Annotated in this window: 54 protein-coding genes and 1 pseudogene; 23 read left to right on the top strand and 32 right to left on the bottom strand. The window is 68.6% G+C overall.

Features of this window, described 5'->3' with window-relative positions; genetic code table 11:
• The first annotated feature begins 456 nt into the window (after nt 1-456).
• Nucleotides 457-1,026 carry a hypothetical protein gene (locus ABZX92_RS14320; protein WP_355558245.1) on the top strand — a complete coding sequence of 190 codons (570 nt, stop codon included), beginning with the start codon at nt 457-459 and terminating at the stop codon, nt 1,024-1,026.
• A 30-nt stretch (nt 1,027-1,056) separates the two neighbouring features.
• On the opposite strand, the gene ABZX92_RS14315 is transcribed toward ABZX92_RS14320, so the two are convergent.
• The 3 genes from ABZX92_RS14315 to ABZX92_RS14305 form a co-directional block, all read right to left on the bottom strand.
• Nucleotides 1,057-1,299 (bottom strand): hypothetical protein, encoded by a 243-nt coding sequence (locus ABZX92_RS14315; protein WP_355558242.1) that lies wholly within the window; start codon nt 1,297-1,299, stop codon nt 1,057-1,059.
• Entirely contained in the window at nt 1,281-1,478 is a 198-nt protein-coding gene (locus ABZX92_RS14310) for a zinc finger protein (RefSeq protein ID WP_355558239.1), read from the bottom strand. Before ABZX92_RS14310 ends, ABZX92_RS14315 begins: the two co-directional genes overlap by 19 nt.
• A 159-nt stretch (nt 1,479-1,637) precedes the next feature.
• A complete protein-coding gene (locus ABZX92_RS14305; protein ID WP_355558236.1) occupies nt 1,638-3,614 on the bottom strand; it encodes a LuxR family transcriptional regulator in 1,977 nt (658 codons plus the stop codon).
• A 158-nt stretch (nt 3,615-3,772) separates the two neighbouring features.
• Between ABZX92_RS14305 and ABZX92_RS14300 the strand changes: the two genes are divergently transcribed.
• Together ABZX92_RS14300 and ABZX92_RS14295 are read left to right on the top strand one after the other, a co-directional pair.
• Nucleotides 3,773-4,294 carry a hypothetical protein gene (locus ABZX92_RS14300; RefSeq protein WP_355558234.1) on the top strand — a complete coding sequence of 174 codons (522 nt, stop codon included), beginning with the start codon at nt 3,773-3,775 and terminating at the stop codon, nt 4,292-4,294.
• A 65-nt stretch (nt 4,295-4,359) separates the two neighbouring features.
• Nucleotides 4,360-5,217: an ornithine cyclodeaminase family protein gene (locus ABZX92_RS14295; protein WP_355558232.1), complete on the top strand. Its 858-nt coding sequence runs from the start codon at nt 4,360-4,362 to the stop codon at nt 5,215-5,217.
• A 98-nt stretch (nt 5,218-5,315) separates the two neighbouring features.
• Here the strand turns inward: ABZX92_RS14295 and ABZX92_RS14290 are convergent, their stop codons facing one another.
• From ABZX92_RS14290 to ABZX92_RS14270, 5 genes and pseudogenes are all read right to left on the bottom strand, one after another.
• Nucleotides 5,316-6,497: a family 16 glycosylhydrolase gene (locus tag ABZX92_RS14290; protein ID WP_355558285.1), complete on the bottom strand. Its 1,182-nt coding sequence runs from the start codon at nt 6,495-6,497 to the stop codon at nt 5,316-5,318.
• 207 nt (nt 6,498-6,704) lie between these two features.
• Nucleotides 6,705-6,953 (bottom strand): NPCBM/NEW2 domain-containing protein, encoded by a 249-nt coding sequence (locus tag ABZX92_RS14285; RefSeq protein ID WP_355558230.1) that lies wholly within the window; start codon nt 6,951-6,953, stop codon nt 6,705-6,707.
• 2 nt (nt 6,954-6,955) lie between these two features.
• Complete coding sequence (locus tag ABZX92_RS14280) at nt 6,956-7,387, bottom strand: hypothetical protein (protein WP_355558227.1); 432 nt, start codon at nt 7,385-7,387, stop codon at nt 6,956-6,958.
• 118 nt (nt 7,388-7,505) lie between these two features.
• Nucleotides 7,506-7,565: pseudogene (locus ABZX92_RS14275) on the bottom strand (hypothetical protein); the annotation flags it as partial.
• Nucleotides 7,566-7,662: 97 nt separating this feature from the next.
• A complete protein-coding gene (locus ABZX92_RS14270) occupies nt 7,663-9,102 on the bottom strand; it encodes a trypsin-like serine protease (protein WP_355558225.1) in 1,440 nt (479 codons plus the stop codon).
• 132 nt (nt 9,103-9,234) lie between these two features.
• Here ABZX92_RS14270 and ABZX92_RS14265 point away from each other — a divergent pair, with 132 nt between their 5' ends.
• Complete coding sequence (locus ABZX92_RS14265) at nt 9,235-9,798, top strand: WHG domain-containing protein (RefSeq protein WP_355558223.1); 564 nt, start codon at nt 9,235-9,237, stop codon at nt 9,796-9,798.
• The gene (locus tag ABZX92_RS14260) at nt 9,795-10,358 is read left to right on the top strand and encodes a hypothetical protein (RefSeq protein WP_355558220.1); all 564 of its coding nucleotides are present in this window, start codon (nt 9,795-9,797) and stop codon (nt 10,356-10,358) included. The genes ABZX92_RS14265 and ABZX92_RS14260 overlap by 4 nt, the downstream gene beginning before the upstream one ends.
• Here the strand turns inward: ABZX92_RS14260 and ABZX92_RS14255 are convergent.
• Both ABZX92_RS14255 and ABZX92_RS14250 read right to left on the bottom strand, forming a co-directional pair.
• Entirely contained in the window at nt 10,314-10,736 is a 423-nt protein-coding gene (locus ABZX92_RS14255) for a nitroreductase family deazaflavin-dependent oxidoreductase (protein WP_355558218.1), read from the bottom strand. The genes ABZX92_RS14260 and ABZX92_RS14255 overlap by 45 nt on opposite strands.
• Nucleotides 10,737-10,738: 2 nt before the next feature.
• The gene (locus ABZX92_RS14250; protein WP_355558215.1) at nt 10,739-11,500 is read right to left on the bottom strand and encodes a LuxR C-terminal-related transcriptional regulator; all 762 of its coding nucleotides are present in this window, start codon (nt 11,498-11,500) and stop codon (nt 10,739-10,741) included.
• Nucleotides 11,501-11,594: 94 nt separating this feature from the next.
• Between ABZX92_RS14250 and ABZX92_RS14245 the strand changes: the two genes are divergently transcribed.
• The 3 genes from ABZX92_RS14245 to ABZX92_RS14235 are packed head-to-tail and all read left to right on the top strand — an operon-like array spanning nt 11,595 to nt 15,281.
• On the top strand, nt 11,595-13,253 hold the full coding sequence (locus tag ABZX92_RS14245) for an AMP-binding protein (protein ID WP_355558213.1): 1,659 nt from the start codon (nt 11,595-11,597) through the stop codon (nt 13,251-13,253).
• A gap of 30 nt (nt 13,254-13,283) precedes the next feature.
• On the top strand, nt 13,284-14,099 hold the full coding sequence (locus ABZX92_RS14240; protein WP_355558210.1) for an SDR family NAD(P)-dependent oxidoreductase: 816 nt from the start codon (nt 13,284-13,286) through the stop codon (nt 14,097-14,099).
• A 3-nt stretch (nt 14,100-14,102) separates the two neighbouring features.
• Entirely contained in the window at nt 14,103-15,281 is a 1,179-nt protein-coding gene (locus ABZX92_RS14235; RefSeq protein WP_355558207.1) for a hypothetical protein, read from the top strand.
• On the opposite strand, the gene ABZX92_RS14230 is transcribed toward ABZX92_RS14235, so the two are convergent.
• Both ABZX92_RS14230 and ABZX92_RS14225 read right to left on the bottom strand, forming a co-directional pair.
• On the bottom strand, nt 15,259-16,122 hold the full coding sequence (locus ABZX92_RS14230) for an AraC family transcriptional regulator (RefSeq protein WP_355558205.1): 864 nt from the start codon (nt 16,120-16,122) through the stop codon (nt 15,259-15,261). The two genes, ABZX92_RS14235 and ABZX92_RS14230, sit on opposite strands and share 23 nt — an antisense overlap.
• A gap of 11 nt (nt 16,123-16,133) precedes the next feature.
• Nucleotides 16,134-16,790 carry a nitroreductase family protein gene (locus ABZX92_RS14225; protein WP_355558202.1) on the bottom strand — a complete coding sequence of 219 codons (657 nt, stop codon included), beginning with the start codon at nt 16,788-16,790 and terminating at the stop codon, nt 16,134-16,136.
• Nucleotides 16,791-16,861: 71 nt separating this feature from the next.
• On the opposite strand from ABZX92_RS14225, the gene ABZX92_RS14220 reads away from it, so the two are divergent.
• From ABZX92_RS14220 to ABZX92_RS14205, 4 genes are all read left to right on the top strand, one after another.
• Nucleotides 16,862-17,764: a LysR family transcriptional regulator gene (locus tag ABZX92_RS14220; RefSeq protein ID WP_355558199.1), complete on the top strand. Its 903-nt coding sequence runs from the start codon at nt 16,862-16,864 to the stop codon at nt 17,762-17,764.
• Nucleotides 17,765-17,869: 105 nt separating this feature from the next.
• The gene (locus ABZX92_RS14215; RefSeq protein WP_355558196.1) at nt 17,870-18,961 is read left to right on the top strand and encodes a glycosyltransferase 87 family protein; all 1,092 of its coding nucleotides are present in this window, start codon (nt 17,870-17,872) and stop codon (nt 18,959-18,961) included.
• Nucleotides 18,958-20,169: a sensor histidine kinase gene (locus ABZX92_RS14210; protein ID WP_355558193.1), complete on the top strand. Its 1,212-nt coding sequence runs from the start codon at nt 18,958-18,960 to the stop codon at nt 20,167-20,169. The genes ABZX92_RS14215 and ABZX92_RS14210 overlap by 4 nt, the downstream gene beginning before the upstream one ends.
• A 1-nt stretch (nt 20,170) precedes the next feature.
• On the top strand, nt 20,171-20,824 hold the full coding sequence (locus tag ABZX92_RS14205; protein WP_355558190.1) for a response regulator transcription factor: 654 nt from the start codon (nt 20,171-20,173) through the stop codon (nt 20,822-20,824).
• A gap of 3 nt (nt 20,825-20,827) precedes the next feature.
• On the opposite strand, the gene ABZX92_RS14200 is transcribed toward ABZX92_RS14205, so the two are convergent.
• Nucleotides 20,828-23,710 carry an AAA family ATPase gene (locus ABZX92_RS14200; protein WP_355558187.1) on the bottom strand — a complete coding sequence of 961 codons (2,883 nt, stop codon included), beginning with the start codon at nt 23,708-23,710 and terminating at the stop codon, nt 20,828-20,830.
• 137 nt (nt 23,711-23,847) lie between these two features.
• Between ABZX92_RS14200 and ABZX92_RS14195 the strand changes: the two genes are divergently transcribed.
• Together ABZX92_RS14195 and ABZX92_RS14190 are read left to right on the top strand one after the other, a co-directional pair.
• Nucleotides 23,848-25,416, top strand: coding sequence for a S8 family serine peptidase (locus ABZX92_RS14195; protein ID WP_355558184.1), 1,569 nt, complete (start codon nt 23,848-23,850; stop codon nt 25,414-25,416).
• 23 nt (nt 25,417-25,439) lie between these two features.
• The gene (locus ABZX92_RS14190) at nt 25,440-26,969 is read left to right on the top strand and encodes a S8 family serine peptidase (protein ID WP_355558181.1); all 1,530 of its coding nucleotides are present in this window, start codon (nt 25,440-25,442) and stop codon (nt 26,967-26,969) included.
• A gap of 51 nt (nt 26,970-27,020) precedes the next feature.
• Here ABZX92_RS14190 and ABZX92_RS14185 read toward each other — a convergent pair whose 3' ends face one another.
• On the bottom strand, nt 27,021-28,817 hold the full coding sequence (locus ABZX92_RS14185) for a trypsin-like serine protease (protein ID WP_355558179.1): 1,797 nt from the start codon (nt 28,815-28,817) through the stop codon (nt 27,021-27,023).
• A 219-nt stretch (nt 28,818-29,036) separates the two neighbouring features.
• On the opposite strand from ABZX92_RS14185, the gene paaZ reads away from it, so the two are divergent.
• Complete coding sequence (paaZ, locus tag ABZX92_RS14180) at nt 29,037-31,058, top strand: phenylacetic acid degradation bifunctional protein PaaZ (RefSeq protein WP_355558176.1); 2,022 nt, start codon at nt 29,037-29,039, stop codon at nt 31,056-31,058.
• Between the two features lie 96 nt (nt 31,059-31,154).
• On the opposite strand, the gene ABZX92_RS14175 is transcribed toward paaZ, so the two are convergent.
• Nucleotides 31,155-32,630, bottom strand: coding sequence for an FAD-dependent oxidoreductase (locus ABZX92_RS14175; protein ID WP_355558173.1), 1,476 nt, complete (start codon nt 32,628-32,630; stop codon nt 31,155-31,157).
• Between the two features lie 48 nt (nt 32,631-32,678).
• Between ABZX92_RS14175 and ABZX92_RS14170 the strand changes: the two genes are divergently transcribed.
• The 4 genes from ABZX92_RS14170 to ABZX92_RS14155 all read left to right on the top strand — a co-directional run bounded on the left by ABZX92_RS14170 (nt 32,679) and on the right by ABZX92_RS14155 (nt 36,366).
• Nucleotides 32,679-33,935 carry an NAD(P)/FAD-dependent oxidoreductase gene (locus ABZX92_RS14170; protein ID WP_355558170.1) on the top strand — a complete coding sequence of 419 codons (1,257 nt, stop codon included), beginning with the start codon at nt 32,679-32,681 and terminating at the stop codon, nt 33,933-33,935.
• Between the two features lie 47 nt (nt 33,936-33,982).
• Nucleotides 33,983-34,489, top strand: a complete 507-nt coding sequence (locus ABZX92_RS14165) for a helix-turn-helix domain-containing protein (RefSeq protein WP_082115509.1) — start codon at nt 33,983-33,985, stop codon at nt 34,487-34,489.
• 22 nt (nt 34,490-34,511) lie between these two features.
• Nucleotides 34,512-35,411, top strand: coding sequence for an SRPBCC family protein (locus ABZX92_RS14160; RefSeq protein WP_355558166.1), 900 nt, complete (start codon nt 34,512-34,514; stop codon nt 35,409-35,411).
• Between the two features lie 130 nt (nt 35,412-35,541).
• On the top strand, nt 35,542-36,366 hold the full coding sequence (locus ABZX92_RS14155) for an extensin family protein (protein WP_355558163.1): 825 nt from the start codon (nt 35,542-35,544) through the stop codon (nt 36,364-36,366).
• Here the strand turns inward: ABZX92_RS14155 and ABZX92_RS14150 are convergent.
• From ABZX92_RS14150 to ABZX92_RS14105, 10 genes are all read right to left on the bottom strand, one after another.
• A complete protein-coding gene (locus tag ABZX92_RS14150; protein WP_355558160.1) occupies nt 36,325-36,984 on the bottom strand; it encodes an HAD-IA family hydrolase in 660 nt (219 codons plus the stop codon). The genes ABZX92_RS14155 and ABZX92_RS14150 overlap by 42 nt on opposite strands.
• Entirely contained in the window at nt 36,981-38,336 is a 1,356-nt protein-coding gene (locus ABZX92_RS14145) for a hypothetical protein (RefSeq protein ID WP_355558157.1), read from the bottom strand. Before ABZX92_RS14145 ends, ABZX92_RS14150 begins: the two co-directional genes overlap by 4 nt.
• A complete protein-coding gene (locus ABZX92_RS14140) occupies nt 38,333-39,793 on the bottom strand; it encodes an L-tyrosine/L-tryptophan isonitrile synthase family protein (protein WP_355558154.1) in 1,461 nt (486 codons plus the stop codon). Before ABZX92_RS14140 ends, ABZX92_RS14145 begins: the two co-directional genes overlap by 4 nt.
• A gap of 6 nt (nt 39,794-39,799) precedes the next feature.
• The gene (locus ABZX92_RS14135) at nt 39,800-40,990 is read right to left on the bottom strand and encodes an MFS transporter (protein ID WP_355558151.1); all 1,191 of its coding nucleotides are present in this window, start codon (nt 40,988-40,990) and stop codon (nt 39,800-39,802) included.
• A 311-nt stretch (nt 40,991-41,301) separates the two neighbouring features.
• A complete protein-coding gene (locus tag ABZX92_RS14130) occupies nt 41,302-41,931 on the bottom strand; it encodes a DUF4360 domain-containing protein (protein WP_355558149.1) in 630 nt (209 codons plus the stop codon).
• Between the two features lie 402 nt (nt 41,932-42,333).
• Complete coding sequence (locus ABZX92_RS14125) at nt 42,334-42,840, bottom strand: ATP-binding protein (protein ID WP_355558146.1); 507 nt, start codon at nt 42,838-42,840, stop codon at nt 42,334-42,336.
• A gap of 206 nt (nt 42,841-43,046) precedes the next feature.
• Complete coding sequence (locus ABZX92_RS14120) at nt 43,047-43,658, bottom strand: DUF4360 domain-containing protein (protein WP_355558144.1); 612 nt, start codon at nt 43,656-43,658, stop codon at nt 43,047-43,049.
• Between the two features lie 436 nt (nt 43,659-44,094).
• Nucleotides 44,095-45,369 carry a HAMP domain-containing sensor histidine kinase gene (locus ABZX92_RS14115; RefSeq protein ID WP_355558141.1) on the bottom strand — a complete coding sequence of 425 codons (1,275 nt, stop codon included), beginning with the start codon at nt 45,367-45,369 and terminating at the stop codon, nt 44,095-44,097.
• A complete protein-coding gene (locus ABZX92_RS14110) occupies nt 45,366-46,031 on the bottom strand; it encodes a response regulator transcription factor (protein WP_355558138.1) in 666 nt (221 codons plus the stop codon). The genes ABZX92_RS14115 and ABZX92_RS14110 overlap by 4 nt, the downstream gene beginning before the upstream one ends.
• 6 nt (nt 46,032-46,037) lie before the next feature.
• Nucleotides 46,038-46,289, bottom strand: a complete 252-nt coding sequence (locus ABZX92_RS14105; protein ID WP_355558136.1) for a hypothetical protein — start codon at nt 46,287-46,289, stop codon at nt 46,038-46,040.
• Between the two features lie 145 nt (nt 46,290-46,434).
• Between ABZX92_RS14105 and ABZX92_RS14100 the strand changes: the two genes are divergently transcribed.
• Entirely contained in the window at nt 46,435-46,614 is a 180-nt protein-coding gene (locus ABZX92_RS14100) for a hypothetical protein (RefSeq protein WP_355558134.1), read from the top strand.
• A gap of 161 nt (nt 46,615-46,775) precedes the next feature.
• Here the strand turns inward: ABZX92_RS14100 and ABZX92_RS14095 are convergent, their stop codons facing one another.
• The 3 genes from ABZX92_RS14095 to ABZX92_RS14085 form a co-directional block, all read right to left on the bottom strand.
• A complete protein-coding gene (locus ABZX92_RS14095) occupies nt 46,776-47,927 on the bottom strand; it encodes a glycoside hydrolase family 88 protein (RefSeq protein WP_355558282.1) in 1,152 nt (383 codons plus the stop codon).
• Between the two features lie 224 nt (nt 47,928-48,151).
• Nucleotides 48,152-49,138, bottom strand: a complete 987-nt coding sequence (locus ABZX92_RS14090; RefSeq protein WP_355558132.1) for a GNAT family N-acetyltransferase — start codon at nt 49,136-49,138, stop codon at nt 48,152-48,154.
• A gap of 4 nt (nt 49,139-49,142) precedes the next feature.
• Nucleotides 49,143-50,126: a hypothetical protein gene (locus ABZX92_RS14085; RefSeq protein ID WP_355558130.1), complete on the bottom strand. Its 984-nt coding sequence runs from the start codon at nt 50,124-50,126 to the stop codon at nt 49,143-49,145.
• Between the two features lie 117 nt (nt 50,127-50,243).
• On the opposite strand from ABZX92_RS14085, the gene ABZX92_RS14080 reads away from it, so the two are divergent.
• Nucleotides 50,244-51,137: an exopolyphosphatase gene (locus ABZX92_RS14080; protein WP_355558128.1), complete on the top strand. Its 894-nt coding sequence runs from the start codon at nt 50,244-50,246 to the stop codon at nt 51,135-51,137.
• Between the two features lie 251 nt (nt 51,138-51,388).
• Here the strand turns inward: ABZX92_RS14080 and ABZX92_RS14075 are convergent, their stop codons facing one another.
• Entirely contained in the window at nt 51,389-51,739 is a 351-nt protein-coding gene (locus ABZX92_RS14075) for an STAS domain-containing protein (protein WP_355558125.1), read from the bottom strand.
• A 128-nt stretch (nt 51,740-51,867) separates the two neighbouring features.
• Here ABZX92_RS14075 and ABZX92_RS14070 point away from each other — a divergent pair, with 128 nt between their 5' ends.
• On the top strand, nt 51,868-52,098 hold the full coding sequence (locus ABZX92_RS14070) for a hypothetical protein (protein WP_355558122.1): 231 nt from the start codon (nt 51,868-51,870) through the stop codon (nt 52,096-52,098).
• 37 nt (nt 52,099-52,135) lie between these two features.
• Here ABZX92_RS14070 and ABZX92_RS14065 read toward each other — a convergent pair whose 3' ends face one another.
• The gene (locus ABZX92_RS14065; protein WP_355558119.1) at nt 52,136-52,531 is read right to left on the bottom strand and encodes an ATP-binding protein; all 396 of its coding nucleotides are present in this window, start codon (nt 52,529-52,531) and stop codon (nt 52,136-52,138) included.
• 95 nt (nt 52,532-52,626) lie between these two features.
• On the opposite strand from ABZX92_RS14065, the gene ABZX92_RS14060 reads away from it, so the two are divergent.
• On the top strand, nt 52,627-52,995 hold the full coding sequence (locus tag ABZX92_RS14060) for an STAS domain-containing protein (RefSeq protein WP_355558116.1): 369 nt from the start codon (nt 52,627-52,629) through the stop codon (nt 52,993-52,995).
• A gap of 38 nt (nt 52,996-53,033) precedes the next feature.
• On the opposite strand, the gene ABZX92_RS14055 is transcribed toward ABZX92_RS14060, so the two are convergent.
• On the bottom strand, nt 53,034-56,114 hold the full coding sequence (locus tag ABZX92_RS14055; RefSeq protein ID WP_355558113.1) for a HAMP domain-containing protein: 3,081 nt from the start codon (nt 56,112-56,114) through the stop codon (nt 53,034-53,036).
• Nucleotides 56,081-56,288: hypothetical protein (locus tag ABZX92_RS14050; RefSeq protein WP_355558110.1), on the bottom strand; the 208-nt coding region annotated here is incomplete at its 5' end. The genes ABZX92_RS14055 and ABZX92_RS14050, both read right to left, overlap by 34 nt.

Genomic DNA, 56,288 nt, shown 5'->3' with positions numbered 1-56,288 from the left:
CGACTCCACGTCGGCGGCGGCCGGACCGGATTCTCGTCAGGCGTCGGGCCCGTGGGTTTCTACACGTCGCTGTCCGGCACGCGACAGCGAAGCGGTGGCGCTTCGAGCCGAAGCACCGCTGGCACCTCGCAGCGGACACTGGCGCAAGCCGCCAAGGCCGAGCTCGCCGGGCAACTTCGTGCCGCTCTGTTCAACATCCTCAACCTGCACCGCCAGGACTTCCCGCCCGCCGCGCGGCCTATCGCCCCCGCACCCCCGCCGGTGACAGCGGACGAAGTCAGACGAAGGCACCACAAGCACGCCCTGGCCGGCATCGGTCTCTTCCAGCGGACCGCTCGGCGGGAGGCCAAGGCCCGAGCGGAAGCCTCGGCCGCAGCCGAGATCCAGGAACTTTCAGCTCGGCGATCAGCGGCACACGCCCAACATCAGGCTGACCTGGACCAGTGGTGGGACGCCTTGCGGGTCAACGACGAGACCGTCGTGCTCGAAGTGCTCACGGCCGCTTTCGAGGACAACGAAGCACCCGCAGCGCCGGTCGGGGTGAGCGGCTCCGAGCTGACCGCCGTGGTGCTGGTGCCGACGGTCGACATCGTGCCGGAGAAGAAGCCGACCACGACCGCGGCAGGCAACCTCAGCCTGAAGAAACTGACCAAGACGGAGCGGAACAACCTGCATCTCACGCTGGTGGCTTCGCACATGCTCCTGACGGTGCGCGAGGCGCTGGCGGTGGCGCCCGGAATCACCGCCGTGCGAGTCGTCGCGCTCCAGCAATCACGCGTCGACTCCTACGGCACGCCCCAGATCGACGTGGTGTTCTGTGCCCACTTCGAACGTGACCGCCTCGCTGCCGTGCGCTGGAACGAGGCCCAGGCCAACAACATCATCCACGACACCGCCACCGAAGTCGTGGTGGATCTCAAACGTACGACGCAGGAGCTTCTGCCCATCGACCTGAGCACAGAACCAGCCATTCGGGGCCTTCTCAGCCGAGTCGAGATTGGCGAACTCGTCGACCGCCAGGGATGAGACGCACGGAACCTCGTCCGTGAGATCGGGTTACGTGCCCTCCACCGTGGTGAGCGCGTCGGCCTCGGCCAGGTACAACCGGCCGAGGTCGATGAGGAGCGTCCCCAGCTCCCGATAGTGCTCCGCGCGCTTGAGGTCGGGAATCAGCCCACATGTGCGCAACATGTTCTGCGCGAGCATCTCCCCGAACTGTGGATAACTCTTCACCACCTCACGCGAGAGCCGCTGAAGAGATATGCGGAGCAGGTCCTCCGTCAGGATTTCCGCGGCCATGGCAGGATCCCCTCGCTCTCACGCCAGACGCCGTCGCAGTCCCAGCACGTCGGCCACACGTTCTTGTCGCGCCAGAGGCTCACCTGGTGTGGCACAACAGGATCGCCGCAGAGTGTCTCGACGAGCTGCCCCCTGGCGGGCTCGTCGTGGATGGCGTGACGCCGCCCCCCGTGGGGCATCCAACGAAATCTCACGGAATCAGGTTCGCGCTTGGAACAACTCCAAGCTACCGCCCACGCGAGGTTTTGTGCGCGAATTCGGCGGAATAGCGGAGAATTCATGTTCTCCATGGCGAAAATGTGCTCGTGTGTGTGGTGGGTGCTTACGGCGGAGAACCTTCACACGAGCGCGCTGAGGTTCGTGCGGCGGGTGCTGCCGGTCTTCGCCAGCAGATTCCGGACGTGTGTGTCGACGGTCCGCCGCGACACCGACAGCTTCACGGCGATGTCGGCGTTCGTGGTGCCCTGGGCGATGAGCAGCAGCACGTCCATCTCACGGCTCGTCACGCCGAACGCGCGCAGGTGGGGCGGCACTTGCGCGTCGCCGCGGCCTCTGCGTGGGATCGGGATGCCGGCTTCGCGCATGACTTTCTCGCAGCGACGGCGCCACGGGTCGTTGCCCAGCGAGACGAAGGTGCCGTGGGCGGGGGTGACTCGGGCGACGTCGTGCGTCAGCGTGGCGCCCATGGCGGCCAGCAGGGGAGTGCGGTCCAGGTCGTCCCACGCTCGGGCCTCGCCGAAGACGAGGTGTGCCAGGCCGCGGTTGGTCCAGGAGCCGATGCCGTGGTCCAGCAGATCCGCGGCGAGGGACGCGTCCGCGTGGTCCACGAACGAAAGCAGCGCGCGGATGCCGCGGGTCTCCGGGAACGACGTCAGCGCGCCCGCGTAGTGGAGGGCTCCGGCGAGGTCGGCCGCCAGCAGTGCGTGCCACAGCTCCGCGGTGGCGGGAGCGGCAGGTCCGAGCGGGTCGCCGGACAACGCCGCGACCGTCCACAGGTGGTGGTCCGCGAGCGAGAGCAACGTGCCGTGGGCGGACGCGCGAGCATGCTGGAGGCGGAACGGGCTGGCCACGGTCAGGCAGTCGACCACGCCCAGTTCGAGCTCGGCACGAGAACGCCAGCACACAAGAGAACGCAGCTGTGTCAACGGTTCCACCGCGTCGGCCGGATCGCCCGTCATGGCCTCGCGCGCGTCCAGGAGCAGTTCGGTGCCGTCCGGGACGCCTGCCAGGAGGTGGGCCGCGGCCGAGGTGTGGTCGCCCAGTTCGACGGCGCAACGGGCGGCACGGCTGTGGGTTTCCGGGGTCGGGACCGACGAGGAGAGGTGGGTCATGGCCTCGTCGAAACGGCCGAGCGAGACCAGGGCGGAGGTGAGCGCGTCCACCGCGGCCGCGCGGATCTCGTCGCTGGGCGCGAGGGTCAGCGCCATCTCGGCCGCCAACGCTGCCTGTTCAGGCGAGCGCAGGGCCAGGTGGCGGCTCAGCAGCACGCGGGTCCGCGCGGCCCGGGTGGGGGAGGCGCGGTGCAGCACGGCTTCGCGGATCAGGCCGTGCCGGAAGCAGTGGGTCTGGCCGCCCACGAGGAGACCGGCGGTGGTCAGTTCGTGCAGAGCGGCGGCGACGGTGTCCGCGTCGAGGCTGGTGAGCGGCTGAACGTCCTGCCACGCCACGGCTTCCTCCGCGACCGCGACGGCGTGTGCCACCTCCGCCGCGGCCGGACCGGCCGAGTCCAGAGCCGCGGCGGTGAAGGCGTTGAGGGTGGGAGAGGTGCCGGTCGCGCACAGTTCGACGATGGCGAGCGGGAGGCCCTCGGCGCGCGTGAGCAACGACGGTGAGCCGTGCAGAGCGTCGATCAGGGCCAGCGAGGCGTCGTCGGCCAGGCGCGGGAGCAGGTCGGAGCCAGCAGGAGCTCGCTCGGAGGTGACGACGACGGCGCTCGCGGTGAGGTGGGGGTGCGCGGAGGCGCCGTCGAGGATCAGGACGCCGTTGACCGTGTGCAGCAACCGGGCCACGGCCTCGGCCTGGACGTCGGAAGAGACGGGTCTGCCGGTGCGCCATTCCGGGACGAGTTCGCCGAGGGCGTCGCGGTAGCAGGCGGGGAGCTCTGGCCAGCCGCGGCGCGTGACCGGGAGCAGGGCGTCGGTGAGGGCGCGGCCGCGCAGGACGGTGCGGCCGTGGTCGCTCGCGATCCGCGCGAACTCCGTCAGCAGCCGTGACTTGCCGATGCCCGTCTCGCCGCGGATCGCCATCGAGCAGCCGTTCGCCAGCGCCTCCCGCCACTCGGTCAGCTGGTCGTCTCGTCCGAAGAGCGGTGTCACGGTTCCAGCTTTCGGGCTGCCCGCGCACCGGCGCCACCTCCATTCCGTTTCCGGCTAACTACGCAACGTCGCCGCCCTAATTCCGCAGCCGGTACCGACGCGGCCGCCCCCGTCCGGTTGGTCAACTTGGTCAGGTCGGATTCCCAGGAGGGGGAAACATGCGTTTAGCAGCAGTGACGGCAGCGGCGCTGGCCGCCGTGGCCGTCTTCACCGGTACGGCGAACGCGAGCGGCTACGAGCACGACGGGTTCGAAGGTTCCTACTGGAACCGCTGGGAGCCGGGCCAGTCCGGCGCCGCGCAGGCGGGCTACGACGACCAGGGCGAGCCCGGTGTGGCCTTCCGCGGTTCGGTCAACGGCTGGCTGTACTCGAACGGCGGGTGGGCGGCCAACCGGCGCAAGGTCGACGTGTCCGGCTGGGGCTCGCGGGGCAACTGCGAGGCGCGGATCTGGGCCAACCCGCTCGGCCGGGCCAACCAGGTCGAGCTCCAGGTCTGGGACCCGAACGGCTGGCAGATGATCGCCACGGAAGCACCCTGGCTGCAGGGCGACAGCTACCAGCAGATCGTCACGCACGTGAACCTGAACGGCCGCAACACGGTCTACGTGCAGGCCATCTTCGCCACCAGCGGAGCCGCTCAGTTCGTGCGCCTCGACGAGATGGAACTCGAGTGCACGTGAGCACCTGATGTGCCCGCGACCGGGCCGCGGACCCCAGCCGCGGCCCGGTCGTTACCATCCGAACCATGACCATGCCCGCAGCGATCGAAGCCGTCCGCGCAGCGTTCGCCGGGCTGACGGCGGGGGAGTTCGAGCTACCGCCGCGGCAGGCGTTCAGCGACAGCCGCTCGCTCGTGATGTCGGTGCACCACAAGCCGACGAGGTCCACGGCGGTCAAGGTGATCAGCATCGAGATCGAGCGGGATCCGGTGATCACCGGCACGATCGTCTACTCGCACCCGGACGGCCAGTTCGTCACCGACGCGGTGCCGCTCACGACCCTGCGCACCGGCGCTGTCGTCGGCGTGGCGACGGATCTGCTGGCCGACGAGGACGCGTCGCACCTCGCGTTGCTCGGGGCCGGGGCGCAGGCGGCGGACCAGGTGCGGGCCGTGCACGCGGTGCGGCCGTTGAAGAAGCTCGTCATCTACAACCGCAACGCGCGGAAGGCCGAGGCGTTGCTGGACAGCTTGAAGGACGAGCTGCCGGACACCGTCGTGGACGTGGCGCTGGACGCCGAGCAAGCGGTCGAGGGCGCGGACGTCGTGTGCTGCGCGACCGCGTCGACGATGCCGCTGTTCTCCTGCGACGCCTTGCAGGAACGGGTGCACGTCAACGCGATCGGCTCGTACCGGCCGGTGATGCGGGAGCTGCCGCAGGCGCTGCTCGAGTCCGCGGAAGTCGTGGTGGTGGACCAGGTCGAGGCCGCGCTGAGCGAGGCCGGGGAGATCATCCGGGCAGTGCGGAGTGGCGTGCTCAGGCTGGAGTCGCTCGTCGAACTCGGTGCGGCGCTGGGGAATCCGCCGCTCAGGGAGGGCCGGACCGTGTTCAAGTCGGTCGGGGTCGCGGTGCAGGACTGGGCTGTGGCAAGGCTCTTGGCATAACAGAACGCTGGACGCCGAACCCTTCCGCCGCAGGGGTTCGAACGTCCAGCGCGGTGATTCTCCCGGTCAGGTCATGCGCTACCCGGCCGGGAGAAACCTCATACCTGCCACTTCTGGCTGGCGACGCCGAGACAGTCCCAGATGTGGAGTCTTGTCCCGTCGGCCGAGGAACCTCCCACGGCGTCCAGGCACTTGTTCGCCTGCGGGTTCACGATGTCCTGAGCCCCGCTGACGGCCCACTGCTGGGCAGGCGAACCGTTGCAGTCCCAGAGCTGGACCACCGTGCCGTTCGCGGTTCCGCCGCCGTTGACGTCGAGGCACTTGCCCAGCGCGCGGATGGTGCCGTCACCGGGACGGCTCCACTTCTGGGCCGCGTTGCCGTTGCAGCCGGTGATCTGGATGGGCGTGCCGTTGGCGGTGTTCGCCCACGGGACGTCGACGCACTTCCCGCCGATGCCGCGGATCTCCGAGCCACCGGCGGGTGGCTGACCGCTGTCGTTGGAGACGCGCACCCAGTCGATCACGAGCTGCTGCGGGAACGTCGTGCTGCCGTCCGGGTAGCCCGGCCACTCACCACCGACCGCGAGGTTGATGATGATGAAGAACGGCTTGTTGAACACCCACGGGTTGCCGTTGACGTCGGTCGGCGTGTTGCGGCCGTAGACGTTGCCGTCCACCGACCACACGATCTCGCCGGGACGCCAGTCGACGGCGAAGTTGTGGAAGCCGTCGGCGAAGTTCGGGCCGTTGTAGGCGTGGGACTTGCCACCCGCGCCGCTGTAGCCCGGCCCGTGGATCGTGCCGTACACGGTGCTGGGCTGGTGGCCCAGGTTCTCCATGATGTCGATCTCACCGGACCCCGGCCACGGGTTGCCGCTGTTGATGTCCGCACCCAGCATCCAGAACGCCGGCCAGATGCCCTGGCCGCGCGGCAGCTTCATCCGCGCTTCGAACCGGCCGTAGGTCTGGGTGAACTTGCCCGCGGTGTTGATCCGCGCGCTCGTGTACTGGCAGGGCCCGTTCCAGCACTGCTGGCCGGGGTTCTCGCGCTTGGCGGTGATCACGAGGTTGCCGTTGCCGTCGTGCACCGCGTTCGAGGTGCCCGACTTGTACCACTGCAGCTCTTTGTTGTTGCCGTTGTTGTTGCCAACTTCCATTTGCCACTTGCCCCCGTCGACACCGGTGCCGGCGGGCGCGTTGAACTCGTCGGCCCAGGTCACCGCCGCATTGGCAGGGGGAGCTTGGGTGGTGGTGGCGACGGTGATCCCCGCGGCAACCATCAAGGCGGCAGCGAGGGCCGTCCCGATGCGTCGCTGCATCGAACCGACCTTTCCGGGATTTAGTTGTGCGCCCAGTGGTTCGGAAGTGTTGTCACGCCGTGACTCTCGGTCAACGTGTAAACCTTTTCACGTTCTTGTCATGATGAGAGCGCTCCCAAACGATCTAGGTCTCGACCAGCGGGTTCAGCACGTCACCTTCGCGTCGGCCTAGTCCGCGTGGTCGGAGTTGATGCCGTCACCGCCGTCTGTCACGACCAGCCGGACCTGGTCGGCGCCGGACACGTTCGCCTGCACCGGTTTCGCGGCCATGGTGCCGGTCACGACGCCGCTGTCCGCGCGCAGCACGCCGTCCACGCCGACCTGGGCGGTCACGGTGGAGCGGCGGCGGCCCAGCAGGTACTCGACGTCACTGAACGCGTGCATGCCCAGCCCCTTGCGGAACGTGGTGCCCTGCACCGTCAGGGCGCGGCCGTCGCCGAGGCCGACACGTAACTCGCCGTGGTGTCGACGGCGCCGGTCCACAGGTCGCGGACCGAGTAGGTGCCCGCGCCGAGGCCGACCTCGCGCAGATCAGTGGAAATCGTTGCGGCGGCGGTGTTCTCGTTGAACAGGGCCACGGCCACGTCACCATTGGCCAGCGGGCGGGACAACACGTGCACGCCACCAGAAGCACGCACGACATGGCCCGCGAGCGCCACGTTCTGCTTGAAGATCGACAGCATCGACGACCAGCTGTCGGAGATGTCGCCTGTGGTGCGCCAAAGGTGCCCGGCGCCGGCGGCCCACAGCCACGGCTGGTTCTCGCCCCACTCGCCGATCGACAGCACGATCGGACGGCCGGTGCGAACCAGGGCGTCGTGCATCGCGCGGTAGCGGGCGCGCGCGTCCACGCCATGGTTGTTGCGGTTGTCGTACTTCAGGTAGTCGAGGCCTCACGAGACGAACAGGTTCGGTGTAGATGCCGAACTTCAGGCCCTTGGCGTGCCCGTAGTCGGCCAAAGCCTTGATACCGCCCGGGAAACGGGCCGGGTCGGGCACCAGGTCGCCGTTCGACGTACGGGACGGCAACGCCCAGCAGTCGTCGATGTTGACGTACTGGTAGCAGATTCACGTTGTGGGCCAGCCGTCTCCGGAAGGTCCGGAAACCTTCCGGAGACGGTGTGGATCAGCCCTGCGGGGTGGTGATCAGGTTGAACGTCGAGCCACCGCTCGCCTGGCGGGCGCTCAGGTCCTCCAGGATCGTCGAGAGCGGCGAGTAGTTGTTGAGCTCGCCGTTCTGGCAGGCGCCGCTGCGCGACTGCTGGCTGCCCTCGAGGATGCCGAGACCCGACTTGGTGACCTGGCTGAACAGCGGGCCGCCGCTGTCACCCGCGCGGGCACAGAGGTCGGTGTTGATGCCGACGTCGGTCGAGAGCACGCGGCCGCACCGGGTGCCGACGAGGTAGCCCTCACCGGCGCCGCTGTCGTAGGAGTCGGGGTAGTTCACCGCGCTGGAACCGGAACCCGTGGCGCACACGATCGCGCCGGTCAGGATCTGGGCCAGCGGGGTGACCGAGGTGATCTCCTGGTTCTCGGAGGTCGCCTGCGGGCCGCACGGGGTGTCGCCGTTGCTGTCCAGACCGCCGTTGCGGCAGTACTTCAGCACCGTGTTGCGGTTCGGCTGGCTCTCCAGCCACTTGTTCGCCGTGGTGGCGTCGATGTACTGAACGGCGGCGTAGTCGTACGGGTAGGCGTTCTTCTCGATGCCGTGCTGGTTCACGACGTTCTGGCGGTTGTGCTGCGTCGGCACGTTGTTGGTCTTGGTCGCCATGCAGTGCCCGGCGGTCAGCACCCACGGCACGTTCGGGAACGCCCCGCCGGTCGTGCGCAGGTTGAAGCCGCTGGTGCAGCCGCCCACAGTGCCGTTGTCACGGGTCATGTCCAGGCGCAGGCCGCCGCGCATGGGGCCGTGGTTCGTGCAGTACAACGGGTGGCAGAAGCCCCAGTCGACCGGGTCGCCGGCGTACGGGGTCGGCTGCTTCAGGGTGCGGGCCGAGACCAGGCTCGGGTCCGCGTCGAACGTGCGCGTCTCGGCCAGTCCCGTCACAGCGGGCTTCTTGAGCCACGAGCGTTCCCAGACCACCACGCGGTTCTCGGTCTGGCTGACGGCCGGCAGGTACACCGACTCCGCGCCCGCGCCGACCTGCCTGGCGATCCGGTCGTGGGCCGCCTGCAACGTGGCCAGGGAGTTCTTCACCGTGCGGACGCTGACGTGCGCGCGGTCCGGCAGGGAGGCGATGTGTCGTTGCGCGGCAACGGGCTTCGTCATCGCGACGACGAGCTTGCCGCCCGCCTCCTGGTCGATCCACATGCCGCCGTACTCACCGGCGGCCTCGCGCTTCAGCGTCGCCTCCAGCTTCGCCGCGTCGTTCTGGAGTTCGAGTCTCCGCAACGCCTCGCGCTCGCTGACCTTGTACGTGTGCTTCAGGTAGTCGATCGACTCCCGGACGGTGCCCGGGTCGATCGAGGTGTGCAACGTCGGTCCGGCGGTGGCCGGTGCAGCCGTGATGGTCGCCGCGGCCACCAGGCCGACGGTGACCGCCCCCACAAACTTGGCTACTCGCAAGGATTCTCCCCATGCCGATGCGAATGACTTGTTCTTCATAGCCGGAAAGCACCGCCCGTGCCGGTGAATCCGCAAGATCTTCACAAAATCTGCGGTGGACACGCACAGGCTAATGGTGTTAGCTTTTGAGCTATGGCCGTTCGCCCACGTCTCACCACCGCCAAGGTCGTGGACGCCGCACTGGAGCTGATCGACGAGCAGGGTGTCGAGGGACTGACGCTCGCCGCCGTCGCCGCCCGCACCGGCGTCGCCACGCCGTCGCTGTACAAGCACGTCGCGAGCCTCGCCGAACTGCGCGGACACGTCGGCGTGCGGGTGCTGGAGGAGATGACCGACCGGTTCACGCGGACCGTGCTCGGTCTGTCGGGCGACGCGGCCGTCGAAGCGCTGATGCACGCATATCGGTCGTACGTAAGAGAAAGCCCGAAACGCTACGCCGCCATGCCGATGGATCCGCTGCACGACGAACTGCAGCAGGCCGCGGGCGTGAAGCTCATCGAGGTCATGCTCGCGACGTTGCGGAGCTACGGCCTGGAGGGGTCCGACGCCATCCACGCCACGCGACGGCTGCGGGTGATCGTGCACGGCTTCGCGTCGATCGAGTCCGGCGGCGGCTTCGGCCTGCCGGAAGGGCTCGACGACACCTACGACCAGCTCGTCCGGATGTATCTCACCGATCTCAGGGGGCAATCATGAAGTGGACGCTCACCGCCGCGGGCCTGCTTTTCCTGCTGTACCCGGCATTACGCCCGTGGGAGGACGAAACGACGACGCAGGGCGCGCAAGCCGCGATGGGCTCGAACCTCTGGGTCGCGTCGCACCTGTTCGCGATGATCGGCTTCATCCTGGTGCCGATCGCACTGCTGCGGATCCACCGCACGGCCGCGATCACGTTCTGGGTCGGCGCCGGCCTCACGCTGCCGTACTACGGCGCCGAGGACTTCGGCCTGCACGAGCTCGCCGCGCAGCCGAACGTCCTGGAACTCGCCGAAGCCATCCGCTACAACCCGGTCGCGGTAACGACTTTCGCCGTCGGACTCGTGACGATGGGCGTCGCCGGGATCATGGTCGCGCTCGAACTCCGCACCACGGCGGCGATTCTGTTCGCGGCGGGGTTCGCGTTGTTCCTCCCGCAGTTCTTCACCCCGCCCGCCGCACGGATCGCGCACGGCGTGCTGCTCGCCGCGGGTTGTGTCTGGCTCGCCTGGGAGTCAGCGCGGAGTGAGGCGGAAGATCCGCAGCTCGCGACCGCCTGACTTGGCCAGGTAGTCCTCGAACGCGGGCCAGGCCGCCACCATCTTCTGCCAGGCGGCCTCGCGTTCGGCGCCTTCCAGCAACGACGCGTGCACATCGCTCACCGAACCCCGGACGTTCACCTGGATGTCCGGGGTCTTGAGCAGGTTCGCGGTCCACGCCGGGTGGTGCGGCTTGCCCCAGTTCGAGCCGATGACGAGCATCGAGGAGCCGTCGGCGACGTACTGGACCTGGTTCTCGCGCCGCTCACCGGACCTGGCGCCCACGGTGATCAGCGTCAGGCCCTTCTGCCTGCTCAACGAGACGGTGCTGACCTTGCCGCCGGTCAGCCGGTACAGGAAGCGGTCGGTCCCGATGACGGCCTTCTCGAACAACGACATCTCTAGAGCGCTCCCGTCGACCTCGCCGCGTGGACGGCGGCGGTTCTGTTGTGCACCCCCAGCTTGCGCATCGCGCCCCGGAGGTAGGCCTTGACGGTTTCGGTGCTGAGCCCGAGCTCGGCGGCGATCTCCCGGTTCGACGCACCCACCGCGGCCAGCCGGAGCGTATCGAGTTCACGCGGGGTCAGTCCGCTCGGGACGGTGACAGGTGGATCACCGCCGAGATCCTGGTGGACGCGGCGCAACCGTTCGCGCAACGCCGGATCGCCGACGAGTCGCGCGACCTCGGCCAGTTCGCGCAGGGCCGCTTGGGTTTGCAGTGAAGGCATGTCCAGGTCCTGTGCGAAGCCTTGGGCGATGGCGCCGGCCATCCTGATCGACCGGTCACCGACTGTCGTCTGGCCGCGCACGGCCCCGTAGAGCACGCCGTGCACCGTGCCGCGAACGGTGACCGGGTAAGCGAACACCGAGGTCAGGCGTTCGTTCACGACCACCATCTGGTCGAACTCGTGGGTGATCGCGCGGGTCGAGGCGTAGTCGTTGACCCGCACCGGCGTGCCCATCGCGATCGCCGTGCCGCCCAGTCCGCGTCCGGTGCCGACGCGCAGGCCGTGCAACGACGTGCCGTGCGTGCCGAGAAAGCTGCTGAGCAACAGGTCACGGGCGGGCGTGACGGCGCCGCCGAACACGACGGGCAGCCCGGTGGCACGGCGGAGCATGTCCAAGCGCTGCGGCAACAGCGCTTGGAAACGGTCTGGCAGCACGTCCAGCAGTTTCGCCGACGAGCGCACCCTCGAAAAGGGGTGCACCCTCGTTCGGGGGTATACCGGTGCCCCCGGCCTCTCCACCCTCTGTGAAATGTCCAGTCACGACACCTACCGCGCGGCCCGCGACCTGATGCTCACCGACCCGGCGTCGTTCGCCTGGCCGAGCTTCGAGAGCAGCTTCAACTGGGCGCACGACTGGTTCGACGTCATCGCCGAGGGCAACACCGCCACCGCGCTGCACATCGTCGAGCAGGACGGTTCCGAGCGCGCCTACACGTTCGACGAGCTGCGGAAACGGTCGAACCGGGTGGCGCGCTGGCTCGCCTGGCACGGGGTCGGCAGGGGCGACAGCGTGATGATCATGCTCGGCAACCAGGTCGAGCTGTGGGAGTCGATGCTCGCGGTGATGAAGCTCGGCGCGGTGATCATGCCGACGACGACCGCGCTGGGACCCGCTGACATTCAGGACCGCCTCGCGCGGGGCTCGGTCCGGCACGTCATCGCGCGCACCGAGGACGCCTCGAAGTTCGCCGAGGACGACCTCAGCCCGGTGCTGATCGCCGTGGGTGGCGCCGAGGGCTGGCTCGACTACGCGGAGACCGCCGAGGCACCGGACGGCCCGTTGCCGCACCCGAAGACCAAGGCGGACGACCGGCTGCTGCTGTACTTCACGTCCGGCACGACCAGCCGCCCCAAGCTCGTCGAGCACACCCAGGTCTCGTACCCGGTCGGGCATCTCACGACCATGCGCTGGATCGGGGTCGAGCCCGGCGACGTGCACCTCAACATCAGCTCGCCCGGCTGGGCCAAGCACGCGTGGAGCTGCTTCTTCGCGCCGTGGATCGCCGAAGCGACGATCTTCGTCTACAACTACGGCCGGTTCGACGCGGCCGCGCTGCTCGGCCAGATCCGGGACAAGGGCGTCACGACGTTCTGCGCGCCGCCGACCGTGTGGCGGATGCTCATCAAGGCCGATCTGAGCGGTGGGCCCGGAACGCTCCGCGAGGTCGTGGCCGCCGGTGAGCCGCTGAACCCCGAGGTGATCGAGCAGGTCCAGAAGCAGTGGGGGCTGACGCTGCGGGACGGGTTCGGCCAGACCGAGACCACGCTGTCCGTGGGCAACGTGCCGGGCGCGCCGGTGAAGCTCGGCTCGATGGGCACGCCGTTGCAGGGCGTTCCGGTGGTGCTCGTCGACCCGATCAGCGGGGAACCGGCCGAGGAAGGCGAGATCTGCATCGACCTCCGGGAGCGGCCGATGTCGTTGATGGTCGGTTATCACGGGGATGAAGAACGCAACGCCGAGGCGATGGCCGGCGGTTACTACCACACGGGCGACATCGCCTCACGTGATGACGACGGCTACCTGTTCTACATCGGGCGGACCGACGACGTGTTCAAGGCGTCGGACTACAAGATCTCGCCGTTCGAGCTGGAGAGCGTGCTGATCGAGCACCCGGCCGTCACCGAGGCCGCGGTCGTGCCGGCACCGGATCCGCTGCGGCTGGCCGTTCCGAAGGCGTACGTGGCGTTGAGCGCGGGCTGGGAGCCGAACCGGGAGACGGCGCTGGCGATCCTGAAGCACGCGCGCGAGAACCTTGCGCCGTTCCAGCGGATCCGGCGGCTGGAGTTCTTCGAGCTGCCCAAGACCGTGTCGGGCAAGATCCGACGCGTCGACCTGCGCACACGCGAGGAGTCCGGGGCCGCCGGCAGCGAGTGGCGGGACGACGAGTTCCCCGAACTGCGCCAGTAGGACGCTTGCCCATGGTGATCTACTGGTCACATGGTGCGAAAGATCGCCGGTCGTCCGGCAGTGATCACCGGAGCCGCTTCGGGAATCGGCCGCAGTCTCGCGCAACGGCTGTCGCGGCACGGCTCGCCGGTGATCATCGCCGACGTCAACGAGGAGGGGCTGGAGGAGACCGCCAAGTCGTTGCACGGCCCGGTGCTCAGCCGGGTGCTCGACGTGCGGGACGCGGAGGACGTGCACCGGTTCGCCGCGGAAGTGCGGGACTGGCTCGACCTGCCGCTCGCCGCGGTGTTCAACAACGCCGGTGTCGCGATCGCCACGAGCGTGCAGAACGCGGTGCCAGAGGACGACTCCTGGCTGTTCGACATCAACTACTGGGGCGTGGTGAACGGGACGCGGGCGTTCCTGCCGCAGCTGGTCAAGCAGAACTACGGCGTCATCGTGAACACCTCCAGCGTGTACGGCCTGGTCGGGATGCCGAACAACAGCGCCTACTGCTCCGCGAAGTTCGCCGTCCGCGGGTTCACCGACTCGTTGCGGCAGGAGCTGCGCGGCACCGGCGTCTCGGCGGTCACCGTGCACCCCGGCGGCATCAAGACCAACATCGTGCGCAACGGCCGCATCCACAGCGACCCCGACGGACACGGGCGGTCGCACGAGCAGATGGCGGCGGACTTCGACAAGGTCGCGCTGACCACGCCGGACAAGGCCGCCGAGATCATCCACCACGGGGTCGAACGCGGTAAGGCGCGGATCCTGGTCGGGCCGGACGCGTACGTGTTCGACGCGCTCGCCCGGATCGCGCCCACCCACTACTTCAGCGTGATGGCGCGGTTGTTCGAACGGTGAGGCATGATCCTCGCCGTGGATTCCTCGGCGGTGGTGCGGCGGACTGAGCAGTGGTTCGTCCGTGAGGGCGCGCCCACGATGATCGAGGGTTACGGCTTCCGTTCGCATGTGCTGCCGCGGATGCTGCCGACGCTGACGTTCTTCACGGTCGGCAGCTTGGCGTGGCTCGTGCTGCTGAGCTCGACCGGGATGTCGAAGTGGGTGCTGCTCGGCGTGATCGTCGCGATGATGGTGTCCGCGTGGATCCTGCTGTCGCTGTTCGTGCGACGGCTGCCGAGTTTCTCGCGCCGGACGACCATTGTGCTGTTGACCGTGTACGCGGCGATGCCGGTGATCGTGCCGGTGCTGCAGTACGTGGCCCACGAGAGGATCACCACGCCCGGAGCGGAAGATCCCGAGTACGACTGGTGGGTGGCACCGCTGTGGTTCATCGCCTTCTTCGGGGTGGCGTTCGTGGCGACGATGCTGGGCACCACCTACGGGCTGGGCGCGCTGCTGAAGGCCGCCATCCGGCACGTGATCGCCGACCTGCGCAACAGCGTGGCCCTGCTCGGCCGGGCGTTGCCGCCGATGTTGTTCGTGACGCTCTTCCTGTTCTTCACCGGTGAGCTGTGGCAGGCGATGAACACGCTGCCGTGGCCGCGGGTCTCGCTGATCGTGCTGCTGTTCGCGGCGATCACCGTGCTGGCCGCCGCCGCCCGGTTGCGCGACGAGATCGGGCGGGTGGAACAGGATCTGCGGCCGGAGATCCTCATCGGCGCGTGCAAGGGCACGCCGCTGTCCGGTGTGGAGATCACCGAACCGTTGCCGCCCAAGCGGTTGAACGGACGGCAGCTGCGCAACCTGCTGGTGATGCTCGCGATCCGTCAGCTCGTGCAGGCGGCGGTGGTCGGGTTCGCGCTGTTCGTGTTCTTCGTGCTGCTCGGGCTGATCGTCGTGACACCCGAGATCGCCGCGAAGTGGATCGGAGAGCAGGTGGCCATCGGGTGGCTCGGGCTGCCGTCGGCGATGTTGCGCAATGCAACGCTGTTCGCGGCGTTCGGCAGCATGTACTTCTCGGTGATCTCGATGAGCGATGCCGAGCACCGGCAGCGGTTCTTCGCGCCGGTGCTGGAGAAGGTCGAGCGGACGCTGGAAGTGCGCGCGGTGTACCTGAAGGTCAGAGGGCAGGTTCCGGCCTGAGCACGGCGTCGCGGCTCGGCGGCAGGCCGAACTGTCGGCGGTACTCGCGGCTGAACTGCGACGGGCTGTCGTAGCCGACTTTGTGGCTGACGCTGGTGACGTCTCTCGTGGTGGCGAGCAGAAGTCGTGCTTCCTGCAGGCGGATCTGCTTCTGGAACTGGATCGGGCTCATCGCGGTGACGGCCTGGAAGTTGCGGTAGAACGCTGATTCGCTCATGCCGGCCAGGCGGGCGACGTTCTCGACCTTGAACGACTCGGCGAAGTTCTCGCGGATCCAGCTGACGGCCTTCGCGATGTGGCTGAGGCTGCTGTCCTGCGTGCCGAACTGGCGGATCACCTCGCCCTGCTCGCTGGTCATGACGCGCCAGAGGATCTCCTGCTTGATCAGCGGGGCGAGTGCCTTGGCGTCTTGGGGATGCTCCAGGAGCCGGGCGAGTCTGGTGACGGCGTCGATCAGCTCCGGAGTGGCGTCGCTGACGGCCAGGCCTTCCGGGGTGCCTGCGGTTCTGGGGAGGTCGTGCTGGAGCAGGAGTTCGGCGACCTTCTCCGGCTTGAGCACCAGGCCGATGCCGAGGGCTGGTTGTGCGGGGCTGATGTCGACGTAGTTGCCGGTGATCGGCATGTCGATCGAGGCCACCAGGTACTGGCCGGCCTGGTAGTCGTAGACGCGGTCACCGAGCGCGATGCGTTTGCGGCCTTGCGCGACGAATGCCAGGATCGTGCCGGTCATCGACGGCGTCGGCGGGCCGCCCGCCGTCGTTCTGGAGACCAGAACATCCTCGATCGACGTGGACATGTCCGGCCTGGCGTGCTTGGTGAGCAATCTGCGCAGTTCGTCCACGAGGTGGAGTATCAGGCAAGTGTGAGGGCTTCGTCGAGCGGCTTGCGGCGCAGGTCCGGGACCTCGCAGTCGGCGGCCGGGTAGCCGACCGGGAAGAGGATGTACGGGCGTTCGCCTGGGCGGCCCAGCAGGTCGCTGAGGAACGTCATGGGGTTAGGGGTGTGGGTCAGCGTCGCCAGGCCCATGTGGTGCAGTGCCGCGATGAAGAAGCCGCACGCGATGCCGGCGCTTTCGTTGGTGTAGTAGGTCTTCCTGCCGTTCTGCTGCTTCTGCGCGAACGCGATGACGAGCCACGGCGCGGTCGTCAGGAACTCTTTGGTGGCATCGGTTTCCAGGTGCGCCAGTGCCGCGTGCCAGTCCGGGACGTCCCGCTCGTGGTAGAAGCGGCGTTCTTCCTGTTCGGCTGCCTCGCGGATTTGTTGTTTGAGCTCGGGGTTCTGCGTGGCGACGAACCGCCACGGCTGTTGGTGTGCGCCGCTCGGGGCGGTGTTCGCGGCTTGGACGGCCAGCTCGATCGCTTCTACAGGCACCGGGTCGGGCGAGAACCAGCGCACCGAACGGCGGCCGTCGAGCAGTTCGTGGAAGGCCTTGCCCCGCTTGAGGCTTTCCTCGACCGGCAGGCGTGGCGGGGTGTACGGGATGAACGGGTGGCGGTGCGTCCGGGTCACTCCTCGCACGATGCTCTCGGCTGACTCTTCTGACCAGCTCAAGTTTCTTGTACGAGTTATAAGCTCAGCTGATGAATCTGCCCAACGTGACCGTGCGGCAGCTGGAGTACCTCATCGCGGTGGCGGAGACGGGGTCGTTGACGGGCGCCGCCGCTCGTTGCCACGTCTCGCAGTCGGCGATCTCACTGGCGTTGAGCGAGCTGGAAGGTGTTCTGGACCTCCGGCTCGTCCTCCGGTCGCCGCGCCGGGGTGCCTCCTTGACCGCGGCGGGCACGCAGGTGCTCGCGGACGCTCGCCGCGTGATCGGTGCGATGGGCGAGCTGGGGGTGGAGGCACGCGGGCTCAGCCGGCAGGTCGGCGGCGTGCTGACGGTCGGCTGCTACGCGCCGATCGCGCCGTTCCACCTGCCCGCGGCGATCGCGACGTTCGAGCGCGAGCATCCGGCCGTGTCGGTGCGGTTCGTGGAGGGGAGCCTGCCGGAGATCCAGGACGACCTGCTCGCCGGGCGGTGCGAGATCGCGTTCCTCTACGACCAGGACGTGCAGCCGGGGATCGCGGTGCACACGCTGTACGACCAGGTGCCGAAAGTGCTGCTGCCCGCCTCGCACCGGTTGCGGAGACGGCGTGCGGTCGCGCTGCGCGAACTGGCCGCGGACCCGTTCGTGCTGCTGGACGTGCCGCCCAGCGAGCGTTACTTCCGTTCGGTGTTCGAGGCGGCGGGAGTGGACATGGTCGTCACGCACCGGGCCCGCAGCTTCGAGCTCGCGCGGTCTCTGGTGGCGCGTGGCGTCGGTTACTCGATGACCGTGCAGCAGCCGGTGGTTTCCCAGTCGTACGAGGGACTGGAGGTCGTGGCAGTGTCGTTGCGCGACGCCGTGCCCACCACTCCGGTCGTGCTGGGACGGGCTGCCGGCGGGCCGCTGACGCGCCGGGCGGAGGCGTTCATCTCGCATTGCGCAGGACTGTTCTCCTGAGCGTGCTACTCCGGTAGTACACGGCGGTTTCGGCTACGGCGGTAGTGCGCGGAGTGGGCGCCGTGGTACGACGATTTCGTGGCGGCGCTTTCCTAGCGTTCTGGTGTGCTCAGAATCCGTTCTGCCCCAGTGGTTGTCGCGGGCGTGTTCCTCCTCATCGGACTGACCGGCTGGCTCGCCGGTCTGCACATCGGCCTCGACAGCACCGTGTACCGCGCTGGTGCCGTGGCGGTGTTGCGCGGCGAGGCGTTGTACGACCAGCTGACCGCGATTCCGTCCTGGTCGATGGACCTGCCGTTCACCTATCCGCCGATCGCGGCCGTGCTGTTCACCCCGCTGACGTTGGTGCCGGTGCAGCTGGTGTGGGCGTTGTTCGCGGCGGCGTCGGTGCTCGGCGTTGCCGCGGTGCTGCGGTGGACCTCTGGAACGCCTTTGTTGTTCCTGCTGGTGTTCAGCCTCGAACCGGTGTGGCGGACGATCGGGTTCGGGCAGATCAACGTGCTGCTGATGGCGATGGTCGTGTTCGACCTGCTGCGCAACGACTCCCGGTGGTCCGGTGTGCTGATCGGGGTCGCGGCCGCGATCAAGCTGACGCCGTTGATCTTCGTGGTGCACCTGGTGGTGACCGGCAGGCTGAGGGAGGCAGGGCGGGCGCTGGGGACGTTCCTGGTCTTGCAACTGCTGGGGTTCCTGCTGTTGCCCGGCGACTCGCTGCGGTTCTGGGGATCGGCGATCTTCACCGGCAACAACGCGACCGGCAACGGCTACTTCACCAACCAGTCGTTCTCCGGTGCCGTGCAACGACTCACCGGTGGCGCTCCTGTCCTGGCCGTGGTGTTGAGCGTGGTCTGCGTCGTCGTGGCGGCGGTGCTGGCCCGGCGGGCGCACCTGCGCGGCGAGCACGTGGTGGCGATGCTGATCACGGCCGGCTGCGGGGTGCTCGTCAGCCCGATCTCGTGGTCGCACCACTGGGTGTGGGTGGTGCCGCTGGTGGCGTTGCTGCGGTCTCGGGTGGCGCTGGTGCTCGTCTGGGTCGTGTTCCTCGGGTGGACGATGTTCTCCCCTTCGGGCAACGCGTTGCTGGACAACCTGTACGTGCTGGCGGCGCTCGTCGGAGGCGCTGTGTGGTGGGGACGCGGCCGAGCTGGAGTTGATGTACGTTCGCGCGTGGGAGCGGGGGACGGGTGGCATCGATGAAGGCGTTCTTCTCCGCCGGTGCGTCCACGCTGTTCAGGGCGAACCGGCTGGTCAGGACGCCGCCGTCGCCGGGGTGGTGGCGGTGGTTGCGGCTGGTGCTCACCTGGGGCGCCGCGGTGGTGGTCGTCGCGCTGAACTCCGACACGGGACCGCTGCCGCAGACGATCGACCTCGCCTCTGCCCCGGCACTGTCGATCACCGGCTTCAGCGCGGCGGTGGTGCTGCTGACGTTGGTGCACCCGCTGTGGGCGTGGCGGTCCGCGGCGGTGCTGCTGGTGTTGTCGCCGATGGTCCTCAAGGGACTCGGCGACCAGTGGGGCTGGCCGTGGACGCCGGGAACGATGCTCGCTGGGGCCGTGGTGCTGCTCGCGGTGGCGCAGAGCTACCGCCAGGCCGTGCTGGGGTGGGTGTTCGGAGGTTCTCTGGTCGCGCTGTGGCTGCCGCACCTGCTCAGCGCCGAGAAGTTCGTCCTGCTGAGTGCTGTCGCGGGCGGTGTGCTCGTGCTCGGCAACGCGATGCGGTTGCGGCGCGTCGCCGAGGCCGAACGCGTCGAGCAGCGGCGGCGGCTGGAGCAGGAGGAGACGCGGGCGGCGACGCTGGAGGAACGCGCGGTCATCGCCCGGGAGCTGCACGACGTGGTGGCGCACCACATGTCGGTGCTGGCCTTGCGTGCGGGGAGTGCGCGCTATCGGTTCGATCTGCCGCCGGAGCTGCTCACCGAGTTCGCGGAGATGCAGGACACGGCTCGTGAAGGCCTGACGGAGATGCGGCGGCTGCTGGGTGTGCTGCGCAACGAGTCCGGTGAGGTGGAGACAGCGCCGCAGCCGCGGGTGGAGCAGATCTCCGAGCTGGTGGAACGGTTGCGGGGCGCGGGAGTCGTGGTGTCGCTGGAGATCTCCGGAGCTGTCGGCTCGGTGCCGGGCGGGGTGGCGCTGTCCGCGTACCGGATCGTCCAGGAGGCGTTGAGCAACGCCGTCCGGCACGCTCCCGGGTCCACCGTGGACGTGAGTGTCGCGGCTTCTGCCGAGGAACTGCGGCTGGTGGTGGCCAACAGTGCGGCTGAACCGCCGCCGCCTGACGACCGGCCCAAGCACGGCCTGCTCGGCATGCGGGAGCGGGTCGCGGCTTTGCGGGGCACGTTCCTCGCGGGGCCGGGGAAACAGGGCGGGTTCGTCGTGGCGGTCACGTTGCCGCTGAACGGGGGATGAGTTGGACACGCGGGTGCTGATCGTCGACGACCAGACGATGGTCAGGCAGAGTTTTCGCGCCGTGCTCGCCGCACAGCCGGACATCACGGTGGTCGGTGAGGCGAGCAACGGCGCCGATGCCGTGCACGCCGCCGTTCGCGACCGCCCCGACGTCGTGCTGATGGACGTCCGCATGCCGATCATGGACGGTCTGGAGGCTGCTCGGCAGATCCTCGCGGACCCTTCACTGGACGTGCGGGTCCTCATGCTGACGACCTTCGACATCGACGAGTACGTCTACGGCGCGTTGAGGGTCGGCGCCAGCGGGTTCCTCTTGAAGGACGCGCCACTGGACGACTTGGTCAACGCCGTGCGCGTGGTCGCGGCCGGCAACGCGCTGTTCGCTCCGGCCGTGACGCGCCGCCTCGTCGCCGAGTTCGCCGCGCGCAGGCCGCCCGTGCCCTCGCGGGCCGACCAGCTCACGGCGCAGGAGCTGAAGGTGCTGCGCCTGGTCGCGCGCGGCCTGTCGAACTCCGAGATCGCAGCCGCGCTGGTGATCGTGGAACAGACCGCCAAGACGCACGTGAGCAGGGTGTTCGCCAAGCTCGGGGTGCGGGACCGGGCTCAGGCGATCGTGGCGGCGTACGAGATGGGCATCGTCGTCGCGGGCGAGTAGTGGCTAGCCGAGGTCCTGGAGCTCGGCCCGCGAGGACACCCCGAGCTTGCGCAGCACCCGTGCCGCGTGCTGCTCGACGGTGCGCGGCGACAGGAACAGCACGTCGGCGATCTTGCGGTTGGTGTGCCCCGCCGCCAGCAACCGGGCCACCTCCTGCTCGCGCGGCGACAGCTCGTTGCCGTACCCGCGCCTGCCCCTGCGCGACGGTTTCCCGACTCCGCTGCTGCGCAACAGATGCCGGCACCGGGCCGCGTCCCTCGTGGCGCCCAGTGCGTCGAACGTGTCGACCAGCGACGAGAGGATCTCCGTCGCCTTCTCGTGCTCGGACGGCAGCAGGCACACGGCCTCGCGTTCGGCGGCGAGCGCGGCCAGATAGGGCGCGGGGAGGGCGGCGTACCGGTCGGCTGCCTCGCGGTACAGGGCCACGGCGGTGTCCAGCCGGCCGTGAGCCTCAGCGAGCTGCGCCCGGCACAGAGCCAGGGCGGCAGCGGCCATCGGCGCGTCCCTGCCCTCCGCACCCCTGGCGAAGTCGTCGACCAGGCATTCGGCGTCGGCCCCGCGCCCACCGGCGAGAAAAGCCGCCACGGCAACGGGACCGAGCTCGGTCGCCCACACCCAGACACCTTTGGTCCGGACGATGGCCAGCCCGCGGTCGGCGTCGGCACAGGCGCGGGCCACCTCGTCCTGCGCGAGCATCGTCCTGGCGAGAGCCGCGCACCCCGCGACGGCGACCGGGACGATCGACTCCTCGGCGGCGAACGCGCCGGTCTCGGCGAGGTGGCCGACCGCCTCCGCCCACTCGCCCCGCGCGGTCGCGAGCGAGCCGAGCACGAGGCACAGTTCGCTGGCCACCGGGAACAGGTCGCGGTACTCGTCCAGCAGGCCGCGCGCCCGGTCGGCGAGGCCGTCCCACTCGCCGGTCAGCCAGTCGAGGCGCGCTCTGGTCGCGTGGGCCGTGCTCGCCACGAACGGCGCGCCGCACTCGGAGGCGAACCTCAGGCCGTTGCGCAGCAGATCGGCGCAGAGACCGAGGTGGCCGGTCGTGGTGAGCGCGTCGGCGAGGTTGCAGTGGGCGCGGGCGAGCTGGCGCAGCTCACCAGGCGTGGAGGCGGGCAGGAAGTCCAGCCCGGGCAGCACGGCCGGGTCGCCGGTGTGCATCGAGGAGCCGAGCTCGTTGGCGTACAACGACATCTTCAGCTCGACCGTCTCCGCCGCCTCCCGCTCGCGAGCGAGGCGGTCGAGCCACGGCCGAACCTCGCTCATCGGGGTCGTGCCGAGGTAGGACAGTCCCAGCACGGCCGTGCCCCTGGCCGCCAGGTCCGGCCGCTCGGCCAGGTCGGCCACCGCCCGTTCGATCTCCGCACGGGCCTGCGAGATGCCACCGGCCTGGCGGATGAGCAGCACGCCCAGGTATAGCCGCACCTCACCGCGGGCAGGCATCGACAGCCGCCGGTCCGACAGCAGCCTTTCCAGCGTCTCGGTGGGGTCGTGCTGGTCCAGGCCGTGGTGGGCCACCCGGCCGAGCTTGATCGCGAGTCTGTCCACATCGGACTCGGGGACGGCCGGGTCGTGCAGCAGGCGTTGCAGCAACGCGGTGGCCGTGCCCGCGTCCCCGAGCTCCGCCGCGCGGTCCGCGGCGGCCTCGCCGTAGCTCAGCCACGCCGAGACGCGCCCGGCGCGTTCGCTGTGCTCGGCGAGCTGGACCAGCGGGCGCGGCTCGACCCGGTCGAGCACGTCGACGGCCCGGTCGTGCAGCTGCTGGCGGTCCGGGCCGCCGAGCGTGTCGTAGACGGCCTGCTGCGCCAGCGTGTGCCGGAAGCCGTACTGCCGCGCGCCGATCTCGTGCAGCACGTGCCCCGTCAGCGCGAACGTCAGCGCCTCCCGGCTGTCGCCGATGGACGCGACCTCGCCGAGGAGCTCGGCCGGCGCGGGCGCGCCCAGCACCGCGGCGGCCTGGACGAGCCGGACCGCGTCGGCGGGCAGTGCGGCCAGCCGCTCGGCCATGGCGTCGCGCAGCAGCACCGGAACGTTCACGTTGTCGAGCAGGCGCCGGGCCGTGGCACCGTCGGCGTGCACCGCGCCCGCCGGGTTGCGCAGGGCGCGCAGGGTCTCCTCGACCACGTACGGGATGCCCGCCGTGCGTTCGTGCAGCTTGACCGCGAACTCCGCCGACACGGTCTCGCCGTCGAGGATGGCCGACGTCATCGTCCGCACCTCGGCGACGTTGAGCGGTTCCAGCTCCAGCAACGCGCTGGTGATCCCGGTCGGCGGCCGGTACGCCGAGCCCAGCGGGACACCGCCCGGCACGTCCTCGCGCCGGTAGGTGACCACGATGGACAGCGCGGCCGGGGGATCGCCCATCAGGAACCGCAGCAGCTGCCGTGACCCGTCGTCGGCCCAGTGCAGGTCCTCGACGACGAGCAGCACCGGACCGAGCACACCGATCAGCTCCCGCACGGCGCGGAAGAACCGGTGCCGCTCGGCCCGCGGGTCACCGGTCGGCGGTGGCGGCGCCGGCAGGTGCTCGGCCAGCTCGGGCAGCAGTGCGCCGAGCACACCGGCCACGGGGCTCAGCTTCGAGGAGTTGCGCGCCAGGCGATCAACGCAGTCGCGCAGCGCTTCCAGCACCACGCCGTACGGAAAGGGCTCTCCGACGGGCTGGCAGTGACCGATGAGGACGGCGATCGGGCCGAGGTCCGCGTCCAGCAGCTCGCGCACGAGACGTGACTTGCCGACGCCGGCCTCGCCTTCGACCATCACCACGGCGGGCTGGTCGGGCACGGCGGCTCGCAGCGCGCCGAGCTGGTCGTCCCGGCCGACCAGCACCGGTGAGCTCGTTCGCATCAGCCCGGTGGGGTCGGACCGCCGAGGGCGTGTCCGGCTCATCACCGACCGATGCTAATGGTGAAAGTCACGTATCCCTACGTAGCGATATCCGGATTGTTCACCGTTGCACGTCGCTCGATGGTGATCCGCACATGGCTGCCCAACCCTGCCGAGGCAGCCGGAACGGAGAACCCGAGATGCGACTTGTTCGCACACCAAGCGTGCTCGCGACCGCCGGGATCGTGCTGGCGGCCTTGAGCACCCCGGCGTCCGCGCAGATGGGCTCGATCCAGACGGCCTCTGTCCAGGCGGCGGAGAACCCGGTCGCGGGCAGCTACGTCGTGGTGTTCAAGGACGGTGCCACCGACGTCCCCGCCACCAACGCCAAGGCGTTCGACCTCGCCCGCAGGCACGGCGGCAAGATCAGCAACATCTACGTCGCGACCGTGCGCGGTTTCGCGGTGAAGATGGACGAGGCGGCGGCGGGGCGGCTCGCGGCCGATCCGTCCGTCGCGTACGTGCGGCAGGACGGCTGGGCGCGGATGTCCGACACCCAGAACGACCCGACCTGGGGCCTCGACCGGATCGACCAGGCGAACCTGCCGCTCGACCAGCGCTACACCTACCCGAACACCGCCCCGAACGTGACCGCGTACGTCCTGGACACCGGTATCTACAAGGCGCACACCGAGTTCGAGGGTCGAGCCAAGGACGGCTACGACTTCATCGACAACGACTCCGACGCGTCGGACTGCCAGGGCCACGGCACGCACGTCGCGGGCACGATCGGCTCGAAGACCTACGGCGTGGCCAAGAAGGTGAACCTGGTCGCGGTCCGCGTGCTCGACTGCTCCGGCAACGGGCAGTACTCGCAGATCATCAAGGGCATCGACTGGGTGGCGCAGAACGCCAGGAAGCCCGCGGTGGCGAACATGAGTCTCGGCGGCGGTGCGGACTCCACTGTGGACAGTGCGGTGCAGCGCGCGATCGCCGCCGGCGTGACGTTCGGTCTCGCGGCGGGCAACAACAACGGTGACGCCTGCCAGACCTCCCCGGCCCGCTTGCCGGAGGCGATCACCGTGGCCGCCAGCGACGCTGCCGACAAGCGCTCGATCTACACCGGCGGGCAGGCGTCGAACTGGGGCACGTGCGTCGACCTCTTCGGGCCGGGTTCGAACATCACCTCCACGAGGAACGGCGGCGGCACCCAGTCCATGGGCGGCACGTCGATGGCGACCCCGCACGTCGTCGGAGCGGCGGCCCTGTACGTCTCCGCGAACCCGTCGGCGACGCCCGCCCAGGTCCGTGACGCTCTCGTGAACAACGCGACGCCCGGCAAGATCACCGACACCCAGGGCTCGCCGAACAAGCTGCTGAACATCAGCTTCATCGGCGGCGGTGGCCCGGACCCCGAGCCCTGCGACGCGGCCACCAACGGCGACGACGTGTCCATTCCGGACACCAACACGCCCGTCACGTCCTCGGTGAGCGTCACCAACTGCACGGGCAAGGCCTCGACCGCCACCAAGGTCAAGGTCGACATCAACCACCCGTACACCGCCGACCTCGCCATCGACCTGATCGGCCCGTCCGGCGCGACCTACAGCCTCAAGAAGGCCCGCGGCACGACTTCGAGCTCTGGTGTGCACGAGACGTTCACCGTGGACGCCTCTGCGGAGAACCGCAACGGCACGTGGAAGTTGCAGGTCACCGACGTGTGGGCCTACGACGCCGGGAACATCGACGCCTGGACCCTCACGTTCTGACGACGCCCGAAAGGACCTTTCCCATGCAACGCACCACTTTCGGACTCGTCGCGCTCATGGCGCTGACCGTCGCGATGATCACGCCGGCTCAGGCGGCGGAAGCCGATTTCGTGCGGGCGAAGAATCCCGTGCCCGGCGGCAGCTTCATCGTCTCCCTCAAGCCCACGTCCGTTCAAGCCGCGTCCAGCACGTTGGTCGCGCGGTACGGCGGCGACCTCGACACCGTGTTCTCCCACGCCATGCGCGGCTTTCAGGTCAAGAACCTGACCGAAGCCGCCGCGCGGAAGCTGGCGGCCGATCCCGCCGTCAAGACCGTGTACCAGGACGGCACGGCGCGGGCGCTGGACGTGCAGGACAACCCGACCTGGGGCCTGGACCGCGTGGACCAGGCATCTCTGCCGCTGGACAAGAAGTACAACTACCCGGGCGGTGGCGCGTCGAACGTGACGGTCTACGTCACCGACACGGGTGTGAAGACCTCGAACGCCGAGTTCGAGGGCCGGGCGTCCGTCGGCGCCGACTTCATCGAGGACGGTCAGAACGGCCAGGACTGCTCCGGCCACGGCACCCACGTGGCGGGCACGATCGGCTCGAAGACCTACGGCGTGGCCAAGAAGGCCAAGGTGGTCTCGGTGCGCATGCTCGGCACCAGCTGCACCGGCAACGGTCCTGACTCGGCCGGCGTCAAGGCCATCGAGTGGATCACGGCGAACGCGCGGAAACCCGCCGTGGTCAACGCTTCCTGGACGTTCGACACCGCCGACATCGGCAACGACGCCATCGCCGGGATGCTCGCCTCCGGTGTGCAGATGGCCGTCGCGTCCGGCAACAGCTCCACCGACGCGTGCGGCACCGGCCCGGCCAAGATCGCCGCGTTGATCACCGTCAACGCGACCTCGTCCAACGACGCTCGTGCCTCGTTCTCCAACTACGGCATGTGCACGGACATCTTCGCCCCCGGTGACAACATCACTTCGCTCGGGCTGAACGGCGGTACCGCGAACATGTCCGGCACGTCGATGGCCACCCCGCACGTCACGGGTGTCGCGGCGCTCTACCTGTCGGCCAACCCGTCCGCGAGCCCGCAGGCCCTGCGCGACGCACTGGTGAACAACGCCACGAGCGGCAAGGTCACCAACCCCGGTTCCGGTTCGCCGAACAAGCTGCTCTACAGCGGTTTCATCGGCGGCGGTCCGGATCCCGTGTGCGGTCCCGGCACGAACGGCGACGACGTGTCCATTCCGGACACCGGCACCGCGGTGTCGTCGTCGGTGACGATCTCGGGTTGCACCGGCAACTCCACGGCCTCGGCGACCGTGAAGGTCGACATCAACCACACCTACACCGGCGACCTGGCCATCGACCTGGTCAGCCCGTCCGGCAAGTCCTACAGCCTCAAGAAGGCGGGCGGCGCCTCGTCGTCAGCGGGAGTCCACGAGACCTACACCGTCGACCTGTCCTCAGAAGCGCGCAACGGCACCTGGAAGCTGCAGGTCACCGACATCTACACCTACGACACCGGCAACATCGACTCCTGGACTCTCACCGTCTGAACCAGGTGAGCGGTTTCCGTTGCCGTGGCGACGGAAACCGCTCACGAACAGCTATCGGGTGACGGTCAGCGTGAACGTGGTCCTGCCGGTCTTCCCGTCGGCCGAGGTGGCCGTGACGGTGATCGGGTAGGTGCCGGGCGAGGTGGAGAAGTTCGTGAAGATCCAGACGTTGCTGCTGCCGTTCTGGCCGATCGTGGCCGGGTTGAACGACAGCGAGGCACCCGAGGGCACGCCGGACGCGGTGAGCGTCAGGTTTCCGGTGCCGCCAGCGGCCTTCACCAGGGTCTGGGCCAGCAAACCCTGCCTGACCGTGGCGGACGACGGCGTCGCGGTCACGGTGACCTCACCGGTCGGCGGCTCGGTGCCTTCGACCGTCAGGGAAACCGTTGTGGTGGCGGTCTTCCCAGCCGCGTCCGTGCCGGTGACCGTGATGGTCGAGGTACCGGCGGTGGCCGTGGAGGACACGTCCAGCGTCAGCTTGGCCGAGCCGCCGGCCGCGATCGACGTCGGCTGGAACGTCGCCTTCACCCCGCTGGGCACACCGCTCGCCGACAGGGTGATGGTCTGTCCACCTCCGGTGCTGGAGATGGTGGTGGAGACGTACTTGCCCTTGGCCGCCTTCACGCTGCTCGGCGACGCGGAGAGCGTGAAGTCGCCGGGCTGGGGATCGCCGGTGACCGTCAGCGAGAACTTGCCGGACGCGGACTTGCCGCTCGACGTGGTGCCGGTGATCGTCACCTCGTAGGTGCCGCTCGGTGCCGAGGTGCTCGCGTCGAACGTGACCTTGGCCGACTCACCGGTGGTCACCGTGGTCGGCTGGAAGACCGCCTTCACGCCGCTGGGCAGGCCGGACGCGGACAGCGTGGCGTTCTCCTGGCCGCCGGAACCAGCCGTGGTGGTGATCGCCGCGGACAGCGTCCTGCCCTTGGCCACCGAACCGCTGCCGGGTGACACCGACAGGCCGAAATCACCCGTCGGCGGCTGGTCGCCGACCTCGGTCTTCACCCAGTCGCCCATCTCGTTGTCGAGACGGCCGTAGATCGAGTACCACTTGAAGTCCGACCGGCTCCAGGACGCGACGCCGTAGACCTTGCCGTCGACGACCAGCGGGCCGCCGCTGTCACCCGGCAGGATCGTGATCCGGCCGTCGGCGTACCCGGCGCAGATCATGTAGGCGGACTTGAAGCCCGCACCGACGCCCTGGCAGACGCTGTCGCCGTTGACGATCGGCAGGCTCGCCTTGTCGAGGGTGACGTCCTGCGAGGTGTCGTTGAAGTCCTTCTTGCCGTAGCCGAAACCGAGCCCGGTCCTGCCCGGCGCGGCGCCACCGGAGTCCGCTGACGTCGCGAACTTCGGGTACGCGGCGCCGCCCTTGAGCGCGATGTCCCGGTCCACGGTCACGACCGCCACGTCGTAGCCCTGGTCGAAGTTGACGTACTTCGGGTGCTTCTTGTAGCTGACGACGTTCACCGCGAACCCGGTGCCGGCGCCGCCCTGGTAGTCCTTGAGGTCGTCGAGCCCGTAGACGAACTTCTTGTCCCCCTGGGCGTCCGCGCAGTGCGCCGCGATGAGGATCTTGCGCGGTGCCACGACCGTGCCGGTGCAGGTCTGTCCCTCCGGCCGCGACCCGCCGGCGCGGATGCCCGCGACGATGCCGGGGAACTCGCTGACGGTGGCGTCCTGCCCGCCGGCGAACGTGGGGGAGACGTCGCCGAGGTTCGCGGGAACCGTGTCCCCGAGGTAGTTGGCCGCAGGGGCGTTCGGCGTGGCGTGCGCGACGCTGACGGGTGCCAGTGCCGCCGCCGCGACCAGGGCCAGCAGGCCCCAGGACCGTGGTGTTCTTGTCACGTTGGTTCCTCTCCGGATCGAGAACGCCCACCTCAGGGCAGGGATGGCGGCCGTTCGCTGTGATCACTGTCGGAGCAGCGGCGGAGCGGAACAATCAGGGTCGGCATCAGTAGGGGTACGGAACTTTCTCCTCCCCGGCGCTGTCGGCGGCGGCTGATACGTTGCTGATGGACGGGTCGATGAGGATCCATCGGCCCTTTTCAGGGAAGGGTTGGCTCGATGAGCTTGCTGCGCAGCTACGTGTCGGGTGCTTGGCACACGCCTTCGGTGGAGGGCGCGCCGTTGCACGACGCGGTCACCGGTGAGGAGATCGCCCGGATCTCGTCCGCGGGCGTCGACATGGGGGCTGCCCTCGCGTACGGCCGCTCGGTGGGCGGGCCGGCGCTGCGCGAGCTCACGTTCCACCAGCGCGCTCAGATTCTGAAAGCGCTCGGGCTGTACCTGAAGGAGCACAAGGCCGAGCTGTACGCGTTGTCCGCGCGCACCGGCGCCACCAAGTCCGACTCGTGGATCGACATCGACGGCGGCTTCGGCGTGCTGCTCGGCTATGCGTCGAAGGCCAAGCGCGAGCTGCCGAACGACAAGGTCTACGTCGATGGCGCCGTGGAGCCGCTGGGGCGCGGTGGCACGTTCGTCGGCCAGCACATCTGCACGCCGCTGCACGGGGTCGCGGTGCAGATCAACGCCTTCAACTTCCCCATGTGGGGGCCTTTGGAGAAGTTCGCGCCGGCCTTCATCGCGGGTGTGCCGTCGCTGATCAAGCCGGCCTCGCAGACGGCGTACGTGACCGAGAAGATGGTCGAGCTGATGCTCGCCTCCGGGTTGCTGCCGGAGGGGTCGTTGCAGCTGGTCTGCGGGTCCGCCGGCGATCTGCTCGATCACCTGACGCCGCAGGACCTGGTCGGGTTCACCGGTTCCGCCTCCACCGCCCAGCACCTGCGCACGCACCAGGCCGTGATCCGGTCGTCGGTGCGGTTCAACGCCGAGGCGGACTCGCTGAACTGCTCGATCCTCGGGCCTGACGCTGTTGCGGGGACGCCGGAGTTCGACCTGTTCGTCGGTCAGCTGGTGGCGGAGATGACGACCAAGGCGGGCCAGAAGTGCACGGCGATCCGGCGCGCGCTGGTGCCTTCTTCGCTGATGGACGCGGTGGCCGAGGCGACTGCTTCGAAGCTGGCCGAGGTCGTGATCGGCAACCCGGCCGACAAGTCGGTGAAGATGGGCGCGCTGGCCGGTCTGGAGCAGCGCGAGGAGGTTCGCCGGTCGTTGAAGGCGTTGCAGGAGAACGCTTCGGTGGTCTACGGCGACGGCGCTCTGTCCCTTGTGGACGCTGACGCTGAGCGCGGTGCGTTCATGTCGCCGATGTTGCTGCGTGCCGCGGCCGACGCGGTGCAGCCGCACGAGGTCGAGGCGTTCGGGCCGGTGTCGACGCTGATGCCGTACACCTCGGTGGACGACGCGGTCGAGCTGGCGGCGCGCGGTGCCGGTTCACTGGTGGGGTCGATCGTGTCCGCGGACACGGACTTCGTGCGGGACGTCGTGATCGGCGTGGCGCCGTGGCACGGCCGGTTGCTCGTGCTGGACCGCGAGGACGCGGGCGAGTCGACCGGGCACGGGTCGCCGCTGCCGATGCTGGTGCACGGCGGGCCCGGCCGGGCCGGTGGTGGCGAGGAGATGGGTGGCATGCGCGGCGTGCTGCACCACATGCAGCGCACGGCCGTGCAGGGCAGCCCTCGCACGTTGTCCGCCATCACGAACCGCTGGGTCACCGGAGCGCCGCGCAACGAGGAGTCCGTGCACCCGTTCCGCAAGACGCTGGCCGAACTGCGGCTGGGCGACACGGTCGTGGCCGGGCCGCGCGAGGTGACGCTGGAGGACATCGAGCACTTCGCGTCGTTCACCGGCGACACGTTCTACGCGCACATGGACGAGGAAGCCGCCGCGGCCAACCCGTTCTTCGGCGGGCGGGTGGCGCACGGCTACCTCGTGGTGTCGTTCGCGGCGGGTCTGTTCGTGTCGCCGGAGCCCGGCCCGGTGCTCGCGAACTACGGCCTGGAGAACCTGCGGTTCGTCACGCCGACGTTCCCCGGCGATCAGCTGACGGTGACGCTGACCGTCAAGCAGATCACGCCGCGCGAGGACCAGGAGTACGGCGAGGTGCGCTGGGACGCGGACGTGACGAACCAGAAGGGCGAGTCGGTCGCGAAGTACGACGTGCTCACCCTCGTGGCCAAGAACTAGCGTGCGGAATCCGGCCCACGTCGACGAAGGTTCCCTTCATCGACCAGCCAGACCGCGCATATCGGGCACATCGGGTGGCTGGGGACTGCCGCCTCACTAGCGGGGTTCGCGTTTCGGGAGGGGCCGGGTCGCCGGTCCCTCCAGCACCTCGCCGTCCACGTCGAAGCGCGAGCCGTGGCACGGGCAGTCCCAGCTGCGTTCGGCCGCGTTGAAGCGCACCAGGCAGCCGAGGTGGGTGCAGCGCAACGAGACCGCGTGCAACCGGCCGCCGGGGTCGCGGTAGACGCCCGTCTTGCCGAGCCCGTCGCGGATGACGTGGGCCTGGTCCCGCGGCAGGTTCTCGCTGGACGTGGCGTCGGCGGGCAGCACCCGGTCGCCGACCAGCTGCGCGGCCACCTCGGCGTTCTTCTTCACCAGCTCCGGCAACGACTTCAGGGACAGGCGGTGCGGGCTGAAGCGATCGGCCAGGTCGTTCGGCTTGCCGGTGATCAGGTCAGCGAGCAGTGAGGCGGCGAACGTGCCGCTGGTCAGGCCCCACTTCATGTAGCCGGTGGCGGTGAAGAGCGTCGAGGAGCCCGGCGTGTAGGAGCCGATCATCGGCAGGTGGTCGTAGGAGGTCGGGTCCTGCGCCGACCAGCGGTGCGTGATCTCTGACACCTGCCAGTGCCTGCGGGCGAAGTCCTCCAGTCTGCGGAACGGCTCCACCGCGGGCTGCCCGGTCGGGTGGCTCTGGCCCGCGAGGATCAGCTTGTCGTCGTGGGCGGCGATGGACCACGACGGGCTGCCCGCACTGATCGCGAGCGACTCCGGCGGGTGGCTCACGCGAGCCGCGACGCAGTACGCGCGGGTGAGTTCCAGGCGGGGGAAGTAGAGGCCGCGGTCGAGCGTCGGGTAGTGGGTCGCGATCACGATCTGGGCCGCGTCGACCTGACCGTCCGCTGTGGACACCCGAGTGCCGGTCACGTCGATGACGCGGCTGTGCTCGCAGACCAGGCTGCCGGAGCCGTCCACGGCGGAAGCCAGGCCCCGCAGGTACTTCACCGGGTGCAGCGCGATCTGGTCGTCCAGCCGGATCGCCCCGTGCACCTCGAACGGCAGGTCGACGTCCGCGGAAGCACGTACGGGCAGGCCCACCTGGCGCGCGGTGATGAGCTCGTGGTCCACGTCCCGCATCTCGGACTCGGTGTAGGCGTAGGTGACGGCGGGGGCACGGCGCAGATCGCAGGAGATGCCTTCCTGCTTCACCAGGTCGGCCACCTGGGCGACGGCCGACACCGAGGCGGTGGCGTAGTCGGTGGCGGCGGCGATGCCGTGGGTGCGGCGGATCGTCGAGTACACAGTGGACTGCAGGGCGGTGACCTTGGCGGTGTTGTTGCCGGAGACGCCCGAGGCCACGCGGTCGGCTTCCAGGACGACGACGGTCAGGCCGCGCCGCTTCAGCAGCAGGGCGGTGGTGAGCCCGGTGATGCCACCGCCGACCACGGCCACGTCGAAGGTGTGCCTGCCGCTCAGCGGCGGGCGGGCCGGGCCGAGCGCGGTGAGCCAGAGCGACTGGTCAGCGGTGGTGGTCATGGGGTGCGGATACCCGGCAGCCGATGCGGGTATTCGACCGCCATGGGTATGCACCGAGTAGTCGTTGTCGGTGGTGGGTTCGGTGGGCTGGGGGTGGTGCGCGGGCTCAAACGCGCGCCCGTCGAGGTCGTGCTGATCGATCGCACGAACCACCACCTGTTCCAGCCGTTGCTCTACCAGGTGGCGACGGCGTTGCTGTCCGCGGGAGACATCGCGCCGGCGTTCCGGGCGATCCTGCGCAAGCAGCGCAACGCGAGGGTGCTGCTGGGTGAGGTGACCGGGTTCGACGCGCAGGCCAAGAAGGTGCACGTCGACCTGCCCGACGGCACCTCCCGCACGACCAGCTACGACACGCTGGTGGTCGCGGCCGGGTCGCAGGACAGCTACTTCGGGCACGGGGACTGGGCCGAAGACGCGCCGCCGATGAAGACGCTGGAGCAGGCGGTGGGCCTGCGTTCGAAGCTGCTGAAAGCGTTCGAGACGGCGGTGGTGGCCGATGACCCGAAGCAGTGGCTGTCGTTCGCGGTGGTCGGGGCGGGGCCGACCGGGGTGGAGCTGGCCGGGCAGCTCGCCGACCTCGCCAGGAGGGCGTTGAAGGGGCAGTTCCGGGAGATAGACCCGCGCGACATCCGGATCACGTTGCTCGACGCCGTGCCGCACGTGCTGCCGCCGTTCTCCGCGCCGCTGCGGGAGCACGCGCGGGCCAAGCTGGAGCAGCTCGGCGTGACGGTCATGACCAACGCGATGGTCGAGGCGATCGACGAGACGGGGCTGACCACCGAGGACGGTGACCGGGTCGAGGCGCGGACGATCATCTGGGCCGCCGGGGTGCAGGCCTCGCCGCTGGCCCGCAAGCTCGCCGAGGCGACCGGGGCCGAGGTCGACCGCAAGGGCCGGATTCTGGTGAATCCCGCAGACTGTTCCGTGACGGACGAGGTCTTCGCGATCGGCGACATGGCCAACCTGGACAATCTGCCGGGGATCGCCGAACCCGCGATCCAGGAGGGCCACCACGTCGCCCGCGTGATCGAAGCACGCCTGAACAACCAGAAGACCAAGCCGTTCAAGTACCTCGACCTCGGCACGATGGCGACGATTTCGCCTGGTGACGCCGTCGCGGACGTCAAGAAGCTGCGGCTGAAGGGCATCATCGGCAAGGCGGCTTGGGCGGGCGTGCACATCGCGTTCCTGGTCGGCTGGCGCAACCGGGTCGCGGTGCTCGCGCAGTGGGGGTGGAACATCGTCACCGGCCGCCGCGCGCAGCCCATCATTCTGGAGCCGATGCATGCGATAGAGCGGAAATAGCAGGCGCCTCTACCGTCCACGAAAGCCGACGGCTGGGAAGTGGACGTATGTCGAACCTGGTGAACCAACTGCCCGTCGAGGTCGTGCGGTGGCCGGTGGACGCGGCGGCACGGGAGGCGTGCCAGCGCAGCGGGACGTTGTGCCTGCTCGTGCTGGAGAAGAACGTGCCCGCGCCCGTGCTCACCGACATGCGCGAGGACTGGGTCCGCGCGCCGGTGCCGCACCAGGACCTCGCCGTGCGCATCGCCATGCTGCGCGCCCGCGCGGCCCGTTACGCCGTGCCGGAGCTGGACATGTCCGGCATCCTGCGCTTCCGCACGCGTTCCGTGGTGCTCTCACCCACCGAGCGCGCGCTGGTGGCCGAGCTGCTCAGACGGTTCCGTGCGCTCACCTCGCGCGAGGACCTGCTGGTCTGCCTGCCGTCGAAGGACGGCGACACGAGCAACGCGCTGCACCTGCACATCATGCGGTTGCGGCGCCGGATCGCCCCGCTCGGCCTGGTGATCAAGACCCTGTGGAACCAGGGTTATCAGCTGGGCCCCGCCGGTCCCTAGAAAAAGTGGGTACCCCCAGAGCATGAACACCGAGCTGCTGGGCATCTACCTCAACGACCACCTGGGCGGTGCGATGGCGGGCACCGAGCTCGCCCGTCGCATCGGCCGGACGCACCCCGAGCTGCGCGCGCTGGCCGACGACATCGAGGCCGACCGCAAGGAGCTGCTCGACGTGATGCGCTCCTACGACGTGGAGCCGCGCCCGCACAAGGCGGCGATCGGCTGGCTCACCGAGAAGGCGGGCAGGCTCAAGCTCAACGGCAGGCTGCTCGGCCGCTCGCCGTTGAGCGACGTGCTGGAGCTGGAGACGCTGCTTATCGGCATCAAGGGCAAGGCCGCGCTGTGGCGGGCGCTCACCACGCTGCCGGGAGACGCCGAGCGGTTCGAACGCCTGCTGCGCCGCGCCGAGAGCCAGGCGGACCTCGTCGACCAGTACCGCCTGCGGATCGCGCCGAAAGCGTTCAACGCACCGCACGTGTCCGGCGTCGACGTCGAGCGCACCTTCACCGTGGCCTCCACGCCGGAGGGTGTCGTCGAGTACCTGCGCGACTTCTCCCGGGCCGAGCAGTGGGATCCCGGCACGGTCAGCTGCACGCGGCTGGACGAGGGCCCGGTCGAGGTCGGCTCGCGCTGGCGCAACGTCTCGACGTTCCTCGGCCGCAAGACCGAGCTGGTCTACGAGCTGACCCGCGACGACGTCCACGGCCTGCAGTTCGTCGGCACCAACGACACCGCGACCTCGACGGACGACATCTCGATCACCGCCGGATCTGCTCCCGGCACGACGAAGATCAGCTACCACGCGCACGTCGACTTCCGCGGCATCGCGAAGCTCGGCGCACCGGTGGCGAAGCTGGCGCTCGAGAAACTGGGCAACGACACCGAGAAGAACCTCATCCGAGTTCTCGGCGACGTGCGGTAAAGAAGAAGGAAAACCCCAGTTCAGGGCGGATTCCCCAGGTCGGACGTGATCCCTAGACTCCCTCGCGCCGGTTGGTGAGGCAGGCCCTTCCTCCTGTCCGCACCGGCTAGGACACAGAGGGAGTACTGGGGTGTTCGAAAACAACGTCACCAGGCGCGGCTTCGTCACGGGCGCGGCGGCCGTCGCCGGTCTCGCGGGTCTGTCCACCATCGCTCCGGGGCTGGCCGGCGCCGCCCCCGTCACGAACGACCAGCACACCGAAGGGGAGATGGCCCCCGCGGTCGGCGCGCTGGCGATGATGACGTTCCAGAAGATCGACGGCACGCCCGTCTACTACTGGCGCTCCAACCGCGGCAACACCACCGCGCGCAACTGGCAGTGCACCGACGCGTTCTACAACGCGCTCGTCGCCTGGATCCGGGACCTGCGCTCGCTCTCGTCGAGCTACGGCTCGATCAGCTACATCGTCTCGGCCGGTTTCTACGTCGACAAGCCCGGCCAGCACGGCGCCGGCACCGCGATGGACCTCGACCACGTGCGCTGGTCCGGCGGCAACACCATCTCGCCGCTCGACCAGGCGCACGCGTCGACGAACGCCGCGATCCGCAAGCGCTACCTCGCCACGGAGGCCGTGTGCCGCCGCCGGTTCCGGTACGTGCTCGACGGCTGGTACAACGCCGACCACCACGACCACATCCACTCCGACTTCGGCGGCATGCCGGTGCGCGTGCTGAAGGACTCCGAGTCCGACACGAAGTTCGTCCAGGCCGTGTGCAACAACTTCCGCGGCTCCGGCCTCGTGATCGACGGCATCTGGGGCACCAACACGCAGAACGCGTTCAACGGCCTCAAGTCGGCGCTGGGCGTGACGGGCGACCCGCACACCAGCTCCTCGGTCTGGCAGTCGATGTGCTCAAAGATCGCGACCAAGGGCTTCGCGAACCAGAACATCTGACTCGAAGCCGTCGTAGCTGTCGATCCAGGAATCCGGCTCCAGGCCGGTGATTCCGTAGCCGAACGACACGCAGACGACGGGTGCGCCCGCCGCGCGGGCGGCCTGCACGTCGCTGATGCTGTCCCCCACCATCAGCGCCGCGGTGCCGCCCGCGCGCCGGACCGCTTCTTCGAGATGACGCGGATCCGGTTTGCGGTAGGGGAGTTCGTCGCCGCTGACCACCGCGTCGAACGCCGTGTCGAGGCCCAGCGCCTTGAGCATCCCGCCGGTGATGCGGCCGGACTTGTTGGTGCACAAGGCGAGCCGCACGCCACGGCTGCGCAGCCGCTTGAGCAGTTCCTCCACTCCCGGATAGACGTGGGCGCGGTGTCCGGGGTCGGCGGCGTACGCGGTCAGGTACGCCTCCTGGACGGCCGGAGCCAACTCTTCCGAGGCTCCGGCCTTCTCCAACGCCGCCCGCACCAACGCGTGTCCGCCCATTCCGACGTACAGCCGTGTCTCGTCGTCCACCAGTTCGACCAGGCCATGGGCTTTCAACGCGACGTTGACGGCGTGCGTGATGCCGGAAACCGTGTCGACCACGGTCCCGTCCAGGTCGAAGACCACCGTGTCGATCACTCCGGATCCACCGCACTGCCGATGGAACGCACGATTTCCTCCTCAGTGCCGTGCGCGAAGCACAACGGCTGCCGGCCGAGCCACGAGAAGGGCCCCGGACCGGCGAACCTCACCGGCACGGCCTCGGTCAGCGCGGTGATCTCGGCGATCGTCAGGAACTCCAAAGGCTTCCTGCGGTCCGCGACGGCGAGCACGTGGTGCGACAGCAACCCGCCGCCGCGCGTGCCGAGCGTCAGGATCGCGGGCATCGCGGGCTTGTCCTTCTTCTCGTGCACCGTCAGCCGGATCGACGCCGACGCGGCCGGCACCACCCGCCGATCTGCCGCATGAATTGCCACGTAACGCTTTGTCGCCTCCCACGCCACCGCGGAGACGAACGCGAGACCGTCCTCCACCGCCGTCTCGTGGCCGATGATCTCCCGCCACACGGCCTGGTGCCTCGGGTTGACCAGCGAGCTGACCCCGGCCCGCGTGATGGTGCGCACCCGCGCGGGATCCTCCTTGAGCCACCACGAAAGCGGCTCGGAAGGCGTCACGCCGTGGACCGGCTCACCTCGCAGGGCGAGTGCGAAGACGTTGTCCCAATCGACGTTCATCACCATGGTGTGCAGGCGGCTGGTGACCGCCTCGGCCGGCAGCGCGGCCAGCTCCTCGGCGTAGAAACCGGACCAGCGCGGGTCGTCCGGAGTCGACTGGCGGAAGTCCGAGAACGTCACGGAAGCCTTGTCCACCAAGAAGCTCGCGATCTGCTCGCGTTGGGCGTCGTAGGCCTCGCGCGGCCACGCGTCGGTGATCAACGCGTCGGCGAACCGCTCACCACCTGACCGCACGGCCAGCGAGACGGGCTGTTCGGCCAGTTCCGCCACGGACTCCACGAGAGCGACGAGCCTGCCGACCGCGAACACCTCGGCCAGATCCGCGTACGGCCCGGCGGTTTTGAGTCCGCCCGCGTCGCGTTTCGGTTGCCCCAGCGCGATTTCGAACGCCAACGGCTCGCCGGACCGGTCGAGGATCTGCTGCTGGAGCGTGCGGACGTCGAGGCGGCCCGCGTTGCGGCTGATCACGTGGTCGCGGAACAGCTCGGCGACCAGCGCGGCTCGACGTGCGGCGGGATCACCCAGGGAGCTGTACAGCGCGTCGCCCGCGAGGACTTCGAGCATGCCGCGAGCACGCTTGGTGAAGCGCTTGACCTGCTTGCGCACGCCGTCCCGCCAAGGTGGGGTGAAGTCGTCGGAGACGGTGACACCAGGGCGATCCAGGGCCGAGGAGGTCATCCAGGCCTGGGAGTCCTCGCGGAGCAACGTGAGGAGGCGGCTTTCGCTGACCACCTTCTCGGCGGTTCCGATGGTCATACGTCAGCCCTCTCCAGCAGGTGGTGCAGCGAATCTCCGAGCACGGGCCCTGTTCCCGTGACATAGGCGAGCGGCTGCTGTCCCTCTTCCAGCCGTGCCAAAGCCCGGTATCGGTCATCAGCCGCCACCCGGTGCCGCGCGCCTGACACCAGCACCGGGACCTCGCCCGCCGCCTCGCGTTCGATCAGGTAGCGGAACGTCGGCTTGGCCTCGCCGTTCTCGAAGTCGTAGCCGCCGGTGCAGTGCTGCGCGGTCATGTTCGCGTCGCGCGAGGTCGCCGTGACGAAGTGCAGCTCGCCCGGCTTGCCGTGGATCGTCAGCTTCACCGCGTCCGGCGTGACCGTGCGCAGGACGTTGAGATCCCTGTCCGCCAACGAGATCGCCACGTACCGGCAGGCCGCCGAGAACGCCTCGCGCCGCAGTTCGCCGTGATCCACCTCGAAACCGATGTCCGCACGCGGCGCCACTTCCCTCAACGGGCGGCGCAACGACGTGACGTAGTGGACGTAGGCGTCCATCACCTGGTCGGGACCAGCGGAAACGTCCTCGTGGAACCTCGGGTAGCAGGTCGACGTGGCGATGGACCAGAACGTGAACGCCAGCTGCGAACCCACGTCGGAGGCAGCGGTCATCTCGTCCAGCGACGGCACCGGGGCGGTCTCGTCGAAGAACGGCGTGTAGTCGCGCTCCAGGTCCACGACCCAGTCGGCGTAGCGGGAGGCGCGCTGGTCCCAGTGCGACGAGGTGATGCCGGCACGCACCCAGTCCTCGTAGTCGCAGATCTCCAGCACGCCGGCGGCGCCCAGCTCGTGCACCCACAGCCGCAGCGAGTCCTGGTAGTCCAGCACCAGGTCGTCGGGCGTGTGGCAGGCGCGGTTGTACTTGCGGCCGTCGGCCAGCACGCGGAACACCGCGCCCGTAGGACTCAACGCGTTCAACGTGTGCGCGAGAGCAGCGCAGCGGGCCAGCGAGTGGATCTCAGCGGTGTCCGGCGCGCGGCCGCGATTCTTCACGGGTGAGAAAGGCTTGCGGGAGAACAACGGCAGCACGAGCTCGACCGGCCGGCCCGCCGAGATCATGCCGAGCACCTGGTCACGAAGCTCGGCCCGGCCGAAGTGCTCCTTGCGGGCCTTGAACCACTTCCCGTCGAACAACGCCTCGGCGACCAGCTCGGCGGCGCCCGGCTTCGCGACGCCGTACTCCTTGGCCTGCTTGCGGGCACGACCCAGCGCGGCGTCCACACGGGCCGCCGCCGCACGACTCACCGCGTGTGCGAGGGCGGGCATGACCTCGTCGATCCAGTACTTCGCGTCGATCGCCACGGATTTCGAGGCGAACTCACGTTGACGGTAGAGCTGGAAGGGTTTGCTGCGGACATGGGAGATCAACCGGTGACCACCGGAGATCTGGCTGCGGCGCTGCTCGGCGTTGAGAGCGTTGTTCAGGGTTTGCGTCATTGGCCTTCACTTCTTCACCAGGTGAAGTGCCGCGAACACGGCACTGATGGCAAGGGGCACGAACAGGAAGGCGTTGACCGTCGGCCAACTGGTGGCGGAGAGGAGCGGCCCCGCGGTGAGCGCACCGAAGGCGGAGGCGCCGAGCGTGAACATCTCGCTGACGCCCTGCGTGACCGACTTCTCGTGGGGAAGGTAGGAACTCGCGAGCAAGGTCGTGCCGGAGACGAACATCAGGTTCCAGCCGATGCCGATCAACGCCAGGGCGACCATGAAGGCGGTGTGCGACGAGCTGCCCAACGCGATCAGTGCCCCTGCCGCGTTGACCACCACCCCGGCCAGAACCGTTTGCGCGGCCCCGATTCGTGCGGCGAGACGGCCGGAGACGAAGGCCGTCGCGTACATGCCGACCATGTGCCACTGGATGACCGACGCGGCCTCGTGCACCGAGTGACCCGAGCCGGACGCGGCGATCGGGGCGGCGGTCATGGCCAGCGTCATGGTGAAGTAGCCCGCGCCCGCACCCGCGACACCGGCCAGGAACACCGGCTGGCGTGCGATTTCCCGCAACGTGCGCGGCTCACCGGCGGGAACGGCCTTCTCCACGGCCTTCTCGGCGCTGTCCACGGTCATGAACGCGACCACCGCCGTCGAGGCCAGACCCAGCGCCGTGACCAGCGCGTATGAGCCCGCGAAGACCACCGGCAGGACGTCCGAGACCGCCGTGGCGAGGAACGGGCCGGCGACCGCGGCGAGGATTCCGCCGCTGAGCACCGTGGAGATGGCCTTGGCGCGCTGGCCGGCGGGGGAGATGTCGGCGGCGGTGTAGCGGTAGTAACCCGCCAGCGCCTGGAACACGCCGATGCACGCCACGCTGCCGCAGAACAGCAGGTAGCTGTGCAGGGTCACGGCCAGCACCGAGACGAGACCGCCGACGACCGCGGCGAGCGAGCCGACGAGGAATCCGGCTCGCCTGCCGTGCCTGCGCATGAACGCTGACGCGGGATAGGTGGTGAGCCAGGAAACGATGCTGATGAGCGCGAACGGCACGGTGGCGAGCACGGGGGACGGCGCCAGCGAGAGGCCGACGATTCCGGTCAGCGTGAGGTCCACGCTGATGCAGCACTGGTAGAGCGTCTGGGCCGCGGTGAGCAGCGACATGTTCCTCGCGCGTTGCCCGGCAGGCGCGGAAATACTCATTCAGATACACGTCCACTCGGAATAAGGAACGCAATGATGCTGTGTGTAACCGTTTACATATCGAAAGGCTACTTGACCTTCTCGCGACGACACAACGGTTGTGGCCGGACCCACTGGCAACATGGCCATTGCCTGTCCCAGGTTGATCCTGGGGAAACACCTAGTTACCTGCGGCAAAAGCACTGGCCGGGTGGAATTGAGACGCAAGGAAGCCCCTCGGTCTCATTTGGGGGAGACCAAGGGGCCCGGCGGCCTTGCTATTTGACTGTTTTACCCATCAAGTGGAAGTGCTGTCCGCAAGCTGTCGAGGGCTACGGCTTTGGACACTTCTTCCACGCGAAGTGGTAGATGGTCTCGATCGAGCCGTCGGTCGAGTCCATCGCCATGAAGCTGGTCTTCTTCGGGTCGGACGTGCCCTTGTCCACGCGGAGCTCGGTGTTGATGTTGAAGTTCCGCTTCTCGCCGCAGGGCTGGTAGACGATGGAGGCGACGTCGGTCTTGTGGGTGACTTGCCAGTTGTCGCTCAATGCGCCGTTCAGGGTCTTCGAGCGCTGGTCGGTGTCCGACATTCCCTGGAAGTAGTAGCTCGCCTTCACCGTTCCCTTCGCTCCCTTCTGCAGGTCGGCGAAGCCTCTGTAGTCCGCCTGCGCGATTCCGTAGGTGAATCCACCGGGAACGTTGACCTTGAGGTTCAGCTGGCAGTTCTTGCGGAAATCGGTCGGCCTGGACTGCGGGCCGACCTGGGCCAGATAGTCGCTGTAGGTGACCGTGAAAGCCTTGTTGTCCGGGGAGACGGCGACTGCGGCCGTGCCGAGGCGACAGCCGGAGCCGTTGACCGTCACGACGTTGATGGTGATCTGGCCAGTCGGGGGCGGATCCGCGACCGGGGGAATGACGATGGTGGACAGAGCCAAGGCGGCCGCGGCCAACGTGCTAATCATGGGACACCTTTCCGAATGTGCAGGACATGTCGGGCGGCGTGGTACGAGACCGTATCGGAAAGGGTGTTAACGAACCTCCGCCAACCAGAGCAACATTGCGCGCCGTCAGCCGAGGTCAATGTGCGTCGACCATTTGTCACCTTTTGCGGTCGATCGGTTACCGCACTAATGGGCGGCTCACCGCACTCGTCGGTGAATTGCCACCCGTACCGAAAGAACGCGATTCAGGAACCTAATGCTCCTGGGTGTGCGCGCGAATGTAACACGCATCGAACGGAGTAACGGCCGTCTGAGATGCGGAACTCAATTGGTGAAGCGTCCACACCCGCGGAGCCCCGGACGCGACAAGGGCGCATCCTCAATTGGATGCGCCCTTGCAGGTGAATCTTGAACTAGAGCGGTTTACCTCTGCTGGCCGTTGCCCATCGAGCCGCCCAGGCCGAAGAGAATCCGCTGGATGAGCTCGGGATCGACGTCCGGCTCGTCGCCCAGCGCCTCGGCAGCGGGGGAGCGGCGCTTCTCGCGCCGGGGCAGCGGCACCGCGTTGGCGTTCACGCCCGTCGGCAGCGGCAGCTCGCACCAGATCAGCTTGACCCCGTTGCCGAGCTGCAGCTCGCCGGTGCGCAGGTCGGGAGAGGTGGGCGGCATCGTGAAGCGGGCCGCTTCCAGCTCGACCACCAGGTAGTCGCCGCTCAGCCGCAACCGCAGCGTGATCAGCCGCGAGGTCTTGGGATCAGCGGAGTCGATGGCAGCCTCTACCAGCGCACACGCCACAGCGGAGCAGTCGTCGATCATGTTCCGCAGCCGCCACTCGCCGAGTGTGAAGCGGACGAACAGATCTGCGCAGTTCACCGCGGTGGGCAACGCGATGAGTGTCAGGTCGTCGACCTGTGCAGTCTGGGCGTTCACCGGCATGCAGCCTCCGTTCGCGTGCGGCGCGCGATCCAGCGACAGTCACCCGAATGGCCGTCGCGGTGTGCGGGAATCTACATGGGTATACGCGGGAAGCAATGGCCTGGTTGACTCACCCGTCAAAAGTCACGTCCGGGTCACGGTGGGAGGCCCCGGCGCTCACTCTGGGTAGAACGCCGGGAGCGCTCCGTGATCAAATCGGGTCAGCATCGCTTCCAGGCGAACTGGTAGCGGGTGTTGACGCTGCCGTCGGTCGAGTCCATGGACACGAACGCGGACTGGTTCGAGGAGTTCGTGGTCACGCGGACCTCGGTGTTCACGTTGAGATTGCGCACCATGCCGCACGGCGCGAAGACGATCTCGCCCACGCTGGTCTGGTCGGTGAACTGCCAGTTGTCGACCTTGGGGCCGGGGATGTTGTGCGTGCTCGTGCCGGTCGACGACGAGCCGGAGAAGTAGTAGCTGGCGCGCTGCATGCCTTTCGCGCCTCTGGGTAACGACGCGAATCCTCTGTAGTCGGCCTTCGCGATCCCGTACGTGAAGCCCTGCGGGTAGTGCACGCGGAGGTTCAGCTGGCAGTTCTTGCGGAACTGCGTCGGTGTCGATCCGGCGCCGGCCTGTGCCGTGTAGTCGCTGTACGTCACCGTAAATGCCGTGTTGTCGTCGGCGACGGCGACGGCCGCTGTTCCCGCGGGGCAGCCGGAACCGTTGACGGTGACGACGTCGACGGTGATTTTTCCGGGAGGAACGACATCCGCGGTGCTCGGCGCCTCCGGGGCGACGAGGAGCGACACTGCCAAACTCGTAGCTGCCATCACACTGAGCATGAGGCGCCTTTCATTTCGGGGGATGTGTGGCGGCGTGACGGTGACGTTATCTTAAATACACTTAAGGCGTGGACAGCCGACCGGGCGAACTTAAATATATTTAAAACGGATTAATCGTCTGAACGGTGGATTGGCGACGACGAGCCGTCGGCTAACTTCGTGACAGATCGAGAAAAACGATCAACACAGACCCACTGAATACGCCGGTCCCCACACCTGGCGCCGAGAGCCCCGGCAGATCCACCTCGTAACACCGGTGTGGGAAGGCAAGCGCGCACTGCTCATCGGGTTCCTCCCTCCTGCTCGGAGCTCGGTGGTGCGGCAGCGGTGCGGCGCAGCCGGCTGGTGCCCGCCGGCGGCGTTCGGACCCGTCCCACGGTCCGGCGCCGCCGGCGGTGTTATTTCCAGCCCTCGCAAGGGGGCACTACAGCCTTCGGAGCCTCAATTGCACGCGTGCCCCACCCAGCGGCCCGCGGTCGACGTGGACGGATCCACCGGTGCTCTCCGCGGCGCGCCGCGCGATGTCGAGCCCCAGTCCGGTGGACCCACCGCCGCTGGCACCGCGCTCCAGCGCCCGTTCCACGTTCGCGATGCCCGGACCGGCGTCCTCGACGACCAGTGCCACCAGATCGGCCTGGTGCACCAGCGTCACGGCGAACCGCGTGCCCTCCGGCGTGTAGCGGAAGACGTTGCCCAGCAACGCGTCCAGCGCCGCCACGAGGTCGTTGCGCCCCAACGGCACGTGCGCGGGCTTGTCGGCGCCGCGGATGGTCCACGGCCGTTCCTGGTCATCGGCGAGCGCGGACCAGAACACCAGCCGTTCGCGCACGACGCTCGCGGCGTCGACGCCGGTGTTGTCGGGCTGCAGGCCGGAACGGGCCGCGCGGATGATCTCGTCGACCTCCCTCTCCAGGCCATGAACGGCTTCGCGGACGCGATCCGCGCCTGGACCCCTGCCGAGGGTGTCCGCGTCCAGCAGCAGCGCTGTGAGAGGCGTTCTGAGGCGGTGCGAGAGATCGGCGACGACCTCGCGTTCGGCGGCGACGAGGTGCCGGACGCGTTCGGCCATGGCGTTGAACGCCTTGCCGACCTCCTTGAGCTCCGGCGGTCCCTTCACCGGAACCCGCGCGGAAAGGTCGCCCTGGCCCATCCGGCGCGCGCCTTCGGCCAGCGTCCGGGTCGCTTTCACGGCACGGGCGCCCAGCCGGTCGGCCACGAACACCGAACCCGCCACGAGCCCGACGGCGACACCCGCCAGCGCCCACCACGTGCCGAGGACGCCGTGGGTGAGCTGTTCGTGCGGCACGAACGCCTCGACGATCGCGACTCCGTTGGTGCTGGTGGCCAGCGGTTGCAGGTACGCCACACCGTCCGGCCGTTCCACCGTGGACGCTTTCGCGAGGTTCCGCGCGTTCTCCAGGTCTTTGGCGGTGATGTGCGAGGTGCCGTAGGTGCCGGAGTTCAGGTGGACGGCGAGCCTTTGCTGGCCGCCGTACCGCGTGCTGCGGATGGCCTGGCGGATCTCCGGGCCCTTCGTGGTGATCACGAGGGCAGGCGTGAGCGCGCCGGCCTGCTTCTCGGCTTCGCTGATGGCCCGCTCGTACGCCGCGTTCTTGACGACGATCGCCAGCGGGATCAGGAACGCCAGCGCCACCATGCTGGTCGCCGCGAGAGCGACCAGCACCAGTGACCGCCTCATCTCGGTGCGACCAGACGCACGCCGACCCCGCGCACCGTGTGCAGATAACGCGGCTGCGCGGCCCGTTCGCCGAGCTTGCGCCGCAGCCACGAGAGGTGGACGTCGAGCGTCTGGTCGTCACGGGTGGACGGCCACAGGTTCGCCAGGATCTCGGCGCGCGGCACGACCTCGCCGGAGCGTGCGGCGAGGTAGGAGAGCAGTTCGAACTCCTTGTGCGTCAACGAGAGCTCACGTCCGTCCACAGTGGCCCGGCGCAGGTTCACGTCGATCTCCAGCCCGCCGATGACGAGCTGCTTGGTGTCACGGGCTCGTCTGAGCACGGCCTGCAGCCGCGCTTCGAGGTGCTCGCTGGAGAAGGGTTTGACGAGGTAGTCGTCCGCGCCCGCGTTGAGCAGGCGGATGATCTCCTGCTCGTCGTCGCGGGCGGTGGCGATCACCACGGGGGTGTTCGTGACGCCTCGGATCATCCGCAGCGCGTCGCCACCGTCGAGGTCGGGGAGCCCCAGGTCGAGCACCACGACGTCGTAGTTGGTGGCGGTGACTTCGCGCAAAGCCTCGATCGCGAGCGCGACACCGTGCACGATGTGGCCCTGGCCGGTGAGAGCGCGTGTGATCGCCGCTCGCACCACCGGGTCGTCCTCGACCAGCAGTACTGATGCCATGAGCCGCTACGGAAGGGTCGCCGCAGTGAGACGGTCGGTCGGATACCTGGTCGCCTGGGCGGTGGTGACCGCGGTCGCCGTCGGCCTGTCGTGGTTCGGCATCCGGTCGGCCATGGAACCCGCCCCGGTGGCCGCGGTGGAGTCCACGACCGGGCCAGGTGGTGTGTTGCCGATGCCGACCGTCACGTCGATCAGCGTCCCGGTGCCACCTACCGGCACCGCGGTCAGCTCGCCGCCTGTCACGCCCTCGTCGTCCACCAGGCCTCCTGTCGTCAGTTCGTCGGTTCCGGCTCCTCCCAGTAGTACGGATGGGCGTCCCTCCCCGGCTCAACTCTCCGAGGGGGAATGGCAGGCGGACGGCTCCTACGTCCACGCATTCCACCTGCGCGGGGGTGACGTGGTCGTGCGCTACCGCCCGCAGGGGGTCGAGGCCCTCTCCGCCAGCCCCGCCGACGGCTGGACGGTGGCGGTCGAACAGCCCGGTGGCCCGCTGGTCGTGAACTTCCGCAACACCACCGGCAACCTCTCCCGCCTGGAAGCCACCTGGACCACCGGCCCCACGGCGCGCGTGATCGAGAAGTAGCCACCCCACACGCAGGCCCCTTACGTCCTCTCGTGACGCGCGCGGGGCCCTTTCGTACTTTCCCCGCGCACGCGGGGAGTCCGCGCACGCGGGGAAAGTACGCGGGGTCCCCGCGTACGGTAGGAGCGCACGAAAGGGCCCCGCGTGCGGTTGAGGCAGGGCTACAGGCCGATGGCCTTGGAGAGCTGGGTGGGTTTGAGTACGCGGAGGATGGCCTCGTAGAGGTAGTAGTCGCCGTAGGGGAGGGAGACCTCCACGCCGTCTTCCGAGGGGCGGTTGCGGGTGCCTCGGGCCAGGATGGCCTCGGCGCGCGTCGATTTGGTGGTGAGGCAGGTGCCGACCAGGCCGTCGAGGATCTTCAGCGCGCGCTCGCGGTAGCGGCCGGAGTCCGTGGCCTTGGCCAGGTCGAGCAGACCGCACGCCATGATCGCGCCCGCCGACGAGTCCTTGATGTCGTTGGCGCCCAACGGCGAGCGGTAGTCCCACACCGGCACGTGGTCCGGGGTCAGCGCGTTGAGGGCGAAGTCCGCCATCTTGCGCGCGGTGTCGCGGAACTCCCTCAGGCCCGTGCGGCGGTACATCGTCGTGAAGCCGTAGATGCCCCACGCCTGGCCGCGCGACCAGCACGAGGTCGGGCTGTAGCCCTGCACGGTGTTCTGGCCGATCGGCGCGCCGGTGTCCGGGTCGAAGTCGAACACGTGCGGGGTCGAGCCGTCCGGGCGCAGGAAGTTGGCCTGGGTCGTTCTGGCGTGGGCGATCGCGATGTCGAGGAACTTGCGGTCGCCGGTCTGCTCGGTGGCGAACGCGAGCAGGTCCAGGTTCATCATCGTGTCCATGATCACCCGGCCCGCGTTGCCCGGCGTGCCGATCTTGCCCCAGGCGCGGATGAACTTGCCGGTGGCGTTCCAGCGCAGGATCAGCGTGTTCGCCGCGTCGATCGCGCCGTCACGCCACTTGGTGTCGCCGGTGAGCCGGTACGCGGTGACCCAGGACGGGTAGAAGAGGAACCCCAGGTCGTGGTCGCGCGGGTCGAGCCGGCGCGGTGCCAGCCGGTCGTTCGCGGCTTCGGCCAGCGTGCGGAACTGGGCGTCGCCGCTGTCGAGGTGCGCGAGCCACAGCGTGCCCGGCCAGAAACCGCCGACCCAGCCGCCGTCGGCGACGTAGGTCCACTTCTCGGCACGGGTGATCTCCGGGAACGACGTGATGCCCGGTGCGACCGCCTTCAGCTTGGCGAGGCCGTAGTCGAGCGCGCCGCGGAGTTTGGCGGGGGAGGCCGCGGCTTCCCCGGCACCGGCTACGGCTCCGGTGAGCAGAGGAGTGACCGCGGCAGACGCCAGAAGGGTGCGTCGAGACAGATTCACGAGACCGTCCAGTCCCTTTCATGTCCTTGCGCCCGGCGACACCCTGCCAGATCCGATCAACGTCTGTAAAGGGAAGTCAAAAATTGATTCATTCGGCTCCTCTTTAGGACGCTGACCGGCCTAGAGAGGGAATCAGATACGTGAACGCGTGCATTGTTCACAAGGATGAACAATGCTCACACGCGAATGAGGACGGCGTCGAGATGGCGCGGGCTCAGGCCGTAGCGGCGCTTGAAATCCGCGTTGTCGCGGCCGCCTTCGAGGGTGGTCTTGCCCAGCCGGATCGCGAGCTTGACCGACTCGGCGAACAGCACGCCGTACGGGCTGTAGCGGCCGTCGACCGCGTAGTCGACCCCGCACGTCCAGGTGTGGAAGCGGGTGGCGTCGGCGAGGCAGATGCCGGCGGCGACGAGCTTGCCGTGCTGCCGGACCTCGATGATGTGCGCGAGGCCGCCGAGGGCCAGGACGAACTTGGTGAGAGTGCTGCCGGGGTAGAAGCCGCTGGTGTCGAAGCGGGTCGCCGTTTTGGTGCACAGCAACGAGATCTCGTCGAGCGCGGCGTGGTCCGCGGGGAGGACCTCGATCGTGACGCCGGCTTCCCGCGATCTTCGCTCGTTGCGGCGCAGGTTGGCTCTGGCGCGGATGCCGAGCCCCGACAGGTAGCGCTCGTAGGTGGTGAGGCTCGTGGCCCAACGGTCGGTCAGGTGGCGTGCGGGCAGGCCGGCGGCTCTGAGTTGCTGTGACAGCGCGTTGCCGCGCTCGACGTTCACGAATCCCCACCAGCGCGCTTCGAGGGCCGACGCCGCGGCCGTCATGGCGTCCAGCAGCCTCGGCAGGACGTCCGAGGTGGCGGGCACGTGCGCGTCGTAGCAGTGCCAGGTGTGGCTGAGCAGCACGCGCTGGCCGGCCGCTTCCGGGTACGCCTCGTGCAGGCGGCGCAACGGGTTCGCGGCCGACTGGAGGTAGACGGGCAGCACGGCGACCGGCTTTTCGCCGTCCCGCAGCACAAAACACCCCGAGTAGTCGGCGTTCGCCAGCGGTGCCTGCTCGTACGCGCTGACGTACGCATGGTCGTAGAACACCGGCGCGCCGCTCGCGTGCACGACCGAGTTCCAATCGGCAGCATCGATTTCCTTTATGGAGTTCGAGAATTCGACGCGCACACGTTCACTGTACGGCGTGCCAGACCGCGAAGGGGACGTCGATCTCGTCCCGGCTCAGGCCTCCGTGCTCGTACTTCGCGGACGGGTCGGGGATCGGGAACCCCGGCGACGCGGCGACGGCGACGACCGGCCCGGCCTCCGGCTGCGGCAGACCGAGGTCGGCGGCGTGGTGCACGGTGGCCGTGGAGCCCAGAGTCGTTGCCACGCGGTCGAAAACGGCTTCGAGCCGGTCCGCCTTCGGGTAGAGCCAGCGCGTCCGGCCCGCGCCGCCGGACGGGATCACGCACTCCTCGCGCACGATCGCGTCCCAGGCCTCGACGAGGCCCGGATCGGGATCGACCGGAACCAGGCCGTGGTCGGAATGCGCCACGACGGTCCAACCCTGTGCGGCCCAACGGGAAGCGTGCGCGTCCAGCCGGAGCATCGCCTCGTGCACGGACTCGTCGTAGCCGTGGCGGTGCACGTGGTCGTCGATGTTGACGTAGGTCCAGAGAAACCGTGCCTCGGACAGCGCCTTGTCCAGATCTGCCACGACGTTGGCGACGAGCAGCGGAGGATCTTCCGCCTGGGCGGCGAGTTTGTGTCGCGGGGACGCGGGTATCCGGGTGCACCCGCGCAGGAGGGCCTGCGCCCAGGTGCCTTCGAGGAGGTCGAGTTCGCGGGCGAGCACGGTGGCGCCGTTCCGTTCCAGAACGGTCGGCAGGTGCGGGATCGCAGGCGTGCCGTTGATGGCGTGCACGAGGCCCGATCCGTTGCGGTACACCGTTCCCGGCACGCGGTGGACATCGGCCGGAACACCGGTCAGCGCGGTCAGCCAGGCTGTCGCGGACGTCGAAGGCACCGTGGAGGAAAGCGTGGAAAGGGAAGCCGACAACCACGATTGTTTGGCCACGTCCGAAGAGAGACCGTCCACGGCCAGGACGATTACGCCGCGGTCAGCCGATTTCAGGGCGACGTCGAGCCGGGAAGGGATCTCTGCCAAGGACATCGGGGCACTGTAACGCATCTCATCAGGCGAAGATGCCCTGATCGGGTGCTCAGTCTCGCACAATGGTGGCCGATGGAGTAAAGGGAACTTGAAAGTTCGGCAGGAGGAAGGTGGCGGATGTCGGTCGGTGTTCTGGACGTCGGGTGCTTCAGCGCACACCTGGTGGTCGTGGAACGAGACCTGATGCGTCCGCTGATGTCCCACAAGGTCAGACTGAGACTTGACCGGGAACTGGATTCCGACGGGGCGATCAGCGAGGACGGCATCAAGTCGCTGTGCGCCGCCGTGCTCGCCGCGCGCAAGAAGGCAGGCGACGTGCCCTTCCTCCCCTTCGCCACTTCTTCGGTCCGGGACGCGCTGAACGCCGACGAGGTGATGCGCAAGGTGCACAGACGCACCGGCGTCGAGCTGAAGGTGTTGTCGGGCAAGGAAGAAGCCCGTCTCTCGTACACGGCGGCCCGGCACTGGTTCGGCTGGAGCGCCGGTCCGATGGTCGTGCTGGACGTCGGTGGCGGCACCGTGGAGCTGGCCCTCGGTTCGGGGGCGGAGCCGGAGCTCGCGGTCTCGTTGCCCTTGGGGGCGAGGACTTTGACGCGCGCCGGGCTGACGGTGGCGGACATGCGCGCGGAGGTGCGGGAACAGATCGCCGAGGCGTTTCCCCGTGATGAGAGCGCTCACGCCGTCGGTTGCTCGAAGGTGTTCGAGCAGCTGGCCCGGCTCGCCGGAGCGCGCAGCGGGACGTACGCCACGAGGCAGTTGCGTTTGAAGGACCTGGAGAAGTGGATCCCTCGGCTGGCGAAGCTGTCGGTGCGCGAACGTGCCGCCCTGCCGGGGATCTCGCGGCACCGGGCCCGGCAGTCACTGGCGGGCGCGGTGGTCGCGGAGGGTCTGATGAAGGTCGCGGGGCACGACGTCGTGGACATCTCCCCGTGGTCCACCAAGGAAGGCCTGCTGCTGGATCTGGTCGAGCGGTCGCGGCTCAGACGCGAGTCGGCGGTATCGGTCGCCTAGTGTCCTGCGCCTGAAATTCGAACCAAAGCCTCGTCCGGGTTGCCCCGTGTTCCCGGTCCGCGTGCTCGATGAAGGTCCCTTCATCGACTTGAGGTCCATGAAGGAACTCTTCATGGACCAGCCGGGCCGTGCACACCAGGCGCGGCGACGGCCGGTTCCGGGGCCGGTTGGGTGTGGTCAGCGGCGATGTGACCAAGAGTTGGTGGTACTTGCAGACGCCAGCAGGGCCAACGCCTGGGAATCCGAGTCGCCTAGCAGGCGGTGAGCGCGGTGACGGCGTCGTCGACGTCGTCGAACAGCCGCAGAACCTGGTCGACGGCCGTCATCTTCAAGGGACGCAGCACGACTCTGCTGTCGCTGACGACGCCGAACTTGACGCCGAGCTCGTCGGCCTGGGCCTGGGTCTCCACGAGTGCGCGGATCCCCTCGGACCCGAAGAAGTGCACTGCCCGCAGATCGACGACCAAGGCGGGTGGTTTGCGGTCGAGCAGCTCGGCGAGCCTGCTCGTCACCGGCGCGGAGGACATCATGTCGATCTCGCCCGTCAGCGCGACGATCGGGATGGACTGGACGTAGGTCGTGGTCTGGCGAAGCTGGTTCATTAGGACTCCTGTCCGCACCGACCGTACGCGTGATCCGGTGACGACCACAAGCCGAACCCGTTTTCCCCAGGCCACGGTGGGTACACGCCTAATGGCCGCAAAACCCCTGATAGACGAGGAGGAAAGCCGTGTCGACCACGGAGACCGGTCACGTCACGGGGACCAGGGACAAGGACTACAACATCCTGTGGTTCACCGAGGCGTGCCTCGACAACGCACTGCGCCTGGAGTCCTACATCGCCGACGCCGAGCGCGACGGCGACCAGGAGCTCGCGGAGTTCTTCCGCAAGGCGCAGGGCGAGAGCCAGAAGGGTGCCGAGCAGGGCAAGCGCCTGCTGGCGTCCCGGCTGACGAAGTAGGCCTGCTTTCGCGGGGCGTCTGCTGGGGGCGCCCCGCTCAGGCCTGCAGCTCCGCCCACACGACTTTCCCCTTCGTGCCAGGCGTGGTGCCCCATCTGACGCTCAACGCCTGCACGAGCTGCATCCCGCGTCCCCGCGCCGAACTCGGGTCCACCGGTCTCACCTGAGGCTGCTTCGGCGACTCGTCGTGCACCTCGACCAGCATCCCGTCGGCCTTGCGGCTCACCGTCAGTGTGATCAGGCCCTCACCGTGGTCGATGCCGTTGGACACGAGCTCCGTGACGACGAGCTGCGCGTCATCCGCCAGGTCCTCGGACAGCCCCCACGTCGCCGCGGCGTCGCGGACCACCTGACGTGCACGAGAGCATGACCCGCCCTCCGCGGACAGGGTCACCCGCACCTCAGCCAGTGGGTCGTTCAGCACAAGGCGCATCGTCGCACATCCGGCGGGTCGTCCGGATCTTTCAGCCCCCCGGTGGTCGCATGGTTCGGCGCCGTGCTGCACGATTTGGGGCGCACGAGTCGGGCGTGGCGGAAGGAACGGCGACGATGGAGCTCAACGTCGGCAGCGAGGTCCAGCAGGGGTGGCGAGTGATCGCCGTCGCTGGTGAGCTGGACATCGACACCGTGCCTGTGCTGTCCGCACGGCTGGACGCGGATGTGTCCGGCTCGCACGCCGTGCTGGACCTGTCCGAGCTGGCGTTCATGGATTCGACCGGGCTGGCGCTGGTGCTGGAGTGGCACCGGAAGCTGGCCGAGGGCGGGGGGCAGTTGAGGATCGCTGCCACTCAGGCGCCGGTTCGGCGGTTGTTCGACCTGGCGGATGTGACCTCGGTTCTGTCGCTGCACGACAGCGTGGATCTGGCGGTTCAGCCGGCGGTGGATTCGGCTCGCTGAATGGCGGGACGAATCCCGCCACCTCGCGACTCAGCTGCTCAGGCTTCCGCTGACACGCCCAGGTAGTAGGCGATCAGACGGATCAGGTGCTCGGTGTCCACGGGCTTTGTCACGTAGTCGGTGGCGCCCGATGCCAGCGACTTCTCGCGGTCGCCCTTCATCGCCTTCGCCGTCACCGCGATGACCGGGAGATCGGCGTAGCGCTCCATTGCCCGAATTGCCGAGATCGTGGCGTTGCCGTCGAGTTCCGGCATCATGATGTCCATCAGGACGATGGCCACGTCGTCGTATTGTTCGAGCGCGCGGACGCCCGTTATGCCGTTGTCGGCGTAGATCGCTTCCAGGCCGTGCAACTCCAACACGCTGGTCAGGGCGAAGACGTTGCGCAGGTCGTCGTCGACCACCAGGACCTTTTCGCCGTGGAAGCGGATCGAGCCCGACGCCGCCAGGATCGGGTCAGGGGTGACGATCGGGGTCGGTTCCGGCAGGACGAAGGTGTCGGAGACGACCTTGCCCAGCGGGAGGCAGAGGGTGAACGTCGAGCCGATGCCCGGCTCGGAGCGGACGCGCAGGGCGCCGTTCAGCAACTGAGCGAGTTCGCGGCTGATCGAGAGGCCCAGTCCCGTGCCGCCGTACTTGCGGGACGTGGTGCCGTCGGCCTGCTGGAAGGCCTCGAAGATGACGGCGAGTTTTTCGGCTGGGATGCCGATGCCCGTGTCGTGGACGTCGAAGGCGACGGTGGAGGGGTCGTCCATGCGCACGTGCAGGCGGATGCCGCCGTCGTGGGTGAACTTCACGGCGTTGGAGAGCAGGTTCCGCAAGATCTGCTGCAGGCGGTGCTCGTCCGTGCGCAGCGTCTCCGGCACGTTCGGGTCGACGCGGACCGAGAACTCCAGGTTCTTCTCGGCCGTCAGCGGCAAGCACAAGGTCTCGACGTAGCGGACGAGCTCGTCCACGCGGACCGGGTCCTCGTGCAGGGTCATGTGGCCCGCCTCGACCTTGGTGAGGTCGAGGATGTCGTTGATCAGCTGCAGCAGGTCCGAACCGGACGAGTGGATGGTGCGGGCGAACTCGACCTGCTTGGCGTTGAGGTTGCCGTCGAGGTTGTCCGCCAGGAGCTTGGCCAGGATCAGCAGCGAGTTCAGCGGCGTGCGGAGTTCGTGCGACATGTTGGCCATGAACTCGGACTTGTACTTCGAGGCGGTCTGGAGCTGCCGCGCGCGGTCCTCCAGTTCCTCGGAACCAGCCCTCAACTCGGTCGTGAGGCGCTGCGACTCGACCAGCAGGGCGTCCGTGCGGGAGTTGGCGAGCATCGTGTTCACGTTGACGCCGATGGCTTCCTTGAGCTGGTCGAGGAGGTCCAGGTGGACGTCGGTGAACACGTTCAGCGAGGCCAGCTCGATCACGCCCAGGGTTTCGCCCTGGAAGAGGATGGGGAGAATCACCAGGTTGACCGGGGCCGACTCGCCCAGAGCCGAGGAGACGGTCAGGTAGCCGGCCGGGACCTGGCTGACCAGGATCGTCTTCTTCTCCAGCGCCGACTGGCCGACGAGGGTCTCGCCCACGGCCACGCGGGTGGCCCGGGCCGCGTCCAGGCGGAAGCCGTAGGTGGCGGTGAGTTCCAGGGTCTGCTTGGAGTCGTCCTCCTCGATCTGGAAGAACGCACCGTGGTGGGCGCTGACCAGCGGCGTCAGCTCGCTCATGATCAGCGAGGCCAACGCACGGAGATCGCGGTGGCCCTGCATCAACCCGGACAACCGGGCGAGGTTGGTCTTCAACCAGTACTGCTCGCGGTTGGCGCGGGTCGTTTCCTTCAGGTTGGCGATCATCTGGTTGACGTTGTCCTTGAGCTCGGCGAGCTCACCGGACGCGTCGACGGTGATCTGCCTGGTCAGGTCGCCCGCGGTGACGGCGGTGGCGACGGCCGCGATGGCGCGGACCTGGGTGGTGAGGTTCGAGGCGAGCTGGTTGACGTTGTCGGTCAGCTTCGACCACGTGCCGGCGACGCCGTCGACCTCCGCCTGGCCGCCGAGCTTGCCCTCGGTGCCGACCTCGCGGGCGACACGGGTCACCTCGTCGGCGAACGACGACAGCTGGTCGACCATCGTGTTGATGGTGGTCTTGAGTTCGAGGATCTCGCCGCGGGCCGAGACGTCGATCTTCTTCGTCAGGTCGCCCTGGGCCACCGCGGTGGTGACCTGGGCGATGTTGCGGACCTGGTTCGTCAGGTTGTCCGCCATGAAGTTCACCGAGTCGGTGAGGTCCTTCCAGGTGCCCGCGACGCCGGACACGCGCGCCTGGCCGCCCAGGATGCCCTCGGTGCCGACCTCGCGGGCGACGCGGGTGACCTCGTCGCCGAACGCGCGCAGCGTGTCGACCATGCCGTTCAGGGTCTCGGCGAGGGTCGCGACCTCGCCCTTGGCCTCGACGGTGATCTTCTTCGACAGGTCGCCGTTCGCGACGGCGGTGGCGACGGTGGCGATGTTGCGGACCTGGTCGGTGAGGTTGTCCGCCATCAGGTTGACGTTGTCGGTCAGGTCCTTCCACGTGCCGGCGACGCCCTGCACGCGGGCCTGACCGCCCAGGCGGCCGTCGGTGCCGACCTCGCGGGCGACGCGGGTGACCTCCTCGGCGAACGAGGAGAGCTGGTCGACCATCGTGTTCAGGGTCGACTTCAGTTCGAGGATCTCGCCGCGGGCGTCGACGGTGATTTTCTGCGACAGGTCGCCGTTCGCGACGGCCGTGGCGACGTGCGCGATGTTGCGGACCTGGTTGGTCAGGTTGTTCGCCATGTAGTTCACGTTGTCGGTCAGGTCGCGCCACGTGCCGGCGACGCCGGGGACCTTCGCCTGACCGCCGAGGCGGCCGTCGGTGCCGACCTCGCGGGCGACGCGGGTGACCTCCTCGGCGAACGAGGAGAGCTGGTCGACCATCGTGTTGATCGTGGTCTTCAGTTCGAGGATCTCGCCGCGGGCGTCGATGCCGATCTTCTGGGTCAGGTCGCCACGTGCGATGGCGGTGGTGACCTGGGCGATGTTGCGGACCTGGGTGGTCAGGCTGTTCGCCATGACGTTCACCGACTCGGTCAGGTCGCGCCACGTGCCCGCGACGCCCGGCACCTGGGCCTGACCGCCGAGGCGGCCGTCCGAGCCGACCTCGCGGGCGACGCGGGTGACCTCGTCGGCGAACGAGGTCGTTGAAGAAGGTGGGTGTGCCGCGAGAAGATCAACGCGTCGTCGCCGAGCATCAGGCAGTAGGCGGCGATGTCCGCGCGGTCCACGCCCGCCGGGAAC

This window comes from Lentzea sp. NPDC006480, from assembly GCF_040611995.1.
Lineage (GTDB): Bacteria > Actinomycetota > Actinomycetes > Mycobacteriales > Pseudonocardiaceae > Lentzea.
Note: the sequence above shows the minus strand (reverse complement) of the source record. Positions and strands in the feature narration are given on the sequence as shown.

What these genes read in the sequence shown, in the direction of transcription:
- ABZX92_RS14315 (WP_355558242.1), bottom strand. Translation starts at nt 1,299, where the DNA reads ATGGCCGCGGAAATCCTGACGGAGGACCTGCTCCGCATATCTCTTCAG.
- ABZX92_RS14310 (WP_355558239.1), bottom strand. Translation starts at nt 1,478, where the DNA reads ATGCCCCACGGGGGGCGGCGTCACGCCATCCACGACGAGCCCGCCAGG.
- ABZX92_RS14300 (WP_355558234.1), top strand. Translation starts at nt 3,773, where the DNA reads ATGCGTTTAGCAGCAGTGACGGCAGCGGCGCTGGCCGCCGTGGCCGTC.
- ABZX92_RS14295 (WP_355558232.1), top strand. Translation starts at nt 4,360, where the DNA reads ATGACCATGCCCGCAGCGATCGAAGCCGTCCGCGCAGCGTTCGCCGGG.
- ABZX92_RS14290 (WP_355558285.1), bottom strand. Translation starts at nt 6,497, where the DNA reads ATGGTTGCCGCGGGGATCACCGTCGCCACCACCACCCAAGCTCCCCCT.
- ABZX92_RS14265 (WP_355558223.1), top strand. Translation starts at nt 9,235, where the DNA reads ATGGCCGTTCGCCCACGTCTCACCACCGCCAAGGTCGTGGACGCCGCA.
- ABZX92_RS14260 (WP_355558220.1), top strand. Translation starts at nt 9,795, where the DNA reads ATGAAGTGGACGCTCACCGCCGCGGGCCTGCTTTTCCTGCTGTACCCG.
- ABZX92_RS14255 (WP_355558218.1), bottom strand. Translation starts at nt 10,736, where the DNA reads ATGTCGTTGTTCGAGAAGGCCGTCATCGGGACCGACCGCTTCCTGTAC.
- ABZX92_RS14245 (WP_355558213.1), top strand. Translation starts at nt 11,595, where the DNA reads ATGTCCAGTCACGACACCTACCGCGCGGCCCGCGACCTGATGCTCACC.
- ABZX92_RS14240 (WP_355558210.1), top strand. Translation starts at nt 13,284, where the DNA reads ATGGTGCGAAAGATCGCCGGTCGTCCGGCAGTGATCACCGGAGCCGCT.
- ABZX92_RS14235 (WP_355558207.1), top strand. Translation starts at nt 14,103, where the DNA reads ATGATCCTCGCCGTGGATTCCTCGGCGGTGGTGCGGCGGACTGAGCAG.
- ABZX92_RS14220 (WP_355558199.1), top strand. Translation starts at nt 16,862, where the DNA reads ATGAATCTGCCCAACGTGACCGTGCGGCAGCTGGAGTACCTCATCGCG.
- ABZX92_RS14210 (WP_355558193.1), top strand. Translation starts at nt 18,958, where the DNA reads ATGAAGGCGTTCTTCTCCGCCGGTGCGTCCACGCTGTTCAGGGCGAAC.
- ABZX92_RS14200 (WP_355558187.1), bottom strand. Translation starts at nt 23,710, where the DNA reads ATGAGCCGGACACGCCCTCGGCGGTCCGACCCCACCGGGCTGATGCGA.
- ABZX92_RS14195 (WP_355558184.1), top strand. Translation starts at nt 23,848, where the DNA reads ATGCGACTTGTTCGCACACCAAGCGTGCTCGCGACCGCCGGGATCGTG.
- ABZX92_RS14190 (WP_355558181.1), top strand. Translation starts at nt 25,440, where the DNA reads ATGCAACGCACCACTTTCGGACTCGTCGCGCTCATGGCGCTGACCGTC.
- paaZ (WP_355558176.1), top strand. Translation starts at nt 29,037, where the DNA reads ATGAGCTTGCTGCGCAGCTACGTGTCGGGTGCTTGGCACACGCCTTCG.
- ABZX92_RS14175 (WP_355558173.1), bottom strand. Translation starts at nt 32,630, where the DNA reads ATGACCACCACCGCTGACCAGTCGCTCTGGCTCACCGCGCTCGGCCCG.
- ABZX92_RS14170 (WP_355558170.1), top strand. Translation starts at nt 32,679, where the DNA reads ATGCACCGAGTAGTCGTTGTCGGTGGTGGGTTCGGTGGGCTGGGGGTG.
- ABZX92_RS14165 (WP_082115509.1), top strand. Translation starts at nt 33,983, where the DNA reads ATGTCGAACCTGGTGAACCAACTGCCCGTCGAGGTCGTGCGGTGGCCG.
- ABZX92_RS14160 (WP_355558166.1), top strand. Translation starts at nt 34,512, where the DNA reads ATGAACACCGAGCTGCTGGGCATCTACCTCAACGACCACCTGGGCGGT.
- ABZX92_RS14145 (WP_355558157.1), bottom strand. Translation starts at nt 38,336, where the DNA reads ATGACCATCGGAACCGCCGAGAAGGTGGTCAGCGAAAGCCGCCTCCTC.
- ABZX92_RS14140 (WP_355558154.1), bottom strand. Translation starts at nt 39,793, where the DNA reads ATGACGCAAACCCTGAACAACGCTCTCAACGCCGAGCAGCGCCGCAGC.
- ABZX92_RS14135 (WP_355558151.1), bottom strand. Translation starts at nt 40,990, where the DNA reads ATGAGTATTTCCGCGCCTGCCGGGCAACGCGCGAGGAACATGTCGCTG.
- ABZX92_RS14130 (WP_355558149.1), bottom strand. Translation starts at nt 41,931, where the DNA reads ATGATTAGCACGTTGGCCGCGGCCGCCTTGGCTCTGTCCACCATCGTC.
- ABZX92_RS14120 (WP_355558144.1), bottom strand. Translation starts at nt 43,658, where the DNA reads ATGGCAGCTACGAGTTTGGCAGTGTCGCTCCTCGTCGCCCCGGAGGCG.
- ABZX92_RS14115 (WP_355558141.1), bottom strand. Translation starts at nt 45,369, where the DNA reads ATGAGGCGGTCACTGGTGCTGGTCGCTCTCGCGGCGACCAGCATGGTG.
- ABZX92_RS14110 (WP_355558138.1), bottom strand. Translation starts at nt 46,031, where the DNA reads ATGGCATCAGTACTGCTGGTCGAGGACGACCCGGTGGTGCGAGCGGCG.
- ABZX92_RS14085 (WP_355558130.1), bottom strand. Translation starts at nt 50,126, where the DNA reads ATGTCCTTGGCAGAGATCCCTTCCCGGCTCGACGTCGCCCTGAAATCG.
- ABZX92_RS14080 (WP_355558128.1), top strand. Translation starts at nt 50,244, where the DNA reads ATGTCGGTCGGTGTTCTGGACGTCGGGTGCTTCAGCGCACACCTGGTG.
- ABZX92_RS14075 (WP_355558125.1), bottom strand. Translation starts at nt 51,739, where the DNA reads ATGAACCAGCTTCGCCAGACCACGACCTACGTCCAGTCCATCCCGATC.
- ABZX92_RS14065 (WP_355558119.1), bottom strand. Translation starts at nt 52,531, where the DNA reads ATGCGCCTTGTGCTGAACGACCCACTGGCTGAGGTGCGGGTGACCCTG.